The organism is Microbacterium sp. SORGH_AS_0888, assembly GCF_030818905.1.
GTDB lineage: Bacteria > Actinomycetota > Actinomycetes > Actinomycetales > Microbacteriaceae > Microbacterium.
The window spans coordinates 740,325-796,585 of the sequence record NZ_JAUTAZ010000001.1 but is presented as its reverse complement, the minus strand read 5'-3'; the positions used below and the strand labels follow the sequence as shown (position 1 = coordinate 796,585).

At 70.5% G+C, this 56,261-nt stretch carries 51 protein-coding genes, 3 tRNA genes, 1 other RNA gene and 3 pseudogenes (2 of these 58 cut by a window edge); 32 read left to right on the top strand and 26 right to left on the bottom strand.

Going from position 1 to position 56,261, the window contains the following annotated elements; all coding sequences use genetic code 11:
* Together QE381_RS03885 and QE381_RS03880 are read left to right on the top strand one after the other, a co-directional pair.
* On the top strand, positions 1-301 hold the final stretch of the coding sequence (locus QE381_RS03885; protein WP_307215665.1) for an isoprenyl transferase. The gene continues 506 nt to the left of window position 1, outside the view; the window shows 301 of its 807 coding nt (coding positions 507-807); its start codon lies off the left edge, out of view; it ends in the stop codon at positions 299-301.
* 28 nt (positions 302-329) lie between these two features.
* Positions 330-995: a DsbA family protein gene (locus QE381_RS03880; RefSeq protein WP_307215664.1), complete on the top strand. Its 666-nt coding sequence runs from the start codon at positions 330-332 to the stop codon at positions 993-995.
* A gap of 96 nt (positions 996-1,091) precedes the next feature.
* Here QE381_RS03880 and QE381_RS03875 read toward each other — a convergent pair whose 3' ends face one another.
* The gene (locus QE381_RS03875; RefSeq protein ID WP_307215662.1) at positions 1,092-1,595 is read right to left on the bottom strand and encodes a glutathione peroxidase; all 504 of its coding nucleotides are present in this window, start codon (positions 1,593-1,595) and stop codon (positions 1,092-1,094) included.
* A gap of 58 nt (positions 1,596-1,653) precedes the next feature.
* Between QE381_RS03875 and dusB the strand changes: the two genes are divergently transcribed.
* The 6 genes from dusB (at position 1,654) to QE381_RS03845 (ending at position 7,445) form a co-directional block, all read left to right on the top strand.
* On the top strand, positions 1,654-2,817 hold the full coding sequence (gene dusB, locus QE381_RS03870) for a tRNA dihydrouridine synthase DusB (protein ID WP_307215660.1): 1,164 nt from the start codon (positions 1,654-1,656) through the stop codon (positions 2,815-2,817).
* Positions 2,789-4,174 (top strand): deoxyguanosinetriphosphate triphosphohydrolase, encoded by a 1,386-nt coding sequence (locus QE381_RS03865; RefSeq protein WP_373426979.1) that lies wholly within the window; start codon positions 2,789-2,791, stop codon positions 4,172-4,174. The genes dusB and QE381_RS03865 overlap by 29 nt, the downstream gene beginning before the upstream one ends.
* Positions 4,174-6,054, top strand: a complete 1,881-nt coding sequence (gene dnaG, locus QE381_RS03860) for a DNA primase (protein ID WP_307215656.1) — start codon at positions 4,174-4,176, stop codon at positions 6,052-6,054. The genes QE381_RS03865 and dnaG overlap by 1 nt, the downstream gene beginning before the upstream one ends.
* 33 nt (positions 6,055-6,087) lie before the next feature.
* Positions 6,088-6,849 (top strand): ATP-binding cassette domain-containing protein, encoded by a 762-nt coding sequence (locus tag QE381_RS03855; protein ID WP_307215655.1) that lies wholly within the window; start codon positions 6,088-6,090, stop codon positions 6,847-6,849.
* A gap of 60 nt (positions 6,850-6,909) precedes the next feature.
* Positions 6,910-6,982: transfer RNA gene (locus QE381_RS03850), tRNA-Asn, on the top strand.
* Positions 6,983-7,097: 115 nt separating this feature from the next.
* Positions 7,098-7,445 (top strand): YnfA family protein, encoded by a 348-nt coding sequence (locus tag QE381_RS03845; protein WP_307215653.1) that lies wholly within the window; start codon positions 7,098-7,100, stop codon positions 7,443-7,445.
* Here the strand turns inward: QE381_RS03845 and QE381_RS03840 are convergent.
* The 4 genes and pseudogenes from QE381_RS03840 to def all read right to left on the bottom strand — a co-directional run bounded on the left by QE381_RS03840 (position 7,442) and on the right by def (position 11,521).
* Positions 7,442-8,493, bottom strand: a pseudogene (locus tag QE381_RS03840) (IS481 family transposase). The gene QE381_RS03845 and the pseudogene QE381_RS03840 sit on opposite strands and share 4 nt — an antisense overlap.
* A 17-nt stretch (positions 8,494-8,510) precedes the next feature.
* Positions 8,511-9,062 carry a hypothetical protein gene (locus QE381_RS03835; protein WP_307215651.1) on the bottom strand — a complete coding sequence of 184 codons (552 nt, stop codon included), beginning with the start codon at positions 9,060-9,062 and terminating at the stop codon, positions 8,511-8,513.
* A gap of 107 nt (positions 9,063-9,169) precedes the next feature.
* The gene (locus QE381_RS03830; protein ID WP_307215650.1) at positions 9,170-10,615 is read right to left on the bottom strand and encodes a hypothetical protein; all 1,446 of its coding nucleotides are present in this window, start codon (positions 10,613-10,615) and stop codon (positions 9,170-9,172) included.
* A gap of 339 nt (positions 10,616-10,954) precedes the next feature.
* Positions 10,955-11,521: a peptide deformylase gene (gene def / locus QE381_RS03825; RefSeq protein WP_307215649.1), complete on the bottom strand. Its 567-nt coding sequence runs from the start codon at positions 11,519-11,521 to the stop codon at positions 10,955-10,957.
* A gap of 47 nt (positions 11,522-11,568) precedes the next feature.
* On the opposite strand from def, the gene QE381_RS03820 reads away from it, so the two are divergent.
* From QE381_RS03820 to QE381_RS03810, 3 genes are all read left to right on the top strand, one after another.
* Positions 11,569-12,561, top strand: coding sequence for a DMT family transporter (locus QE381_RS03820; RefSeq protein WP_373426978.1), 993 nt, complete (start codon positions 11,569-11,571; stop codon positions 12,559-12,561).
* 14 nt (positions 12,562-12,575) lie between these two features.
* Positions 12,576-12,649, top strand: a tRNA-Ile gene (locus tag QE381_RS03815).
* Between the two features lie 12 nt (positions 12,650-12,661).
* Positions 12,662-13,405 carry an alpha/beta fold hydrolase gene (locus QE381_RS03810; protein ID WP_307215647.1) on the top strand — a complete coding sequence of 248 codons (744 nt, stop codon included), beginning with the start codon at positions 12,662-12,664 and terminating at the stop codon, positions 13,403-13,405.
* Here the strand turns inward: QE381_RS03810 and QE381_RS03805 are convergent, their stop codons facing one another.
* Positions 13,406-14,257, bottom strand: a complete 852-nt coding sequence (locus QE381_RS03805) for a cytochrome c oxidase assembly protein (protein WP_307215645.1) — start codon at positions 14,255-14,257, stop codon at positions 13,406-13,408.
* Positions 14,258-14,465: 208 nt separating this feature from the next.
* Between QE381_RS03805 and QE381_RS03800 the strand changes: the two genes are divergently transcribed.
* Entirely contained in the window at positions 14,466-14,969 is a 504-nt protein-coding gene (locus QE381_RS03800) for a DUF3145 domain-containing protein (RefSeq protein ID WP_307215643.1), read from the top strand.
* 25 nt (positions 14,970-14,994) lie between these two features.
* On the opposite strand, the gene QE381_RS03795 is transcribed toward QE381_RS03800, so the two are convergent.
* From QE381_RS03795 to QE381_RS03765, 7 genes are all read right to left on the bottom strand, one after another.
* A complete protein-coding gene (locus tag QE381_RS03795) occupies positions 14,995-16,233 on the bottom strand; it encodes a beta-ketoacyl synthase (protein WP_307215641.1) in 1,239 nt (412 codons plus the stop codon).
* A 55-nt stretch (positions 16,234-16,288) separates the two neighbouring features.
* On the bottom strand, positions 16,289-16,537 hold the full coding sequence (locus QE381_RS03790; RefSeq protein WP_307215640.1) for an acyl carrier protein: 249 nt from the start codon (positions 16,535-16,537) through the stop codon (positions 16,289-16,291).
* A 72-nt stretch (positions 16,538-16,609) separates the two neighbouring features.
* A complete protein-coding gene (locus QE381_RS03785) occupies positions 16,610-17,611 on the bottom strand; it encodes a beta-ketoacyl-ACP synthase III (RefSeq protein ID WP_307215638.1) in 1,002 nt (333 codons plus the stop codon).
* On the bottom strand, positions 17,608-18,531 hold the full coding sequence (locus QE381_RS03780; RefSeq protein WP_307215636.1) for an ACP S-malonyltransferase: 924 nt from the start codon (positions 18,529-18,531) through the stop codon (positions 17,608-17,610). The genes QE381_RS03785 and QE381_RS03780 overlap by 4 nt, the downstream gene beginning before the upstream one ends.
* Positions 18,532-18,615: 84 nt before the next feature.
* Positions 18,616-19,830 (bottom strand): CdaR family transcriptional regulator, encoded by a 1,215-nt coding sequence (locus QE381_RS03775; RefSeq protein WP_307215634.1) that lies wholly within the window; start codon positions 19,828-19,830, stop codon positions 18,616-18,618.
* Positions 19,831-19,835: 5 nt separating this feature from the next.
* The gene (gene aceE, locus QE381_RS03770; RefSeq protein WP_307215632.1) at positions 19,836-22,562 is read right to left on the bottom strand and encodes a pyruvate dehydrogenase (acetyl-transferring), homodimeric type; all 2,727 of its coding nucleotides are present in this window, start codon (positions 22,560-22,562) and stop codon (positions 19,836-19,838) included.
* A 904-nt stretch (positions 22,563-23,466) separates the two neighbouring features.
* Positions 23,467-23,539, bottom strand: a tRNA-Val gene (locus QE381_RS03765).
* A 328-nt stretch (positions 23,540-23,867) separates the two neighbouring features.
* Here QE381_RS03765 and QE381_RS03760 point away from each other — a divergent pair.
* From QE381_RS03760 to QE381_RS03715, 10 genes are all read left to right on the top strand, one after another.
* The gene (locus QE381_RS03760) at positions 23,868-24,812 is read left to right on the top strand and encodes an MOSC N-terminal beta barrel domain-containing protein (protein ID WP_307215631.1); all 945 of its coding nucleotides are present in this window, start codon (positions 23,868-23,870) and stop codon (positions 24,810-24,812) included.
* Positions 24,813-24,875: 63 nt separating this feature from the next.
* Positions 24,876-25,292 carry a Rid family hydrolase gene (locus tag QE381_RS03755; protein WP_307215629.1) on the top strand — a complete coding sequence of 139 codons (417 nt, stop codon included), beginning with the start codon at positions 24,876-24,878 and terminating at the stop codon, positions 25,290-25,292.
* 66 nt (positions 25,293-25,358) lie between these two features.
* Entirely contained in the window at positions 25,359-26,324 is a 966-nt protein-coding gene (locus QE381_RS03750; RefSeq protein ID WP_307215627.1) for a PDR/VanB family oxidoreductase, read from the top strand.
* A 1-nt stretch (position 26,325) separates the two neighbouring features.
* Complete coding sequence (locus tag QE381_RS03745) at positions 26,326-26,610, top strand: MoaD/ThiS family protein (RefSeq protein WP_307215625.1); 285 nt, start codon at positions 26,326-26,328, stop codon at positions 26,608-26,610.
* Positions 26,611-26,613: 3 nt separating this feature from the next.
* A complete protein-coding gene (locus QE381_RS03740; protein WP_307215623.1) occupies positions 26,614-27,747 on the top strand; it encodes a ThiF family adenylyltransferase in 1,134 nt (377 codons plus the stop codon).
* Positions 27,748-27,821: 74 nt separating this feature from the next.
* The gene (gene moaA / locus QE381_RS03735; RefSeq protein ID WP_307215622.1) at positions 27,822-28,910 is read left to right on the top strand and encodes a GTP 3',8-cyclase MoaA; all 1,089 of its coding nucleotides are present in this window, start codon (positions 27,822-27,824) and stop codon (positions 28,908-28,910) included.
* Positions 28,911-28,914: 4 nt separating this feature from the next.
* Positions 28,915-30,183, top strand: a complete 1,269-nt coding sequence (glp, locus tag QE381_RS03730; protein ID WP_307215620.1) for a gephyrin-like molybdotransferase Glp — start codon at positions 28,915-28,917, stop codon at positions 30,181-30,183.
* Positions 30,176-30,658, top strand: a complete 483-nt coding sequence (moaC, locus tag QE381_RS03725) for a cyclic pyranopterin monophosphate synthase MoaC (protein ID WP_307215618.1) — start codon at positions 30,176-30,178, stop codon at positions 30,656-30,658. The genes glp and moaC overlap by 8 nt, the downstream gene beginning before the upstream one ends.
* Positions 30,655-31,131, top strand: coding sequence for a molybdenum cofactor biosynthesis protein B (locus QE381_RS03720; protein ID WP_307215616.1), 477 nt, complete (start codon positions 30,655-30,657; stop codon positions 31,129-31,131). The genes moaC and QE381_RS03720 overlap by 4 nt, the downstream gene beginning before the upstream one ends.
* A gap of 15 nt (positions 31,132-31,146) precedes the next feature.
* On the top strand, positions 31,147-31,602 hold the full coding sequence (locus QE381_RS03715) for a molybdenum cofactor biosynthesis protein MoaE (RefSeq protein WP_307215615.1): 456 nt from the start codon (positions 31,147-31,149) through the stop codon (positions 31,600-31,602).
* A gap of 150 nt (positions 31,603-31,752) precedes the next feature.
* Here QE381_RS03715 and QE381_RS03710 read toward each other — a convergent pair whose 3' ends face one another.
* Positions 31,753-32,157 (bottom strand): SgcJ/EcaC family oxidoreductase, encoded by a 405-nt coding sequence (locus tag QE381_RS03710; protein ID WP_307215613.1) that lies wholly within the window; start codon positions 32,155-32,157, stop codon positions 31,753-31,755.
* 216 nt (positions 32,158-32,373) lie between these two features.
* On the opposite strand from QE381_RS03710, the gene secA2 reads away from it, so the two are divergent.
* Positions 32,374-34,692, top strand: coding sequence for an accessory Sec system translocase SecA2 (secA2, locus tag QE381_RS03705; protein ID WP_307215611.1), 2,319 nt, complete (start codon positions 32,374-32,376; stop codon positions 34,690-34,692).
* A 105-nt stretch (positions 34,693-34,797) separates the two neighbouring features.
* Here secA2 and QE381_RS03700 read toward each other — a convergent pair whose 3' ends face one another.
* The 4 genes from QE381_RS03700 to QE381_RS03685 are packed head-to-tail and all read right to left on the bottom strand — an operon-like array spanning position 34,798 to position 38,362.
* A complete protein-coding gene (locus QE381_RS03700; RefSeq protein ID WP_307215610.1) occupies positions 34,798-35,598 on the bottom strand; it encodes an MOSC domain-containing protein in 801 nt (266 codons plus the stop codon).
* Between the two features lie 57 nt (positions 35,599-35,655).
* Positions 35,656-36,471: an ABC transporter permease gene (locus QE381_RS03695; RefSeq protein WP_307215608.1), complete on the bottom strand. Its 816-nt coding sequence runs from the start codon at positions 36,469-36,471 to the stop codon at positions 35,656-35,658.
* Positions 36,472-36,498: 27 nt separating this feature from the next.
* The gene (locus QE381_RS03690) at positions 36,499-37,497 is read right to left on the bottom strand and encodes an aliphatic sulfonate ABC transporter substrate-binding protein (RefSeq protein ID WP_307215606.1); all 999 of its coding nucleotides are present in this window, start codon (positions 37,495-37,497) and stop codon (positions 36,499-36,501) included.
* Between the two features lie 58 nt (positions 37,498-37,555).
* Positions 37,556-38,362 (bottom strand): ABC transporter ATP-binding protein, encoded by an 807-nt coding sequence (locus QE381_RS03685; RefSeq protein ID WP_307215604.1) that lies wholly within the window; start codon positions 38,360-38,362, stop codon positions 37,556-37,558.
* 142 nt (positions 38,363-38,504) lie between these two features.
* Here QE381_RS03685 and QE381_RS03680 point away from each other — a divergent pair, with 142 nt between their 5' ends.
* Positions 38,505-39,236: a zinc ribbon domain-containing protein gene (locus QE381_RS03680; RefSeq protein WP_307215602.1), complete on the top strand. Its 732-nt coding sequence runs from the start codon at positions 38,505-38,507 to the stop codon at positions 39,234-39,236.
* Between the two features lie 22 nt (positions 39,237-39,258).
* An RNA gene (rnpB, locus tag QE381_RS03675) (RNase P RNA component class A) lies at positions 39,259-39,621 on the top strand.
* Between the two features lie 5 nt (positions 39,622-39,626).
* Here the strand turns inward: rnpB and ppgK are convergent.
* Entirely contained in the window at positions 39,627-40,427 is an 801-nt protein-coding gene (gene ppgK, locus QE381_RS03670) for a polyphosphate--glucose phosphotransferase (RefSeq protein ID WP_307215600.1), read from the bottom strand.
* 70 nt (positions 40,428-40,497) lie between these two features.
* On the opposite strand from ppgK, the gene QE381_RS03665 reads away from it, so the two are divergent.
* From QE381_RS03665 to QE381_RS03655, 3 genes are read left to right on the top strand one after another with little or no spacing between them, the layout of a single operon-like run.
* Positions 40,498-40,683: an SPOR domain-containing protein gene (locus QE381_RS03665; RefSeq protein ID WP_307215599.1), complete on the top strand. Its 186-nt coding sequence runs from the start codon at positions 40,498-40,500 to the stop codon at positions 40,681-40,683.
* A 52-nt stretch (positions 40,684-40,735) separates the two neighbouring features.
* A complete protein-coding gene (locus QE381_RS03660; protein WP_307215596.1) occupies positions 40,736-42,073 on the top strand; it encodes a glutamine synthetase family protein in 1,338 nt (445 codons plus the stop codon).
* A gap of 7 nt (positions 42,074-42,080) precedes the next feature.
* Positions 42,081-45,074 (top strand): bifunctional [glutamine synthetase] adenylyltransferase/[glutamine synthetase]-adenylyl-L-tyrosine phosphorylase, encoded by a 2,994-nt coding sequence (locus QE381_RS03655; RefSeq protein ID WP_307215594.1) that lies wholly within the window; start codon positions 42,081-42,083, stop codon positions 45,072-45,074.
* Positions 45,075-45,083: 9 nt separating this feature from the next.
* Here QE381_RS03655 and QE381_RS03650 read toward each other — a convergent pair.
* The 3 genes and pseudogenes from QE381_RS03650 to glnA form a co-directional block, all read right to left on the bottom strand.
* Positions 45,084-45,696 (bottom strand): annotated as a pseudogene (locus QE381_RS03650) (flavodoxin family protein).
* 73 nt (positions 45,697-45,769) lie between these two features.
* The gene (locus tag QE381_RS03645) at positions 45,770-46,102 is read right to left on the bottom strand and encodes a YbjQ family protein (protein WP_307215593.1); all 333 of its coding nucleotides are present in this window, start codon (positions 46,100-46,102) and stop codon (positions 45,770-45,772) included.
* Between the two features lie 157 nt (positions 46,103-46,259).
* The gene (glnA, locus tag QE381_RS03640; protein WP_307215591.1) at positions 46,260-47,684 is read right to left on the bottom strand and encodes a type I glutamate--ammonia ligase; all 1,425 of its coding nucleotides are present in this window, start codon (positions 47,682-47,684) and stop codon (positions 46,260-46,262) included.
* Positions 47,685-47,819: 135 nt separating this feature from the next.
* On the opposite strand from glnA, the gene QE381_RS03635 reads away from it, so the two are divergent.
* Positions 47,820-48,221: an RDD family protein gene (locus QE381_RS03635; RefSeq protein WP_307215590.1), complete on the top strand. Its 402-nt coding sequence runs from the start codon at positions 47,820-47,822 to the stop codon at positions 48,219-48,221.
* A 6-nt stretch (positions 48,222-48,227) separates the two neighbouring features.
* On the opposite strand, the gene QE381_RS03630 is transcribed toward QE381_RS03635, so the two are convergent.
* Positions 48,228-48,935: a DUF4191 family protein gene (locus QE381_RS03630; RefSeq protein ID WP_307215588.1), complete on the bottom strand. Its 708-nt coding sequence runs from the start codon at positions 48,933-48,935 to the stop codon at positions 48,228-48,230.
* Between the two features lie 121 nt (positions 48,936-49,056).
* On the opposite strand from QE381_RS03630, the gene QE381_RS03625 reads away from it, so the two are divergent.
* Complete coding sequence (locus QE381_RS03625; RefSeq protein ID WP_307215586.1) at positions 49,057-50,226, top strand: hypothetical protein; 1,170 nt, start codon at positions 49,057-49,059, stop codon at positions 50,224-50,226.
* Positions 50,227-50,234: 8 nt separating this feature from the next.
* Here QE381_RS03625 and sucB read toward each other — a convergent pair.
* The 3 genes and pseudogenes from sucB to QE381_RS03610 all read right to left on the bottom strand — a co-directional run bounded on the left by sucB (position 50,235) and on the right by QE381_RS03610 (position 54,785).
* A pseudogene (gene sucB, locus QE381_RS03620) lies at positions 50,235-51,903 on the bottom strand (2-oxoglutarate dehydrogenase, E2 component, dihydrolipoamide succinyltransferase).
* A 55-nt stretch (positions 51,904-51,958) separates the two neighbouring features.
* Positions 51,959-53,320 carry a dihydrolipoyl dehydrogenase gene (gene lpdA / locus QE381_RS03615; protein WP_307215584.1) on the bottom strand — a complete coding sequence of 454 codons (1,362 nt, stop codon included), beginning with the start codon at positions 53,318-53,320 and terminating at the stop codon, positions 51,959-51,961.
* Between the two features lies 1 nt (position 53,321).
* Positions 53,322-54,785 carry a leucyl aminopeptidase gene (locus QE381_RS03610; protein ID WP_307215583.1) on the bottom strand — a complete coding sequence of 488 codons (1,464 nt, stop codon included), beginning with the start codon at positions 54,783-54,785 and terminating at the stop codon, positions 53,322-53,324.
* Between the two features lie 66 nt (positions 54,786-54,851).
* Between QE381_RS03610 and QE381_RS03605 the strand changes: the two genes are divergently transcribed.
* Together QE381_RS03605 and QE381_RS03600 are read left to right on the top strand one after the other, a co-directional pair.
* Positions 54,852-55,775 (top strand): proteasome assembly chaperone family protein, encoded by a 924-nt coding sequence (locus QE381_RS03605; RefSeq protein ID WP_307215582.1) that lies wholly within the window; start codon positions 54,852-54,854, stop codon positions 55,773-55,775.
* Between the two features lie 209 nt (positions 55,776-55,984).
* Positions 55,985-56,261: the start of an RNA polymerase sigma factor gene (locus QE381_RS03600; RefSeq protein ID WP_307215580.1), read on the top strand. It continues 1,040 nt past the right edge of the window; only the first 277 of its 1,317 coding nucleotides appear in the window; the start codon lies at positions 55,985-55,987; its stop codon lies beyond the right edge, outside the window.

Here is a 56,261-nt window from a genome sequence, read left to right as displayed (position 1 = left end):
GTCGATCGCCGACGACGTCGCCGCCGGGCGGCTGAGGCCTTCCGCCGTCAACGAGAAGCTCGTCCAGCGGCGGCTCTACCAGCCCGACATGCCGGACGTCGATCTGTTCGTGCGATCCAGCGGCGAGCAGCGGACATCCAACTTCCTGCTGTGGGAATCCGCGTACGCCGAGTACGTCTTCCTCGACACGCTCTGGCCGGACTTCTCGCGGCGCGACCTGTGGCACGCGATCGGTTCGTTCCAGCAGCGGGAGCGCCGGTTCGGCGGGGCGGTCGATGCGCCGGAGCCGGACGGGGAATAGGGGCACGGCCGAGAGGGTTGTCTCCGTCATGGCTGACCCGATCCGGATCGATGTATGGAGCGATGTGGCGTGCCCCTGGTGCTACATCGGAAAGCGCAACCTCGAGGCCGGGCTCGCCGCGGCAGCCGAGGGACCCGACGCCCCCGAGGTCGAGGTGGTGTATCACTCCTACGAGCTGTCGCCCGACATGCCCGCGGACGTCGAGGGCACCGAGCTCGAGCTGCTGGTCGCGCGCAAGGGGATGCCTGAGGAGCAGGTGCGGCAGATGTTCGACCACGTGACCGAGGTCGCGGCACAGGCGGGCCTGGCGTACGACTTCGACCGTGTCCTGCCGGCGAACACCGTCAAGGCGCACGAGCTCATCCACTACGCCGCGACGCAGGGGCTGCAGGCCGAGATGAAGGAGCGGCTGCTCGCTGCGCACTTCACCGAGGGGCGCCATGTCGGCAAGATCGATGAGCTCGTGGCTCTCGCCGCCGAGGTCGGCCTCGACGCCGCGGCGGCGCGCGAGGCGCTCGAGACGGACCGTTTCCTGCCGTACGTGCGAGCCGATCAGAAGCAGGCGGCGGCTTACGGCATCCAGGGCGTGCCGTTCTTCGTGATCGACGGGCAGTACGGCGTGAGCGGTGCGCAGCCCGCTGCGGCGTTCACGCAGATCGTGCGCCAGCTCTGGGGCGAGCGCACCCCCGCCTGACGCCCGATCCCTCCCCGACTCTTCGCCGAGACCAGTCCGGCGCGCCGAGACCGGCGGGTAACCCGCCGGTCTCGGCGCCGGAGACTGGTCTCGCGGTCAGTGGGGGAGAGAGGCCTCGATCGCGGCGACGATCTCGGGGGCGTCCGGCTTGGTCTGGGGACGGAACCGGTGCACCTCGCCCGAGGGCGTCAGCACGAACTTCTCGAAGTTCCACATGATCGGCCCCTTGGCGCCCTCGACGTTCTTCGCCTTCTTCAGCGCCTTGTAGAGGGGGGCCGCGTGTGAGCCGTTGACCTTGACCTTGTCCATGACGGGGAAGGAGACGCCCCAGGTCGTGGCGCAGTACTCGAGGATCTCTTCCATGGATCCCGGCTCCTGGCCCATGAACTGGTTGCACGGGAAGCCGAGCACCTGGAAGCCGCGGTCGCCGTAGGCGCGCTGCAGCTGCTCTAGCTGCTCGTACTGCGGCGTCAGGCCGCACTTCGATGCGACGTTGACGATGAGCAGGACCTTGCCGGCATAGTCGGCCAACGTCGCGGTGCTGCCGTCAGCGGTGAGGAACGGAATGTCATGCACATCGACTGTGGAATCCGTGGTCATGCCCACAGGCTACGCCCGCGCAGGCGTCCCCAGGTCCGTCGTCTGGGAGAATAGGGGGGTGACTGTCACTCTCGCTCCCGAGCGGGCCCTCCGCATCGGGCCCCTGCAGCTCGACGTCCCCGTCGTGCTCGCGCCGATGGCGGGCATCACGAACACCGCGTTCCGGCGCCTGTGCCGTGAACACGGCGTGGGCCTCTACGTGAGCGAGATGATCACCTCGCGGGCGCTCGTCGAGCGCAACGCGACCACGATGCGCCTCATCCGCCACCACGAGTCGGAGACCGTGCGCTCGATCCAGCTGTACGGCGTTGATCCGGTCACGGTCGGCCGCGCCGCCCGGCTCCTCGCCGAGGAGGACCGCGCCGACCACATCGACCTGAACTTCGGCTGTCCGGTGCCCAAGGTGACCCGCAAGGGCGGGGGCTCCGCGCTTCCCTGGAAGAGCGATCTCTTCGAGTCCATCGTGCGTGCCGCCGTCGCGGGCGCGGGCGAGATCCCTGTCACGGTCAAGATGCGCAAGGGCATCGACGACGATCACCTGACGTTCCTGGACGCCGGGAGACGCGCGCGGGATGCGGGAGCCGCCGCCGTGGCGCTGCACGCCCGCACGGCGGCACAGTTCTACTCCGGCCACGCCGACTGGTCGGCCATCGCCGCCCTTAAGGAGGCGATCACCGACATCCCCGTCCTCGGCAACGGCGACATCTGGAGCGCCGACGACGCCGTGCGGATGATGGCCGAGACCGGTTGCGACGGCGTCGTCGTCGGTCGCGGATGCCTCGGCCGCCCCTGGCTCTTCGGCGATCTCGCCCGCGCTCTCGGCCCCGCCGGATCCGCGGCGGCGCCCGTCGACGCCACGCTCGGGTTCGTCGCCGCCGCGTTCCGCCGCCATGCCGAGCTGCTGGTCGAGTTCTTCGAGGACGAGGACCGTGGCTGCCGCGACATCCGGAAGCACGTCGCGTGGTACTTCAAGGGCTACCCCGTCGGCGGCGACACGCGCGCCGCACTGGCCACGGTCGGCAGCCTCGCCGAGATCGACGATCTCATCGCCACCCTCGACCTCGATGCGCCGTATCCGGGCGCCGCGGCCGAGGGGCAGCGCGGGCGTGCCGGAACGCCGAAGCGCCCTGCGCTGCCGGACGGGTGGCTCGACAACCGCGACATGGACCTCGACTCCTCGTGTGTCCTCGCCGATGCGGAGCTCGACACCAGTGGCGGCTGACGGCGGCATCGGCGTCGTCGACACGCCGCCGGATGGGTACGACGACCACGCCCGGGAGCGCTTCCTCACCGAGCAGCATCGTTCGCAGCGAGACGGCTTCGCCCGCGACCGCGCGCGTGTGCTGCACTCTGCGGCGCTGCGACGGCTGGCGGCGAAGACGCAGGTGCTGAGTCCCGCGAGCCCCGCCGACTTCGCGCGCAACCGTCTCACGCACTCGCTCGAGGTCGCGCAGGTCGGTCGCGAGCTCGCCACGTGGCTCCAGCTGGCCCCGGATGTCGTCGACACGGCCTGCCTCAGCCACGACATCGGGCACCCGCCCTTCGGGCACAACGGTGAACGCGCGCTCAACGACTGGGCCGCCGACATCGGCGGATTCGAGGGGAACGCCCAGACCCTCCGCATCCTCACCCGCCTCGAGCCGAAGGTGATGGGAGACGACGGCCGTCCGCACGGGCTCAACCTGACCCGGGCGAGCCTCGATGCGACGTGCAAGTATCCGTGGACGAGCGACAGCCCCGTGCCCGACCCGGGCGGCCGGCTCAAGTACGGCGTGTACGACGAGGACGCCGACGTCTTCCGCTGGATGCGGGAGGGTGCGCCGGGACGGGTGCGGTGCATCGAGGCCGAGGTCATGGACCTCGCCGACGACATCGCCTACTCGGTCCATGACTTCGAGGACGCCATCCTCAACGGCTATCTCGACCCACGGCGGCTGACCGATCCTCGCGAGCACTCCGCGATCCTCACCGCGATCCAGGGATGGGTGGGCTACGACTTCACGCGCGACGAGCTCGCGGACGCCCTGTTCCGACTCACCCGCATGCCGGAGTGGATCGAGTCCTTCGACGGCGGCAGGGCCGCGCTCGGGCGTCTGAAGAACCTCACGAGCGACCTCATCGGCCGCTTCGCGCGTGCTGCGACCTCCGCAACACGGGAAGCCTATGAGGCCCCCTCGCTCACCCGTTACCGGGCTCACATGGTGATCCCGCGCGTGATCGAGGCCGAGATGGCGGTGCTCAAGGGCACGAACGGGGCGTTCGTGGTGTCGATCGAGGGACGCAAATCGCTGTACAAGGAGCAGCGGCGTCTGCTCAAGCAGCTCGCCACGGCGCTCTGGGAGGCGCCGGAGCACCTCGATCGGATCCATGCCGAGGACTTCGCCCGCGCCGAGACGGATGCCGCCCGTCGGCGGGTCGTGGTGGACCAGGTCGCGAGCCTCACGGATCGTTTCGCGATCGCGTGGCATGCCCGGCTGGTCGGCGAGGTCGATCTCGCGACGCTCGGCATCTGGGTGCCGGGGACCCGCCGCATCCAATCCTCCGCCTACGCGCTGCCCGAGCCGCTCGAGGGGCTCTGATGGCCGGCCGCATCTCCCAGGCAGACGTCGAGGAGGTGAAGGCGCGCACCAACATCGCCGACATCATCGGCGAGCGCGTGTCGCTCAAGCCCGCCGGCGTCGGCTCGCTCAAGGGCCTCTGTCCGTTCCACGACGAGCGCAGCCCGAGCTTCCACGTGCGTACCCAGGACGGGTTCTACCACTGCTTCGGATGCGGGGAGTCCGGAGACGTCTACACATTCCTGCAGCGCATCGACCACCTGTCCTTCACGGAGGCGGTCGAGCGTCTCGCGGGTCGCATCGGCTACACCCTGCACCTGGAGGAGGGCGGCGTCGCGCGGGAGACCTCGGGGCGCGCCCGCCTCTACGAGGCGAACTCGGCGGCCGCGGAGTTCTTCCGGGGCCAGCTCATGGGACCGGAGGCGGAGAGCGCGCGGCGTTTCCTCGGGGAGCGCGGCTTCGATGCGGGCGCGGCCGCGCACTTCGGCGTCGGCTATGCCCCGAAGGGGTGGTCCGGGCTGCTCGACGCGCTGACCGCGAAGGGCTTCACGCGCGACGAGCTGACCTCGGCGGGCCTGGTGTCGCAGGGCCAGCGCGGCGTCTACGACCGGTTCCGCGGCCGGGTCATCTGGCCGATCCGCGACGTGACCGGGCAGGTCATCGGCTTCGGCGCGCGACGCCTCTACGACGACGACCAGGGGCCGAAGTACCTCAACACCCCCGAGACCGTGATCTACAAGAAGGCGCAGGTGCTGTACGGGCTCGACCTGGCCAAACGCGACATCGGGCGCGGCGACCCGCCGCGTGTCGTGGTGGTCGAGGGGTACACGGACGTCATGGCCTGTCATCTGGCGGGCGTGACGACGGCCGTGGCGACCTGTGGGACGGCGTTCGGCGCCGAGCACGTCAACGTGCTGCGCCGGGTGCTCGGCGAGAACACCGGCGCCGAGATCGTCTTCACCTTCGATCCCGACGCGGCGGGCCAGAAGGCTGCGGTCCGCGCGTTCACGGAGGCGTGGAGCCTCAACGCCACGAGCTTCGTCGCGGTGGGGCCGGAGGGACTCGATCCCTGCGATCTGCGCCTCGCCCGCGGCGACGGCGCGGTCACGGCCATGATCGAGTCGAAGGCCCCGATGTTCGAGTTCATGATCGACCAGCGGCTCGCGGGGCTCGATCTCGGCACGGTCGAGGGGAGACTGCGGGGTCTGCAGCTCACGGCTCCGCTGCTGGCCGACATCCGCGACGAGGGACTGCGACACCGCTACGAGCATCTGCTCGCCCGGCGGCTCGGCGAGGACCTCGCGGAGGTGCGCCGTGAGGTCGCCCGTGCCGCCCGCCGCGAGGGGGGAGCGACGGACGGGCGCCGGGGCGCGGCGGCACCGCCGCAGGTTCCCGCTCAGGCGCAGCCGTCCGCATCCGTGCCGGTCGTCGCCGTCACGATGGCTTCGCTGCCGCGGACCCCCGAGGTGAGTCTGGAGCGAGACGCGGCTCAGGGCTTCCTGCAGTACGGTCATCGGATCGATCAGGCGGCGCTCCGTGCCGCGCTGGACGAGACGTTCCACCATCCTGCGCTGGAGGCCATCCGCTCCGCGATCTCGGCGATGCCGGATCACACCCGCCCGGGGTGGGCGGTGGAGGCGGTGCAGTCCGTCCGTGAGCCCTACCGGTCGCTCGCGGCGGAGCTGCTGACGGCGGCCTTCCCGGCGCCGAGCGAAGAGGTCGCGGTGGCGACGACGGCCGAGCTCACGCGGCGGCTGCGGATGCGCGGCATCGACCGCGAGAAGCGGGAGCTGCTGGGGGCGATCCAGCGCGTGCCTGTCGACTCCGAGGAGGGGCGTGAGGTGCGTCGGCGGCTCGCCGCGCTCGATGCGATCCGGCAGGAGCTCGTCGCGGACGTGTAGCGCGAGGAGCCCCCGGGAGGGCAGGATGTCGTCATGCCCACCGTGGATCCCGCTGCGCCCAGCATCGTCTGCGACGATCTCTCCATCGCGGACGCCGCGGGTCGACGGCTGATCGACGGTGTCACGTTCCGGCTGCCGCGCCGGGCGGCGCTCGTGATCGGCGGATCGACGGGCTCCGGGAAGTCGACGCTCGCGGCGCTGCTGGCCGGGCGCGCGCCGGAGGGCGTCCACGTCGACGGCGGCGATGCGCACGTGGAGGGCGTCGCGGTGCGGCGCAAGCGTCGCGCCGAGCGCGGGCTGGGAGTGTACGCGGGCTACGTCGGCCAGTCCGACGGTGCACAGCTGCCGCCGAGGCTCACGGTGTCGGAGATCGTCGGTGAGCCGTTCACGGGCCGCGTGCGACGTCCGAACGGCCGCGCGGTCGCGCTGCGGGTCGCCTCCCTCCTCGATGAGCTCGGGCTGCCCCTGGGCCTTGCCGCGAAGTTCCCCTATGAGCTCAGCGCGGGGATGCGGCAGCGCGTCGCCGTGGCGCGTGCGCTGATGCTCGACCCTCGATTGATCGTGGGCGACGAGATCCTGGCGAATCTGGATGTCGAGGCACGAGGGCTCGTCGGCGATGCGCTGGCGCGTCGGCGCGCCCAGGGGGCGTCACTCCTGCTCGTCACGAACGACGCCGAGGTGCCGGAGGCCTACGACGCGGACGTGCTCATCCTCAAGGGCGGTCACGTGCACGCCTACGGGCGCGGCGCGGATCTCGCCCGTCGCTTCCTCGGCGATGCGGCGGTCGCCGGCTGATGCAATGAGAGCCCTCGACATTTGCTAGGATGATCTGGTTGCCCTGGCAAGGGCAGCTGATCCTCCATAGCTCAATTGGCAGAGCAGCCGGCTGTTAACCGGCAGGTTCTTGGTTCGAGTCCAAGTGGGGGAGCACACCCGGCCCGGCCTCTTCGGAGGCCGGGCCGTTCTCGTTGCGCCGGACGGGTTCGAGCCGTTGCGCCGGGGCGCCCGATGCACGGCGGCGCGGCATCGGGCACACTGAGGCCATGACCGTGGCGCGCATCATCGTCCTGTTCGTGGTGGCCGCGATCGCGGAGATCGGCGGAGCGTGGCTCATCTGGCAGTCCGTTCGCGAGGACCGCGGGTGGTGGTTCGCGGTTCTGGGCGTCATCGCGCTGGGCTCGTACGGGTTCGTCGCCGCGTTCCAGCCGGAGGCGAGCTTCGGCCGCGTGCTGGCCGCATACGGCGGGGTGTTCGTCGCCGGCTCGCTGGCGTGGGGGATCATCGTCGACGGCTTCAAGCCGACGGTGTGGGACTACGTCGGCTCCGCGGTCGCCCTCCTGGGTGCGGCGATCATCATCTTCGCGCCGGGGCGCGCCGACGCGGCGATCTAGCTGTATGAGGCCAGGACGTTGTTCACGCGTTGAGGTGTCGCGGCTACGGGCGGCTTGCCGCCGTGCGCGCCGTGGGGTCGATGGTAGTTGTAGAGCAGGTTCCAGGTCTCCAGTGCTCCTCGCGCTCACGCTCTGAAGTCCAGGTCCTGGCGTAGACGAACTCTTCGGCGAGGATGCGGTTGTAGCGCTCGACTTTCCCGTTGTGTTCGGGCGTGTAGGGCTTTGTGCGCCGGTGCTCGGCACCATTCAGGGCGGCCGCGAAGGCGGTGGAGCGGTAGCAGGCACCGTTGTCGGTGATGATCCGCTCGATCTTCACGATCCCGTGCTTGGCAAACCACTGTCGGGCACGATCCAGGAACGCGACCGCGGTGGGGCCCTGCTCGTTCTCGAGCGACTCGGTGTATGCGAGACGCGTGTGCCCGTCGATCGCGGAGTGCAGGTATGCGTACCCGGCTCGGGCGCCTCGTGTCTTCGCGCGGGCTGCGGCCCGAGCCTCGGGGCTGTTCTTCCCGTGCACGCGCCAGCCGCCCCCGTCGGGGATGCGCCCGACTTTCCTCACATCCAGATGGACCATGTGCCCGGGATGCTTCGCGGTGATCGACTTGACCTCTCGATTGGTCTCGCCATTCGGGTCGATGAACCGGCGGCGGTTCAGCCCGAGCTCAGCGAGATACCGGGTGATCGTGCGCCGGCTGACCGCACCGCCGTCAGCGTGCAGCTCGAAGGCGATGCGGGATGCCGGCCACTTGTGCTCGCGCCGCATCGACTCGATCCGCGCGACCGTCTCGCCGGGCGTCGCGGTTGGCTGCCGGACTGGCGCAGACGAGCGGTCAAGCAACCCGATCTCGCCGTACTTCTTGTGCCGGTTCACCCACTTTGAGGCGGTCGCCCGGGAGATGCCCATCTCCGCGGCCACATGCGCGATCGGACGGGCTCGGCAGCGTTCGACCAGGCGTTTTCGGCCTTCCGGAGTCAGCGGCGCGTTCTTGTGGCTTGGCGTTGCGCTTGGGCCAGCGCGGCGGTCTCGCGGGCGTTCGCTGAGTGTCATGGCACGCGACTTGCTCATCATGCACCAGGGTTCCCAACCTCTGCGACCATGATGGTGGCGAGCCGCTTTGTGGCGCGAGTCTGTGCGACGTAAAGGTCTTGGATGCCCGCTTCGCTCCCGCTTTGGATGCCATCGGGGTCGACGATGATGACGGTGTCGAACTCCAGTCCCCGTGCGTCTGGCGCCGCGACGATGGCGGCCCCGGCACCGTCGAGCTCAGTCTCCAGTGAAATGGCGCGTGCCGTGGTGGCGATGACTCCGACAAGCTCTTCAGGGTGCTCGCTGCGGGCGGACGAGATGAGCCCGACGAGCACAGCTGAGATGTCGTCTTTGAAGGCTGCGACGGTGATCGGCTGCTCTCCGTGCCGGATCGATCGGGAGAGCTGCTGCGCCGGAGCGATGCGGGCAAGGAGCGGCCGGGTCTCCTCGAGGATCTCCGCGGTGGTGCGGTAGTTGACCGTCAGCGTGTGACGGGCGATGCCGGTGCTGGCGAACGGGGCGAGGGCTTCACTCCATCTGCGGATGGTCGTGGTCGGGCCTGCCTGCGCAAGATCCCCCACGATGGTCATGGAGCGCTGAGGGCAGCGGCGCATCAGCATCCGCCACTGCATCTCGGAGAGCTGCTGGGCCTCGTCAACGACGATGTGTCCGTAGATGGCCTCGGGAGGGCCGTCGATCAGCGCCCGCGCCTCGTCCAGCAGGGCGAGGTCGGCCGGGGTCCAGCCCCTGCGGGCCGAGTCAACAATCTCCGTGAGCTGCCGCTCGGCCAGGTCGGGAAGCGCGTCAGCCAGGGCGGCGCGGTCCGAGAGAAGCCCCCGGACGGCGTCCTCGGCGCGGAGCCTGGGCCAGACCCCCAGATGATCCGGTCGATGCCAGGATCATCGAGGAGCTCCTCACGGATCCGGTCCCAGTCGATCTCCAGGCCATCCGGCGCTTCGGCGGCTTCTCCCGAGCCGACTCGATCCGAGCTGCCGCCGAACATGCGGTCGAGGTCGACACCGTGGAACTCCTTGAGCTCGGCCTCGAAGTCCGCGAGCTCGCGCGCGGTCTGCTGCTCCAGTTCGTTCACCAACTCCTCGACAACCCGCTCGGCGAACAGCGCCCTGGCAGGGTTGTGTCCAATGCTGCCCTGCAGGGCTCCTCGCCGGGCGGCATCTACGAGCTCAGGGTCGAGGGTGACCGTCCCGTGCGCGGTCTGCACGTTGAGCGGCATGTGGTGGGGCTGCCGGGCGTGCACCCAGCGGGCGAGCCCGTGCGCGAGAGCTGCTTGCCCCTTGATGCGCGCGAGGTCGTCGGGCTCGGACCGGGGCGCCTCCACGCGGACCAGGTCGCGTAGCGTCGCCAGGCGCACGTCGTTCTCGCCGAGCGAGGGCAGCACATCGGAGATGTAGTCGATGAACCGCTGGTTCGGCCCGAACACGAGCACGCCCTGCTCGGCGACCGCGGGGAACGCGTAGAGCACGTACGCCGCACGGTGGAGGGCGACGATCGTCTTGCCCGTTCCCGGGCCGCCGTCGACGACCATGATCCCGCGATGCGGCGATCGGACGATCTCGTCCTGCTCCGCCTGCAGCGTTGCGGCGGCCTGCCGCATCCGCCCTGTACGCGCACTGCTCAGCGCGGCCACGAGCGGCCCGTCACCGACCACGTCCTCCTCGCATGGATCGGCCCCGTCGAGAATCTCATCGCTGACATCGACGACCGTGCGCGCACTCGCCCGCACATGCCGGCGCCGATGCACCCCCAAAGGCGACGCCATCGTCGCGGCGTAGAACGGCCGTGCGGCCTCCGCGCGCCAATCCACCAGCAGCAACTCTCCTGCTTCCGTGCGCAGCCCGATCCGCCCGATATGCAACGACGAGCCATCCACCCCAGGGTCGATGCGCCCGAAGCACAGCGTCTGGTCCGCGGATCGCAGCTGACCGATCCGCTCCGTCAGGCGCGAAACCTCGAGATCCCTGGCAGAGAAACTCTCCAGCTCATCGACCCCCGCGGCCATCACTCGCTTGCGCGCAGAAAGGCTGCCAGCCAGCTCCGCGTCCAGACGCGAATACATCGCATCCAGCGACCTCTGCTCCTCGTCGATCTGCCCCGCCTTGCCCGTACCGATACCCGTTTCCATCCGCGCCGCCCTCCTCGTCGGGCGTCAACTATGCGGCCTGGAACCGGCAAAGACAACTTTGACTTTCCCGCAGAAATTTGGCCTCTCATCAGCTCTGGAGAGCGGAAGCATGGCGGCTTCTACGGGCACGAAACAGCGCGATCCGCAACTCAACACCCCGGGACGCCAAAGAGCGCGCTCGTCAGGCATCCACGTAGTCGACATCCACGACGAGACGCGCGCTACGTCAGCTGAAGCCGCCGAAAAGAAGCCGCTTCTGTCAACAACCTCATGGCCAGCAACATCTAGCAGGCGACCGGGCACGCCTGCGGCGAGTCACGGCCGCGGAGGGCCGCGGGGTCAGCCTTCCAGGTCGTCGACGCCCGGCATCCAGGAATGCCCTGGGCGGTTCCACCCGCGCTTCTTCGCGATCTTCTGCGCCGTCTTCCAGTCGTTGTCGCCGAGCCTGTCGACGTAGAGGATGCCGTCGAGATGGTCGAACTCGTGCTGCATGATGCGGGCGCGCCAGCCGTCGACCTCGATCAGGACCGGCTGCAGGTCGAGATCGACGCCGGTCACGAGGACACGATCTGCTCGGCGCAGCGGGAATCGCTCGCCCGGGAAGGAGAGGCATCCCTCCGACTCCTCGTCGGGGTCCGGCTCGCCCGGCACGGGGGGACTCATCCACAGCACCGGGTTGATGACGACGCCGCGCCAGGGCGCACCCTCGTCGTCCTGATACGTGTAGGTGTAGATCCGCAGCGACACGCCGACCTGCGGTGCCGCGAGCCCGACGCCGGGTGCGGCATCCATCGTCTCGAACATGTCGGCGACGAGCTCACGGATCTCGTCCGTGACCTCCTCGACCTCTGCGGCGGGGGAATGGAGGACGGGGTCGCCCATGATGCGAATCGGGAGTACGGCCACGCCTCGAGCCTATCGAGCCGGCTGGCCGTTAGTGTCGAGGGGTGAATGTGACCCATGCGACGCTCGGGGACGTCGGCGACCAGCTGATCGGGGTGTTCCAGAACCCCGCTCTTCTCATGGGGATACCGCTGGCGCTGGCGGGCGCGGTGTTCATGTCCTTCGGCGCGCAGTACCAGCATCGTGGCGTGTCCAAGGTCGAGCGGCTGAGCGGCAAGGATGCGGCCGGGGGCCTGTCCCTCGCCCAGCTCCTGCGCCTGCTCACTCGTCCGAGCTGGGTCGTGGGGACCCTCATGCTCGCGCTCGCCATCGTGTGCCAGCTGGGCGCGCTGAGCGTCGCGCCGCTGATCGTCGTCCAGCCTCTCGGTGCGATCTCGCTCGTCATCACGACGCTTCTGAACGCCCGCGTCACGGGCCACACGCCGACGAAGCGCTCGCTCAGCGCGATCATCGCGTGCGTGGGCGGCATCTTCCTGTTCGTCACGGTCGCGGCCCTGTTCGCCGCCGAGCCCGCGGTGACCAATCAGCAGATCGTGACGGTGCTGATCGTCCTCGCTGTCATCGCCCTGCTGCTGGTCGGCCTGTGGCTCGTCGTGCGCCGGCATCGGGCGCGCGCCTTGTTCTACGTCCTCGCGGCGGGCATGATCTACGGTTTCGTGGCGACGCTCGCCAAGATCGTGATCAAGCGCATCCAGGTCTCGCAGTTCGACTGGCTGACGGTCTTCTGCCTCATCGCTCTCGTGGCCGGCACCGCGCTGGGCGCCTACTTCGTGCAGACCGCCTACTCGTCGGGCCCTCCCGATCTGGCGATCGCCGGCCTCACGGTCGTGGACCCGATGGTCGCCGTCCTCATCGGCCTCCTGGTCCTCGGCGAAGGCATGGCCGTGCCGACGTGGGGCTCGATCGTGTTCGCGGTGGCGGGTGCCGTCGCCATCTGGGGCGTCATCACCCTCGCCCGCTATCACCCGCAGGTGCTCAGCGACAGCCAGGACGTCGGCATCCCGCGTGGCGGCGCGGCGCACGAAGAAGGGCACGAGCGGTAGGCTCGTAGTCCCAGGGGGCGGTGGCCAAGCTGGTCAAGGCAGCGGGCTCATAACCCGACGATCGTGGGTTCAAGTCCCACCCGCCCTACACTCTCATCTCGTGGAAGAAGCGATCTCCGAGTTCCGCCTCGAGGGGCGGACGATGGTCTACACGCGGAGCGGCACGGCCACGGGGACGACGTTCGTGCTCGTGCACGGTATCGGGATGGGCCATCGCGTGTTCCGTGAGGTTGCGGACGAGCTCGGCCGCGTCGGCACCGTCTACGCCGTCGACCTGCCCGGGTTCGGCGACTCGCCCGAGCCCGGATCCGCGCTCGACATGCCGGCGAGCGGCGACTTCCTGGCGGCCTTCGTCGCGAGTCTGCCCGAGCGCGACCCGGTGCTCGTGGGTCATTCGATGGGCACTCAGGTCGTCACCGAGGCCCTCGTGCGGCATCCCGACCTCGGCACGCGGGCGGTGCTGATAGCGCCCACCGTGAACGATGCGGAACGCACGGCGGCCTGGCAGGCGTGGCGGATGGTCCAGGACCTCGCGGGGGAGAGTCCGAAGGTGCTCGTGCTCGGGATGATCCAGTACGCGAAGGCGGGCCCTCGCTGGTTCATCCGCAAGCTGAGGCAGATGCTCGACCACCGCATCGAGGACGTGCTGCCACGGCTGCGCGCCGACACCCTGGTCCTCCGCGGCGAGACCGACCGCGTGTGCCCGCGTGACTGGGTCGCTCGCGTGACCTCGCTCATCCCCGTCGCACGCATGGAGGAGATCGCCGGTCGCGGCCACGAGGCGATGATCCGAAGCCCGCAACCGGTGGCGAGCCTCGTCATCGCCCACGCGTTCCGCAGCTGATCAGGCGGAAGCGGCGTCGCCGTCCTCGCCCAGCAGGTGGGCGCGGGTGAGGGCGTCGTACTCCTCGTCGCTGAGATCGTCGTAGGCGCTCGCCTCGTGTCTGTCGGTGCGCATCCATCGCAGGAGCAGCAGGAGGATGACGGGCACGTCTCCGACCTCGGCGATGAACCAGAGCAGGTCTCCCGAGAGCTGCTGGTCGCGGAGGGGGTTGGGCCACCACGGGGCGGTGCCCGTGACCGTCGTGATCCCATCCAGCACCGTGTCGCTCAGCCGCATGAGGATGCCGGGGATCGCGTCGATCAGCAGTTCGATGAACGCGAGGAAGAACTCGATCACGAGGAACACGCTGGCGTGTGCGGCGGACGTCACGGACATCGGCAGCACCATCGCCGCGCCGGCCAGGGGGACGATCACCCCGATGAGGGACTCGCTGACCGGATTCGTGCGCAGGACACCGGCGAGCGGGGTCAGGAACAGGCACATCACGAGTGCGGCGAACAGCGTCGCGAACATGGCGTTGCCGAACAGGCGCATCGCCCGGGAGCGCAGCGTCGCCAGCACCCGGCTCGTGGCGGACTCGCCGCCCGCGGCCATGATCAGCTGCAGCGGCTGCCCGAGCGCGATCCCCGCGGGCACGACGAAGAGCAGCAGGGCGATCCGTGTCGTGAACGCCCAGCGCAGCTCCTGCGCGTGGCCGCCCAGGAACCCGAGCTCGACGACCGCGTACGAGCCCAAGCCGATCACGAAGAACGCCAGCGTCGGCAGCAGCGGCCAGCGCCCGCCGCGCTGCCGCACCCGATGGATGCCGATCGCATAGGCCGTGGACGCGACGAAGAGCACGCCGATCGCCACGGGGTCGGCGTGCCAGCTCGTGAGGAACTCGATGACGGGAGGCGCGCGGCAACTGTAGGCCCGGATTCTGAACGCTGCTTATGCGACGAACCACACGGTTGTGATTCCGCATCGAACCGGGCGATAATGAACTCAGCACAACCGAAGAGACAGCCGCGCTCCGGCATCAGGTCGTAGGGGAAGACGTACCTGAAGAAACGGAGAGACGATGGCTGGACACATGGCGCGCGGAGTGGTGTTCGTCCACTCGGCGCCGAAAGCGCTGTGCCCACACCTGGAATGGGCGATCGGCCGCGTTCTCGGACGCGCCGTGAACTTCGAGTGGGCGGAGCAGCCGGTGCTGCCCGGTGCACGCCGTGCGGAGTTCTACTGGGAGGCTCCCGGCGGGACCGGAGCCGCGATCGCCAGCGCGATGCACGGCTGGGAGCACCTGAGGTTCGAGGTGTCGGAGGACCCGACGCCTCGAAGCGACGGAGGCCGCTGGATGCACACCCCCGACCTCGGCATCCACTATGCGCAGACCGACACCGCGGGGAACGTGGTGGTGGGCGAGGACCGCATCCGCTACGCGATGGAGATCGCCGCAGGGGATGCCGCCGAGCTCCAGCGCGAGCTCGACGTCGCTCTCGGCGCTGCCTGGGACGAAGAGCTCGAGCCGTTCCGTCACGCGTCCGACGAGGTCCCGGTGGTCTGGCTCCACAAGGTGGGCTGAGACCCCGGGACCTCTCTCGGCGCGCTCAGGCGCTGCGGAACGCGACGACGGCGTTGTGGCCGCCGAAGCCGAAGGAATTGCTGATCGCCAGCTGGTCGGCGTCGCCGAGCGACTGCGGGGCACCGGAGATGCGGAACGGCACCTCCGGGTCCTGCTCGGTGAGGTTGATGGTCGGGGGAGCCGTCCGCTCGGCGATCGCGAGGATCGTGAACACGGCCTCGAGCGCCCCGGTGCCGCCGAGCAGGTGCCCCGTGGACGCCTTGGTCGCCGAGACCGGGATCTCATCGATCCGCGGGCCGAACACGGCTCGCAGCGCCTGGTACTCGTTCGGGTCGCCGACCGGCGTGGACGTCGCGTGTGCGTTGATGTGCGTCACGTCGTCCGGGGATGCGTCCGCCATCTCGAGCGCGAGACGCACCGCACGTGCGGCGCCCTTGCCCTCGGGGTCGTTGGCCGTGATGTGGTACGAGTCCGCTGTCACGCCGCCGCCGGCCACGACGGCGTAGATGCGCGCGCCGCGCGCCTTCGCGTGCTCCTCCGTCTCGAGCACGAGCGCACCCGCGCCCTCGCCCATGACGAACCCGTCACGGTCGATGCTGCCGGGCCGTGAGGCGGTGGCGGGGTCGTCGTTGCGCTTGGACAGGGCCTGCATGGATGCGAACGCGGCGAGCGTGATCGGGTGGATCGCCGACTCGGTGCCGCCGGCGATGACCACGTCGGCGTAGCCGGCGCGGATGTGCTCGACCGCGTTCACGATCGACTCCGTGCTCGAGGCGCAGGCGCTGGCCACGGTCCGCGCGAAAGCGCGCGCGCCGAAGTGCAGGGAGAGGTTGCCGGCCGCGGCGTTGGGCATGAGCATGGGCACCGTCATCGGCATGACGCGCCGGGGGCCCTTCTCCTTGAGGGTGTCCCACGCGTCCAGCAGGGTCCACACGCCGCCGATCCCGGTCGCGAAGTCGATGCCGAGCCGGTCGGGGTCGACTTCCGGGCTTCCGGCGTCGGCCCACGCCTCCATGGCGGCGACGAGAGCGAACTGCGAGGCCGGGTCCAGCCGCTTGGCGATCGGGCGTTCGAGCACGGTGTCCGGGCGTACGGCGGCCTCTGCGGCGAAGGTCACCGGAAGCTGGTACTTCTCGACCCAGTCGTACTCGAGGGTGCGGGCGCCGGAGGCGCCGCTCAGCAAGGAGGACCAGCTCTCGGGTGCCGTCCCGCCGATGGGGGAGGACGCGCCGATGCCGGTGACGACGATGCGTGAGGTGCTCATATGTGGGGAAATCTCCATCGTGCGGTGGGGGCGGGTGCCCCCACCGCGCTCGGGGTCACGCCTGGTTGGACGTGATGTAGGTGACGGCGTCGCCTACGGTCTTGAGGTTCTTGACCTCGTCGTCGGGGATCGTCACGCCGAACTTCTCCTCAGCGTTGACGACGATCGTCATCATCGAGATCGAGTCGATGTCGAGGTCGTCCGTGAACGACTTGCCCAGCTCGACCTCGTCGGCGGACACGCCCGTCTCGTCGGTGATGAGCTCTGCGAGTCCCGCGAGGACCTCGTCGCTGGAAAGTGCCATGTGTTTTCTCCTTTGGTTGGGATCTGGTGGGCTCTGCGACCGCGAATCAGTCTAGGGCGGGGCCCGCCGTCGTCACGGGAGGACGACCACCTGGGCGCCGAAGACGAGCCCGGCCCCGAACCCGATCTGCAGGGCGAGGCCACCGCTGAGCTCCGGGTGCTCCTGGAGCAGACGGTGCGTCGCGAGCGGGATCGAGGCGGCCGAGGTGTTGCCCGTGGTCTCGATGTCGCGACCGATCACGACCGACTCGGGCAGCTTCAGCTGCTTGGCGAACTCGTCGATGATCCTCATGTTGGCCTGGTGCGGGATGAAGGCGGCGAGATCGGACACCTCGATGCCGGCGGCCTCGATCGCCTGGCGTGCGACCTTGACCATCTCCCAGACCGCCCACCGGAAGACGACCGGGCCGTCCTGCCGCAGCGTGGGCCAGCCGGAGGCTCCGTCGCGGAACTCCGTGAGGGTCGCGTTCATGCCGACCGCGTCCGCCTTCGAGCCGTCCGAGCCCCAGACCGTCGGGCCGATCCCGGGGGTCTCGCTCGGTCCGATGACGACGGCGCCGGCGCCGTCGCCCAGGAGGAAGGAGATGCTGCGGTCGGTCGGGTCGACGACGTCCGACAGCTTCTCGGCGCCGATGACGACGGCGTAGTGGGCGGCTCCGGCGCGGATGAGCGCGTCGGCCTGTGCCACGCCGTAGGCGAATCCCGCGCACGCGGCGTTGGAGTCGTAGGCGGCCGCAGGGTTCGCGCCGACGCGGTCGGCGACGACCGCCGACATCGACGGGGTCTGCCGGGAGTTGCTGATGGTCGCCGCGATGACCAGGTCGATCTGGTCGGCGGGGATTCCGGAGCGCTCGATCGCCTCGGCCGCGGCGGCGGCAGCGAGATCCGTGGCCGATGTCTCGGCGACGGCGCGGGTGCGGGTCACGATGCCCGTGCGCTGGCGGATCCACTCGTCGCTCGAGTCGATCGGGCCGATCAGGTCCTCGTTCGGCACCGCGACCTCGCCGCGCGCTGCGCCGTAGGAGAGGATGCGGGTGAACTGCGGACCGGTGGTCTGCTTCAGTGTGGGAGTCATGCTGCGTCTTCCTCGCCGAGCAGGGCTGCGGCGGCATCCAGATCATCCGGGGTCTTGACGGCGACGGCGGGCACGCCCCGCAGGCCACGCTTCGCGAGGCCGGTGAGGGTGCCGGCGGGAGCGAACTCCACCAGCCCGGTCGCACCGGCCTGCGCGAAACCGGCCATGCACAGATCCCACCGGACAGGAGCGGCGACCTGACCAACGAGCAGGCGCAGTGCGGACTCGCCGCTGTCGACGGTCGTGCCGTCGGAGTTCGTCCAGAGCGTGAGCGCGGGGTCGGCAGGCACGATCTCGTCGGCCGCGTCCTGCAGCGTCTGCACGGCGGAGGACATGTAGTGCGTGTGGAAGGCGCCGGCGACCTGAAGCGGGATGACGCGCGCACCACGCGGTGCGCGCTCGGCCAGCGCCGCCAGCGCCTCCGGTGATCCCGCCGCGACGATCTGCCCGCCGCCGTTGTAGTTCGCGGGAGTGAGCTCGAGCTCGCTCAGAAGCGCGAGCACGTCCTCCTCGGTTCCGCCGACGACCGCCGACATCCCGGTCGTGGTGAGAGCCGCGGCATCCGCCATCGCGCGCCCACGGATGCCCACCAGCCGCATGCCGTCCTCGTCTCCGAGGACGCCGGCGGCCACGAGCGCGGCGACCTCTCCGACCGAGTGGCCGGCGATGCCCGCGAAGCCGCGGCCGGTGCGCTCAGCGAGTGCCTGCCAGGACAGCAGGCTCGCGGCGACGATGAGGGGCTGCGCGACCTTCGTGTCGCGAATGGCGTCCGCGTCCCATTCGGTCCCGGCGGCGACGAGGTCGACACCGGCCGCGTCGCCGTAGCGTTCCACCGTCTCCCGTGCGCCGGGAAGCTCGAGCCAGGGGGAGAGGAAGCCGGGGGACTGGGAGCCCTGCCCGGGGAACACGCCGATGATCACGAATCCATCCTGTCAACGATCTGGCCGCGGCACTGGCGACGACCGCACAGAATCGTGCGGATGCTTTGTGTGGTTGTCATAAGCTCAGCGGTTTCGGCGTGTCGCGGCCGGGCGTCGCCGCGTCGTGTCGGTCCCGATCGCGCCGAGGATGAGAGCGGTCTGGAGGATCAGCGCCTCCCGCGGCCCGGTCGCATCCCAGCCGATGACGTCGGAGACGCGCTTGAGCCGGTATCGCACGGTGTTGGGGTGCACGAACAGCTCGCGCGCCGTCGCCTCGAGCGATCGGCCGTTGTCGAGGTAGCTCCACAGGGTCGTCACGAGGTCCGCGCTGTGCGCGCGGAGCGGACCGTAGATGCGCTCGACCAGCGTGTGCTTGGCCACGGCGTCGCCGGCGAGAGCCCGCTCGGGGAGCAGGTCGTCGGCCTCGACGGGGCGAGGCGCGTTGCGCCACGCGCGGGCGACCGCGAAGCCGGCGAGCGCGGCGCGCGCGCTCTGGCTCGCATCGACCAGCGCCGGGACGGTGGGGCCCAGCACGAGGTGGCCCGACCCGAAGCCGGGCTCGAGACGGCGCGCGATCTCCGGGAACGACAGCTCTGCGACCTCCTCGCCGTGTGTGCCCGGCTCGGTGCGTCCGATCACGAGCACGAGCCGTGATCCCTGCACGCCGACGAGGACGTCGACGCCGAGCTTGCGCGCCATCCGTCGCAGCTGGTCGACGTCGAACTGCGCGGGTGTCGTCCCGACCAGCACCGCGACCTCGCCGTGACCGTGCCACCCGAGCGCGGCGATACGGCTCGGCAGCTCCTCATCGGCCTCGCCGGTGAGGATCGAGTCGACCACGAGCGCCTCGAGGCGGGCGTCCCAGAGACCGCGCGCCTCGGCGGCGCGGGCGTAGACGTCCGCGGCGGCGAAGGCGACCTCCCGCGAGTACAGCAGGATGGCCTCTCGCAGGTCTTCCCCGCGTCCCGTGACCCGTTCCTCCGTGACCTCCACCGTGACCCGGATCAGCTGCAGCGTCTGCTGCAGGCTGACGCTGCGCAGCAGCTCGCGGGGAGCTGCGGCGAAGATGTCCGCCGCGATCCACGGGGTCGAGGTGGGGTCGTCGTACCACTGGATGAACGAGGTGATGCCCGCCTGCGCCACCAGCCCGACCGAGGATCGGCGGGCCGGTGGCATGCCGGCGTACCAGGGCAGCGTGTCCTCGAGGCGTTTGATCGTCGCGGTGGCGAGATCGCCCGAGACGCGCCGCAGCCACGCGAGCGTCTCCGCCTTCGTCGCCGGAGTCGGAGGCGTCGTCACGAGGGTTAGCTCTCCCCGCCCGCGTTGCCGGAGGTGCCGGCGGTGACGTCGTGCAGCCGGTACTTCTCGATCGCCTGCGCGGCGAGCGAGCGGTCGACCGTCCCGTCCTCGGCGAGCGCCTGCAGCGTGCGGACGACGAGCGAGGGGCCGTCGATCTTGAAGAACCGTCGCGCCGCGGCACGGGTGTCCGAGAACCCGAAGCCGTCCGCGCCCAGCGTCGCGAAACGCTGCGGCACCCACGGCCGGATCTGGTCCTGGACGGCGTGCATGAAGTCGCTGACGGCGACGACGGGGCCGGCGGCGTCCTGCAGCTTCTGCGTGAGGTATGCGGTGCGCGGCTCCTCGTCGGGGTGCAGGAAGTTGTGCTCGTCGGCGGCGAGGCCGTCGCGCCGCAGCTCGGTCCACGAGGTGACCGACCAGACGTCCGCGTTCACCCCCCAGTCGTCGCGGAGCAGCTGCTGTGCCTCCAGCGCCCACGGCACGCCGACGCCCGACGCCAGAAGCTGGGCGCGGGGCCCGTCGCCCTGGCCCTCGGAGATACGGTGGATGCCGCGGAGGATGCCGTCGACATCCACCCCCTCGGGCTCGGCGGGCTGCACGATCGGCTCGTTGTAGACCGTGATGTAGTACATGACGTTCGGGTCCGGGTGCGACCCGCCGTACATGCGCTCGAGACCGTCGCGCACGATGTGAGCGATCTCGTAGCCGTAGGCGGGATCGTAGGAGACCGTCGCGGGGTTGGTCGAGGCGAGCAGGTGCGAGTGGCCGTCGGCGTGCTGGAGGCCTTCGCCCGTCAGCGTCGTGCGTCCGGCGGTGGCGCCGATCACGAAGCCGCGCGCCATCTGGTCGCCGGCGGCCCAGTTGGCGTCGCCCGTGCGCTGGAAGCCGAACATCGAGTAGAAGATGTAGACCGGGATCAGCGGCTCGCCGTGCGTGGCGTAGGAGGTGCCGAGCGAGGTGAACGCGGCCAGCGCGCCGGCCTCGTTGATGCCGACGTGGACGAGCTGTCCCTGCGGGCTCTCCTTGTAGGCGAGGAGCAGCTCGCGGTCGACCGATGTGTAGTTCTGACCGTTCGGGTTGTAGATCTTCGCGGTCGGGAAGTACGCATCCATGCCGAACGTGCGCGCCTCGTCGGGGATGACGGGCACGATGCGGTGGCCGAAGTCCTTGGAGCGCAGCAGGTCCTTCAGCAGCCGGACGAACGCCATCGTGGTGGCGACCTCCTGCGTTCCCGAGCCCTTCTTCGGCAGGGCGTAGGCCTTGTCGTCGGGGAGCTCGAGACCCACGTGGTGCGAACGCCGCTCCGGGAGGAACCCGCCGAGCGTGCGACGGCGCTCGAGCATGTACTGGATCGTCTCGTCCTGCGGGCCGGGGTTGTAGTACGGCGGCAGGTAGGGGTTCTCCTCCAGCTGCGCGTCGGCGATCGGGATGTGCATCGCGTCGCGGAAGTGCTTGAGGTCCTCCAGCGTCATCTTCTTCATCTGGTGGGTCGCGTTGCGGCCCTCGAAGTGCGGCCCGAGGCCGTAGCCCTTGATGGTGTGGGCGAGGATGACGGTGGGCTGGCCCTTGTGCTCCGCCGCCGCCTTGAAGGCCGCGTAGACCTTGCGGTAGTCGTGGCCGCCACGCTTCAGGTTCCAGATCTGGTCGTCGGTGTAGTCCTTGACCAGGGCGGCGGCGCGCTCGTCGCGACCGAAGAAGTGGTCGCGGACGTACGCGCCGTTCTCGGCCTTGTAGGTCTGGAAGTCGCCGTCGGGGGTGATGTTCATGAGGTTCAGCAGGGCGCCGTCGGTGTCGCGGGCGAGCAGGTCGTCCCACTCCCGGCCCCAGATGACCTTGATGACGTTCCAGCCCGCGCCGCGGAAGAAGCTCTCGAGCTCCTGGATGATCTTGCCGTTGCCGCGCACCGGGCCGTCGAGTCGCTGCAGGTTGCAGTTGACGACGAACGTGAGGTTGTCCAGGCCCTCGTTCGCAGCGACCTGCAGCTGGCCGCGGCTCTCGACCTCGTCCATCTCCCCGTCGCCGAGGAAGGCCCACACATGCGCGTCCGAGAGGTCCTTGATGCCGCGGTTGGTGAGGTACTTGTTGGTCATCGCCTGGTATACGGCGTTGATCGGCCCGATGCCCATCGACACGGTCGGGAACTGCCAGTAGTCGGGCATGAGCCGGGGGTGCGGATAGGACGGCAGGCCGTGGGGAGCCGCGGACTTCTCCTGGCGGAAGCCGTCCAGCTGCGTCTCGCTCAGTCGTCCTTCCAGGAAGGACCGCGCGTACATGCCGGGGGAGGCGTGGCCCTGGAAGAAGACCTGGTCGCCACCGGAGGGGTGGTCGAGGCCGCGGAAGAAGTGGTTGAAGCCGACCTCGTAGAGCGCCGCGGACGAGGCGTAGGTCGAGATGTGACCGCCGACGCCGATCCCGGGCCGCTGGGCGCGGTGCACCGTCATGGCCGCGTTCCAGCGGATCCACGCGCGGTAGCGGCGCTCGATCTCCTCGTCGCCGGGGAAGTCGGGCTCGTTCTCGGGCGCGATGGTGTTGATGTAGTCCGTGGTGGGCACCTGCGGCACCCCGAGGTGCAGCTCACGCGAGGCCTTGAGCAGGCTCAGCATGATCTCGCGACCGCGTCCGTGCCCCTTCGCCTCGACCAGCTGCTGCAGCGACTCCCGCCATTCGGCGGTCTCGTCGGGGTCGCTGTCCAGCGGTCCCTGAGAGTACGGATCCTGATCGTGGACAGTCACGTGGGCCCTTTCGTCATCTGGCAGGTCTTGCCAGGGAACAACCATCGGATCGGTGCAGGCATTGTTTGCCATGCACAATGCACCGCGGATCAGCCTAGCGACTTCCGAGGGTGTCAGGATGTCTGTGATGACGCTCTCCCGCGATGAGCGACACCGGGGTGGGCCGAGCAGGGCGAACGCGGGCCGATCCGGTCTCGCACTTCTGACCGTGCGGCGGACGGGAAGGTCGCCGCGACCGTGACGAGCGTCGTCCAGGACGGAGAGCCGTCGTGCCGGACGAGCTGGTCACCGTTCCCGAGAGCGACCTTGCGGACCTGCGCAGACGCGTGCGCGACGCGCGATGGCCGCGCATGGCCTTCCCCTCATTCGAGCACGACCCGTCGATCCTGCGGGCGACGCTGGGTCGGACAGCGGGCGCCCGATCGACGGAGCGGGAGGTCATCGGGACGTGGGACGTGATCAGCGTCGACGTCCCCTCGCGCGAGATGATCGAGACCGCCTCCGGAGTCCTCCACGGTGCAGGACTGGTGACGATCGACGACGACGGGAACCTCAGCGTCACGGCGGCGGGAGCGCGGATCCGCGGCACGCCTCGTGCGTCGGGCATGCGCGAGCTTCCGCGGGCATTGCGGGAACTGCTGCCGCCTCTCGAGCCGGAGCCCGCGGTGTCGCTTCCCGCGAAGATCTTCGACGAGGCTCTCGCCGATTACCCGCGACCGCGATCGACGCCGTGGTCGCGGGGTGTGTCGAGCGCTGTCGAGCGCTGTGCCGCCGTTTCCGCGCGGGCGAGGACACCCCGGTTCGGGGGTGAGGCGCCCCCGTTTGAAAGGCAAGGCACGCGAGGCCTGGTGATGAAAGATCGCGTGCATATAAACGCCGCTAGGTCGCGAACGGCTGCTTTGGGTGGGCCCTGCCGGGCTCGAACCGACGACATCCACGGTGTAAACGTGGCGCTCTACCAACTGAGCTAAAGGCCCTCGTTCCTCAGTCTAGGGTGCCTCGCGCGCCGCTCACCGGGCGCCGCCCTCGCTGTCGGACGAGGTGACGCGTCGCAACGGACGAGGAAGCGCGGCTGACCCGCATTCTTGACCTCCGAGAAATCCTCGCGTAACACGCCCGTGTGATTCTGAAGGAGTACCTCTCGTTGCAACCTCCCGGTCGCCGAGGGAAGGGCCGCGGTCACGTGGCTAAGCAGTTTCTGCTCATTCAATTCTGAACGCCGGCCGTTCCGATGAATGCCTCCCTTGGGTTCCGACATGTGTGGATTCATCGGTGCGACGGCGTTCGCCCGAGAGAAGGTACATCATGACCACTGTGGTTGACACGGAAACACCGACACCCGTCGTCGTCGGCAAGGTGCAGCGCATCTTCCGGTACCCCGTCAAGTCCATGACGGGCGAAGAGCTCACCTCCTGCGAGATCAACGAGTCCGGGGTGGTCGGAGACCACCTCTGGGCGCTCGTCGACGTCGCCACCGGCAAGCTCGCGAACGCCAAGAACCCCCGCAAGTGGGGGCACCTGCTGCGATACTCCGCGGCCTATGTCGAGGAGCCCCGCGTCGGCGGCGACATCCCGCCGATCGCGATCACCTTCCCGGACGGGACCGTCGTGCGCAGCGACCAGCCAGACGTGGACGAGCTGCTCAGCGCGTCGCTCGGCGTCGAGGTGCACCTGGCGATGATGGATCAGACCGAGGCCACGGTGGCGGAGATGACCTGGATCGGCGAGATCCTCGGGGAGAACAACTTCTCGAAGCTCGGCTCGGAGAACGAGCACGGGGAACACCAGATCGACTTCGACCTCTTCGGCAAGCCCGGCCGGTCGTACGACCTCGGTGACCTGCACGTCATGACGACGTCCGCGCTCGAGCACATGCAGTCGCTCAGCCCCGACGCGACCTTCGACGTGCGCCGGTACCGCCCCAACTTCTTGATCGACACCGAGGAGTCGGGGCTGGTGGAGGCCGAGTGGGTCGGCAAGAACCTGCACATCGGCGAGGCCTCTTCGACGGTCGTCATGAACACCGTGCGCTGCATCATGACGACGCTGCCGCGTGAGGAGCTTCCCCTGGACCGCGGCACCCTGCGCTCGCTCGTCAAGCACAACACGCGGCTCGTGGAGCCTTTCGGCGACTGGGCCTGCATCGGGGTCTACTCCAACATCACCGCCACGGGGCGCGTCGAGGTCGGATCGGTGACCGCTGTGTCCGATGCCGTCGAGGACGGGGCGGACGAGGCCGCATCCGCCTGATCGGCGCTCCCGATCGCCGTCCGCACATCATCGTCACTCTCGTCATCCAGAAAGCAGTCTGCTGTGTCCATCACTGAAATCGTTCTTCCCGAAGGCAGCACCGGTCGGGTGCTGCGCGACCAGTTCCACTTCGCGGCCGCGCATCGCGTCGGCGACATCATCGAGTTGTCCGGTCACACCGGCCACCTCGCCGACCTGACGCTTCCCGAGGTCCTCGAAGAGGAGATCGCGACCGCGTTCAGCAACATCACCGCCACGCTCGAGGCGGCGGGCAAGAGCTGGAGCGACGTCTTCAGCGTCCGTACGTACCACGTCGTTCCCACGGGAGCGGACTCCATTCCCGGCGAAGCCATCGGCGCCGTCCTGACGGCGTTCGCGTCGCACCTCCCTGAGCGATACCCCGTCTGGACCGCCATCGCGGTCCCCGCACTCGCCTTCCCCGGGATGCACATCGAGATCGAGGTCAAGGCCACGATCTGACGGCCGGTGCGCGGAGCGGAGCCCCCGTTCCGCGCACCGTCCCCGCCACCGTTGAGGAACCAACCCATGTCCCACTCCATCACCATCTTCGAAGATCCGTTGACCCTCGTCGTCGGCAGCCGCCGCATGGAGGGTCGCGACGTCGCCGTCATCGAGCTGCGTGCCGTCGACGGCGGAACCCTGCCCGCCTGGACGGCGGGAGCGCACATCGGGCTTCGGCTCGGGGCGGAGGATCTCGTCCGCGAGTACTCGCTCTGCGGCTCGCCGTCCGACCGTCGTTCGTGGCGGATCGCCGTCCGCCTTGCCGAAGGCGGGCGAGGCGGCTCGGCCTACGTCCACGCGCACCTCACGGAGGGCGCACGCGTGGAGGTCGTCCAGATCGGCAACCTCTTCCGCTTCGACCCGGGTGCGCGCGCGTACTTCGTCGCGGCCGGGATCGGGATCACGCCCGTCCTGCCGATGATCGAAGCGGCCGAGGAGAACGGGCTTCCGTGGCAGCTGCTCTACCTCGGTCGGTATCTCGATGGGATGCCGTTCCTCGAGCAGCTCTCCGGGTTCGGCGACCGCGTCACCGTGGTCGAGTCCTCCACGATGGGCCGCGTCGATCTCGGGGCGGTCGTGGCGGGGAACACGGACGCCCACTTCTACGCGTGCGGACCGACGTCGCTGCTGGATGCCCTCGAAGACGCCGCGCGCAGGCATCCCGGGGTGCGACTGAGCGTCGAGCGGTTCACGCCGCGCGGCCCCGCCGAGGAGCAGGCGAACGCCGAGTTCACCATCATGCTCGAGTCGAGCGATCAGGTCATCCCGGTGCGTGCCGACCAGTCGACGCTGTCGGCTCTGCTGGAGGCCGGGGTGCGGGTGAGGAACTCGTGCGGCGAAGGCACGTGCGGCTCCTGCGAGGTCGTGGTGCTCGACGGGGTGCCCGACCATCGTGACTCGATCCTCACCGACGAAGAGCGCCTGGAAGGCGACTGCATGTACGTCTGCGTCTCGCGTTCGCGCAGCGCCACTCTCACATTGGATCTCTGACATGACCCCACAGATCAGCATCGAGGCCGACACGACCGTGCTGGGCACGATCGATGTCACGGTGCGCTTCTTCGCCGCGGCCAAAGCCGAGGCGGGATGCGCCGAGGGCGTCTGGCACCTTCCCGACGCCTGCACCGTGGACGACGCCATCGCTCGAGCCGGCTTCGGCTCCAGCGCGGTGTTCGGACGCAGCTCCTTCCTGCTCAACGGTCGTTCCGCGACCCGAGCAGCCGTTCTCGGCCAGGGAGACGTCCTCGACGTCCTCCCGCCGTTCGCGGGAGGCTGAGCGATGGCACTCCTGGAGACGCCCTCGCTCACGGCGATCCCGTTGCACGACTCCGCCCCGGCGGAGTTCCTCCCGGAGGAGCTGGCACGGTATGCGCGCCAGCTCACGATGTCCCAGATCGGGCGCGCGGGTCAGGCACGGCTGAAGCGTTCGAGAGTCCTGGTCGTGGGTGCCGGCGGCCTCGGCTCGCCGGTCATCGCCTACCTGGCACGGGCGGGGGTCGGCACGATCGGCGTGGTCGATCACGACACCGTGGCCGCCTCGAACCTGCACCGGCAGATCCTGCACGACGATCGCGCCGTGGGGATGACCAAGGTCGGCTCGGCCGCCGCGGCGGTCCGCGCGGCGAACCCGTACGTGCGGGTCGCCGAGCACGGCGAGAGGCTCGACCGGACGAACGCCGAACGCGTGTTCGCCGGGTACGACCTGGTGGTCGACGGCACCGACGACTATGAGACGCGCTATCTGATCGCCGACACGAGCGACCGGCTGGGGGTCCCGTGCGTGTGGGGCACGGTGCTCGAGAGCAACGGGCAGGTGTCGACGTTCTGGCGCGGCGCGCCGGGCGGCGGCGTCGCGCTCCGAGACCTCTACCCGCACGCGCCGCAGGACGACGGCGCGAACTGCGCGATCGCCGGCGTCATCGGCCCGCTCTGCGGCGTCGTCGCCTCGTGGATGGCGGTCGAGGCGATCAAACTGATCGTCGGCTTCGGCGATCCGTTGTTCGGCAGGCTCCTGGTCATCGACGCGGGCGACTCGTCCAGCGTCGAGGTTCCCTTTGCCGGCGGCGGAGGCGACGACCGTCTCCGAGCCGTGCCCGACGCGCGCCCCATCGACTGGGTCGAGCCGACGCAGCTGCGTGACCGCCTGGATGCCGACAGGGCGACACTCATCGACGTGCGCGAGTCGTGGGAGCGCGAGATCGCCGCCATCCCGGACGCGGTCTCGGTGCCGCTGGACCTCCTCCCGCACGCGGAGCTTCCCGCCGGCCCGCTCATCGTGCACTGCCACCACGACACCCGGGCACGTCGCGCACGGGACATCCTCGCCGCGGCCGGACGGACCGATGTCGCCGTGCTCCGCGGCGGGGTCGACGCATGGGCGCTCGCCATGGACCCGGACCTGCCGCGCTACTGAAGCGGCCCCTTCCCGCGAGCTCGCACCCGCGAGCCTCGCCCCTGTGTCGTACCCGAAAACCGAAGGATCCCCCCATGACCCAGAACCTCGGACTCCCCGGCGTCCGCCTCCTCCCCAGCGCGCCACCGCTGAGCGGCGGTCTCGCCGACCGCTACGGCCGCAGGGCGACGGACATGCGCCTCTCGGTGATCGACAAGTGCAATCTGCGGTGCACGTACTGCATGCCCGCGGACGGGATGGCGTGGCTGCCGAAGCAGATGCTCATGACCGCGGAGGAGATCGTTCGGATCGTCCGCGTCGGCGTCGAGATCCTCGGCGTCGAGGAGCTGCGGCTCACCGGCGGCGAACCGCTAGTGCGCAAGGACCTCGAGTACGTGATCGGTGCCGTGCACGCCGCATGCCCGAGCCTTCCGATATCGATGACGACGAACGCGATCGGTCTCGACGGGCGGGCGCAGGGACTGCGCGACGCCGGACTCTCGCGGATCAATATCTCGCTCGACTCGATCCATCCGGAGACGTTCGCCGCCCTGACGCGCCGCCCGATGCTCGACAGGGTCCTCGCCGGCATCCGGGCCGCGGATGACGCAGGACTCGGGCCGATCAAGATCAACGCCGTGCTGCTGCGCGGTGTGAACGATCACGAGGCCGCCGACCTGCTCGAGTGGTCGGTCGGGAACGGCTACGAGCTGCGCTTCATCGAGCACATGCCGCTGGACGGAGACCACGCGTGGAAGAAGGAGAAGATGATCACCGCCGAAGAGATCCGCGTCGGAGTCGCCGCACGGTTCGTGCTGACGCCCGACCCCGAGGAGCGAGGGGGCTCACCCGCCGAGCGCTACGAGGTTCGTCGCCGTGGCAGCGGACCCGATGAGCCCCCGCTCGGCCGGGTGGGGCTGATCTCCTCCGTCACCGAACCGTTCTGCGCGGCGTGCACGCGTACGCGCGTCACGGCGGAGGGCCGCATCCGGTCCTGCCTGTTCTCGCACGAGGAGACCGATCTGCTCGGCATCATGCGCGAGGGGGCGAGCGATGAGCAGATCGCGCAGCGGTGGCGGGAGGCGATGTGGGGGAAGCCCCGCGCGCACGGCTCCGACTCCGTGGGCCTCTCCAGCCCGGACTACGTGCAGCCCGAGCGCACGATGAGCGCGATCGGAGGCTGAGCGCATGGACACGGTCGCCCAGGCCGGGTTCGCCCGGCGCAGCGTGACGGAACACGCCGAGGTCGTCACGGCCCTCGTCGCAGCGATCGAGCGCCGGAGCGAAGTGCTCGGCATCACCGCACTCGAGACGGATCACTTCCGCACCCTCGCGGAGGACGTGCACGCCCCGGCACACCTGCCGCCGTTCGACAACAGCCAGATGGACGGGTTCGCCGTGCATCGCGCCGATCTTCTCCACGCGCGGCCGGACCGTCCCGTCCGGCTCGCCGTGACAGGTCACATCGCCGCCGGGGATCCGGCGGGCACGCTGCCGCAGGGCGAGGCGTGGGCGGTGATGACGGGAGCGCCGCTTCCGGTCGGCGCCGACGCGGTGGTCCCCATCGAGGCATCCGGGCTCGGTGCCTTCCCGCGCCCCGACGAGGCCGCCGCGATCACCGTGACCGCGACGCCGGCCGTCGACGCCTTCGTGCGCCGTGCCGGCTCGGACGTTCGCGCCGGCGACGTGATCGCCCCCGCGGGAGCCGCGCTCACGCCGCCGCTCATCGGGGTGCTCGCCTCCGCCGGAGTCCGGCGCGTCGCCGTGCTCCGCCCCTTCACCGTGCTGCTGATCGCGACCGGCTCCGAGCTCCGCCGCGACGGCGAGCACGAGCGACCGGGGAGCATCCTGGATGCCAACACGCCGGGCCTGACCGCGCTGCTCACGGCGATCGGGGTCCGCGTGATCACACCAGGCTTCGTGCACGACGAGCCCCGGCAGCTGCTCCACGCGATCGAGGCGAACGCCGCCGAGGTCGACCTGGTCGTCACGGCGGGCGGAGTCAGCGCCGGGGCCCACGAGGTCGTGCGTGACGCGCTCGCGGAGCGGGGGGTCGCGTTCGGATCGGTGACGATGCAGCCCGGCGGCCCTCAGGGTGTCGGACGCGCCAGCATCGGTCCGCGCGACATCCCCGTCGTCGCCCTCCCCGGCAATCCGGTCAGCGCGTTGATCAGCGCCGAGGTGTTTCTACGACCCGCTCTGCTCGCGGCCGGAGGATGGTGGTCGCAACGCCCGACGGTCGAGGCGGCCCTCACGGAGGCCGCCGACTCTCCCGCCGGAAAGCTCCAGCTGCGCCGGGCGCGCAGCACCGCCGACGGAAGGATCGAGCTCGTCGGCGGGCCGGGGTCGCACCTGCTGGGTGCTTTCGCCCGCTCCGACCTGCTGGTGCTGCTGCCGGAGCACGTCGCTCGCGTGGAGGCAGGCGACATCGTACGAGCCTGGAGGATCAATGGCTGAGAACGCGGATCGTTTGACCCACCTGCGTCCGGACGGCGCGGCGCACATGGTGGACGTCGCCGACAAGGACGTCACCCGCCGGCGGGGCGTGGCGGTGGCGACCCTGCGGACGCGTCCCGACGTCATCCGTCTGATCGCGGACGGGACCCTGCCCAAGGGCGAGGCGATCGGGACGGCACGACTGGCGGGCATCATGGCGGCGAAGGCCACGAGCACCCTGATCCCGCTCTGCCACCCGCTCGCCATCACGAGCGTCGACGTGGTGCTGACGGTCGGACCGGATCGGGTGGACATCGTCGCCACGGTCTCCACGCTGGGCCGCACCGGCGTGGAGATGGAGGCCCTGACGGCGGCATCGGTCGCGGGCCTGACCTTGTACGACATGATCAAGGCCGTCGACCGGGCCGCGCGGATCACCGACATCGCCGTGATCGAGAAGGACGGCGGTCGCTCGGGGCATTGGGTGCAGGAGTGAGGCGCGCGCTCGTCGTGGTCGCCTCGACCCGCAGCGCACGAGGCGAGCGCCCCGACCGCACGGGCCCGATGATCGTCGACTGGCTGAACGCCCGCGGGTGGGCGACCGAGCGGCGCGTGGTCGAGGACGGGCCCGCGGTCGGAGCCGCCCTCGAGCACGGCATCGATCAGGGCGTCGAGCTGATCGTCACGACCGGCGGCACCGGGATCAGCCCGAGCGACGCCACCCCGGAGCAGACGCTTCCCCTGCTCGACCGCATCCTCCCCGGGGTAGGCGAGGCACTTCGCGCGCGCGGCGCGTCGACGACCCCGCTCGCAGCCCTCAGCCGCGGGGTCGCCGGCATCGCCGAGCGCAGCTTCGTGGTGAATCTGCCGGGCTCGCCGTCCGGGGTGGCGGACGGGCTGGCTCTTCTCGACGATCTGCTCGCTCACATCATCAGCCAGCTGGCCGGCGGCGATCATGCCGCCGCGTGAAAGAAAGGCCTCCGAGTGACCTCCTTCCTTCCCACCACGGACCCGTCCCGCCGCGTCGTCTCGGCCGACATCAGCGCCGAGCCGATCGGCGTCCCCCTCCTGCTGGCCAGCACGCGTCCCCCGAGCGCCGGTGCGATCGTGACGTTCGACGGCGCCGTCCGTGACCACGACGAGGGTCGGGGCGTGACCGCGCTGCGCTACAGCGCGCATCCCAGCGCCGCCGACGTGATCGCATCCGTCGCGCGGGAGATCGCGGCGGAGTTCCCCGACGTGACCCTCGCCGTCGCGCACCGCATCGGCGATCTCGTCGTCGGTGACTGCGCTCTGGCCTGCGTCGTCTCGTCGGCGCACCGGCGCGAGGCGTTCGCCGCCTGCGCGGAGCTGGTGGACCGTGTGAAGGAGCGCGTGCCGATCTGGAAGGAGCAGGTCTTCGTCACGGGCGAGACCGAATGGGTCAACGCGATCGGCTGAGGCGACGTTCGCGACGGCGCTCGCCGCTCGTAGCTCGTCAGTTCGTCGGATGATCGCACGGATGTCGCACGATCCCGCCGGAAGGCTGCGACATCCGTGCGAAGCGGCGACCGCCGGGCGTCGGCCTGAGCGGTGCGAGGGTCCTGCGGTTCACCGGTGGTGCCCCAGCGGCGTGTTCTGGTACGACACGAAGACCCATTCGCCCTCGATGCGCTGCGCGACCAGGGTGTAGACGGTGCGCTTGTTCTGCTCGCTCGATCGCTGGTCGAGGTAGACGACATGGCCGTACCCGAGGAGCACGGCGACATCGGGAGTGAGAAACCGCAGTCGCTCGATTCGGCCTTCGAGGCGGCTGTTCCGGGCCCAGGCGGAGTAGATCACGTCGTGACCGTCGATGATCTCCTTCCAACCGTGCTGGACGCCGCCGGCGCCGTAGATGTAGTCGGCGTCGGGGCTGAAGAAGGCGGCGTACGCCTCCGAGTCGCCCCATGCGTCGAGCATGCGCTGATAGAGCTCGCGGATCGCCGTCTCGTCGGCATAGCTGGGAGCAGTCATGAAGGATCCTTCCGTCGCAGGAACCGGCGCGCGGAATGCGACCGCCGGTGAGAATCCTGCGAGACGACACAGAAGGATCGTCGGAGGGCCAGAACGCCGACCCCTTCGGAGCTCACGCCCCTAAACATTGGTTCCCGGCGTCGAAGGTAGCCCACAACCCCGACCACGGCAACCTGCCGCGACCGCGTCACGGAACCCGGGTGCGAGCATGGGGACATGGCACGTATCGCGCGCGCGGACACCCCGGCCTTCGACTTGCGCCGGTTCCTGCCGCCGCGCGTCGCCGAGATCCTCGGCACGTCCGGCGCCGCATCGTTCCGGCCGCAGCGAGCACGTGTCGTCGAAGCCGCGGCGCACGCCGCATCGGCACGTCGGCTGAGCGACGACGAGCTGCGGGCGCAGGCGTCCGGATCGGACACGGCACGGCTGCTGGCGCTCATCGCCGAAGCGGCGGGGCGCGCGTTCGGCCATCCGCCCTACGACGAGCAGCTCCTCGCGGTCGCGGCGCTCGTCGACGGACTCGCGGTGGAGATGGACACCGGCGAGGGCAAGACCCTCGTGGGGGCGATGGCGGCGGCATCCCACGCGCTCGCCGGCCGCCGCGTGCACGTGCTCTCGGTCAACGACTACCTGGCGCGCCGCGACGCCGAGTGGATGGCGCCGCTGTTCGAGATACTCGGCCTCGACGTCGCCTGGCTCGGTCAGGCGTCCTCGGCGGCGGAGCGCCGCGCGGCGTACCGGGCGTCCGTGGTCTACGCGCCGGTGTCCGAGATCGGATATGACGTGCTGCGCGATCGCCAGGTCATCACGCAGGGCGAGCGCGTGGCGCCCGAGTTCGACGTCGCCGTCGTGGATGAGGCGGATGCCGTCATGATCGACGAGGCGATGACCCCGCTCGTGCTGGCCGGCACGGGCCCGGACGCTGCCGAGGACCTGATCGCCGCCACCGAGCTGGTCGCGGGGCTGACCCGTGGCATCCACTACGCCGTCGACGAGGACGGCGCGACGGTCTCGTTGACGGATGCGGGCCTCGACGCGATCGAGAGTCGTCTGGGCGGCGTCAACCTCTTCGACCTGGAGCACAGCTCCTCGCTCACGCGCATCAACCTCGCCCTGCACGCCCGTGCGCTCGTCCACCGCGACGTCGACTACCTGGTCGCGGACGGCCGCATCCGCCTGGTCAACACGGCGCGGGGACGCATCGCCGAGCTGCAGCGCTGGCCCGACGGACTCCACGCCGCCGTCGAGGCGAAGGAGGGTCTCGAGGTGACGCCGCCGGGGGTGATCCTCGACACGATCACGGTCCAGGACCTGCTGCTGCGCTATCGGACGCTGTCGGGGATGAGCGGCACGATCCTCGCCGTCGCGGAGGAGCTCGCAGAGTTCTACCGGCTCGGCTCCGGACGCGTCGAGCGGCACCGTCCCGGCGTCCGCGTCGACGAGCCGCTGCGGGTGCTGGCCACGCCGGAGGAGCGAACGGCGGCGGTCGTCGCCGAGATCGCCCGGCGGCACGACGAAGGGCAGCCCGTCCTCGTCGGCACGCAGAGCATCGCGGAGTCGGAGGCGCTCGCGGGGCTCCTTCCCGTGCGGATGCGGGCGCGCGTGCTCAATGCGCGCAACGACGAGCAGGAGGCGGCGCTGGTCGCGCGCGCGGGGGAGTTCGGCGCCGTCACGATCTCGACCCAGATGTCGGGGCGAGGGACCGATATCAGGCTCGGCGGCGCCGACGAGGGCGACCGCGAGCGCGTGGTCGCGGCGGGTGGCCTGGTGGTGATCGCGACCGCGCTGTATCCCTCGCGGCGACTTGACCAGCAGCTGCGCGGCCGCGCGGGAAGGCAGGGAGATCCGGGGGCGTCGGTGTCGTTCGCGAGCGTCCGTGACGACCTGGTGCTCCAGAACGCGACACGTCGCAGCCTCGAACGCATCGAGCGCGGCGGTCTCGATGCCCGCGCTCGTGTCAAGGTCGCGAGGGAGGCGCAGCGCATCGCCGAGACGGTCCGCCTCGGACGGCATCGCGGGACGTGGGAGTACAACCGCGCGATCGCCGCCCAGCGCGAGAAGGTCCTCGCCGTGCGCGGCCGTGTGCTGGCCGGCGAGCAGAGGGACCGCCTGCGCGAGCTGGCCGCCGATCGAGGGAGGGCGCTCCTTCGTGACGCCGGCGAGGACGCCGTCGACCGCGCCGTCCGCCTCCTGGCCCTCTACCACCTCGATGACGGGTGGCAGGAGCACCTCGCACTGCTCACGGAGGTGCGTGACGGCATCCACCTCCGGGTGCTCGCCGGACAGAATCCCGCAGAGGAGTTCCACCGCATCGCCCTGCGCGAGTTCGACGGGTTCTTCGAGCGGGTGGATGCGGCCACCGCCGATGACGTTCGCCGGCTCTCGGCCGACGACCTCGACGATCCGCTCGGGGGACTCGGCCGCCGCCGGCCTTCCGCGACCTGGACGTACATGGTCCGCGACGATCCCTTCGGCGCCGCGGGCGGCCGCGCGGGACGACTGCGCGACGCGATCCTGGGCCGGCGCGAGGGGTGACTCGTGCCGTCAGCGACTCCGCGATCCGCACGGCCTCAGCCCGATGCGGGCTCCCCGGCAGAGGGCGCGCGAATGGCGGAGGGCGCGCGAATGGCGGAGGGCGCGTCACCCTTTCGATGGCTCGAGCACGACCTCGTCGCCGACCCGGATCGTGCCGCCCCCGTCGGCGGGCAGCAGCAGGATGCCGAGGGTCGGCTCGTCCTGGCCGAAGCGGCTCGTGAGCACGCGCAGCAGTCGGGCGTCGCGTTCCCCGGTGTCGGGGTTGGCCATGATCGCCGCGCAGCGCTGGATCGGCTTCTGCACCTCGAACCGCACCTCTCCGATGCGCACACGGCCCGTCCATCCGAGCTCGGACCACGCAGGGATGCCGGCCACGACGACGTTCGAGCGGAAACGGCGGTCGTCCACCGGAGCGTCGACCGCCGCGTCCACCGCCTCGACGGAAGCGGCCGCGTGCAGCGAGACGAACCCCTCGGGTCGATCCTGGAACCGCGGCGTGCGGCCGTCGCCGAGGAGCTCAAGGGGGAGCGCTCCCTCCGCGTCGAGGAGGGCGCCGTCGGGGCCGTCGCGCAGCCACGCGGCCACCGCATCGGCGATGCGCCGGCGCCCGGCGGGATCGAGGCTCGCGCGTACGAGGATTCCGGCGGGGGAGTCGATCACGACGATGTCGTCGTCGAGCCGCAGCGTGAGCTGGGCGAGCGAGGGGAAGCGCATCAGCGACAGGCCGGCGTTCTTGGGCCAGTAGTCCCGTCCGTCCCGCGCCTCGGGCCGTGTCGCGGATGCGAAACGGAAGGCGAGGGCGCGGTCGCCGTCGATCCGCCCGCCCCGCTGCACGCGCAGCTCCTTGCGAGGCTCGGGCGTGAATCCCTTGACGGGGTAGCGGAACAGGGCGCTGACGGCGGGCATGAGGCTATCGTCTCTGCCGCGCGGGCGACCGTGCAACGCGGACTCGTGCTACGGGGCTCAGCCCCAGCGGCGCACGGCCCACCGTTGCGCGAGTGCGAGGAGCGAGTCGCTGAGCTTGCCCAGGACCGCCAACAGGATGATCGCCAGGACGATCTGATCCACGCGGCCGTTGGACTGCCCGCGGGTCAGGAGGAAGCCCAGCCCCATCGAGGCGCCGAGCAGCTCGGCGGCGATGAGGAACAGCCATGCCTGAACGAGGGCCAGGCGCAGGCCGCCGAACACGCTCGGGAGCACCGCCGGCAGCTGCACCGTGAAGAACAGCCGGATGCCCGTGAAGCCGTAGGCGCGACCCAGCTCGATCAGCTTCGGATCGACGTGGTGCAGCGAGATCGAGACCATCGTGAAGATCGGGAAGAACGCGCCGATCACGATCAGGATGATCTTGGACTGCTCACCGATCTGGAACCAGACGATGAGCAACGGCACCCACGCGAGGCTCGGCACGGCGCGGATGATCTCGAGCGACGGGGAGAGCGTCGCATCCCAGAACCGTGAGAGCCCGACGAGGCCGCCGAGGGCGACCCCGAGGACCGCCGCGATCACGAAGCCGATGAGGACGCGTTGCACCGAGATGGCGACGAAGATGCCGAGCTCGCCGCGCTCGGCGAGGTCGACCGCGGCCTGCCACACCCCCTGCGGGCTCGGGAACTGGTACGGGGCGACGACCGCGGCGCCGGGGATCGTGACGGCGAACCAGACGATGATGAGCACGACCGGCAGCACGGCGCCCAGCGCGATGCGCACACCGCGTCGCGCCAGGATCGACGGCGCAGCCGTGGGGGCCTCGGTGGGCCGGATGCCGGTCGTGCTCATGTCATCGTCTCCGTCGTCGCCGAGGGGTCAGCTCTTCGCCTTCTCGGCGAACTGCGGGGCGAACAGCGTCTTCAGCGCATCGTCGATGGCCTGCTGGCTGGCGACGTCGTTGTTGGCGACCTGGATGGCGCCGATCTTGGTGAGCACCGCGGTGAGCGCGTCGCCCGGAACCGGGTCGACGTTCAGTCCCTCGCGCTCGGAGATGACCTTCTGGGCGACGGCGAGGTCGATCGAGGCGGCCTTGGCCAGGATGTCGGCCGTCTTGTCGGGGTTCGCAAGGGCCCAGACGCGCGCCTTCTCGTAGGCGTCGACGACGTCCTGCACGACCTCCGGGTGCTGCTCGATGATGCTCTCGCTCGCGTTCAGGACGCTGTAGGAGTTGAAGTCGACGTTGCGGTACAGGAGCTGCGCTCCCGCCGCCTCCGCGGAGGCCATGATCGGGTCGAGGCCGGCCCAGGCGTCGACCGAGCCGCCCTGGAGCGCCGCCCACCCGTCGGCGTGGATGAGGTTCTCCACCGTGACGTCCTGGGTCGAGAGCCCTGCCTGCTCCAGCGCCTGCACGAGGAAGAAGTAGGGATCGGTGCCGAGAGCCGCGGCGACCTTCTTGCCCTTGAGGTCGGCGACCGAGGTGATGGACGAGCCCGCGGGGACGACGAGCGCCGCCCACTCGGGCTGAGCGACGACATCCACGATCTGCTGCGGCTGGCCGTTGGCGCGTGCGAGGAGCGCGGCCGAGCCCGCCGTCGAGCCGAAGTCGATGGCCCCGGCGCGCAGCGCCTCGTTGGCCTTCGACGAGCCGAGCGACTGCGTCCACTGCACGTCGTAGCCCTCGTCCTCGAGCCAGTGCTGGTCCTTGATGATCAGGCTCAGCGGGTTGTAGGTGGCCCAGTCGATCTTGAGGGTCGTCGTGCCCGCGGAGCCGGCGGGTGCTGCGGAGGAGCCTTCGCCGGCGACGCAGCCGGTCAGGGCGAGCGCGGCGACGGCGACGCCGGCGGCGAGGCCGGTGACGCGACGGAGGAGGGACATGGTGGTGCCTTTCGCTTGCTGTGCGGAGTGCGGGGGAGAACGGGCGCGAAGCCCGGGGTCAGTGGGCGTGCCGGTCGATGCCGAGCGTGCCGAGCAGGTCGGCGCGCAGCGCCGCGAGCTCTGCCGAGCCGCGGTCGCGCGGGCGGTCGCCGGGCACGGTGACGATCTGCTGGATGCGTGCGCCGGGCGCATCGGCGTCGACGCCGAGCACGATGATGCGATCCGCGAGCTGGAGCGCCTCGTCGACGTCGTGGGTGACGAGCAGCGTCGTGGTCGGCGCCTCGTCGAGGACCGACAGCAGAAGGTCCTGCATGCGCAGTCGTGTCAGCGCGTCGAGGGCGCCGAAGGGCTCGTCGAGCAGCAGGACCTCGGGGCGACGGGCGAGCGCGCGGGCCAGCGATGCGCGCTGGGCCATGCCGCCGGAGATCTCACGCGGGCGGTGCCCGGCGAAGTCGGTGAGGCCGATGAGGCGCAGGAGCTCCTGGATGCGGTCGGTCCGCGCCGCGCGGGGAACGCGCGGCGGCAGGCCGAGCGCGATGTTGTCGGCGACCGAGAGCCACGGCAGCAGCCGCGGCTCCTGGAAGCCGATCGCGATCCGCTGGTCGATCCCCGTGACCCGTTCGCCGTCGAGGGTCACCTCGCCGGTCGTCGCCGCATCCAGACCCCCGGCGATGCGCAGCAGCGTGGACTTTCCCGACCCGGACGCACCGAGGATCGCGATCAGCTCACCGGCGGCGACGTCCAGGTCGATGTCGCGCAGCACGAGATGCGTGCCGAAGGCGCGGCCGAGTCCGCGGATGCGCAGCTGCGCCCCGTCGCTCGGACGGGCGCCGTCTGCGGTCAGCTCGGACAGGGCGGCGGGCATGCGTCCTCATTCGGGGCTCGAAGATGGGTAGACGGGGGTCGGCTCAGGTTAGCCGTGGTGGCGCACGGCCAACCACGCCGGGCGACACGGGAGGTAACACGCGGCGACGCGGCCGGGATCGCCGCTGGCGTAGGTTGGAGGCGTGAACGCAGCTCCCGCCGATCAGCTCCGACTGCTCGACCTCGCCGACCTCGACGCGCAGGTCGCGCAGACGGAGCAGGCCCGTCGCAATCCGCCGCAGGCGGGCCGGGTGAAGGAGCTCCTCGAAGAGCGTCAGGCGCAGAACCGCGTGCTCGGCGAGCGGCAGGGCGTCGTCGACGACCTGAAGGCCGAGCTCGGACGCATCGAGGCCGACGTGCTGGTCGTCGACGCGCGGCAGCGTCGCGACACGGCGCTTCTGCAGACGGTGTCGAACCCGAAGGATGCCGCGGGCCTGGAGCACGAGCTCGCCTCGCTCGTGCGGCGTCGCAGCGATCTGGAGGATGCGCAGCTGGAGGTCATGGAGCGACTGGAGGAGGCCGAGGCCGAGGTCGCCCAGCAGGAGGCATTGCTCGCGACGATCGGCGAGGAGGGGGCGCGGCTGAGCGCGGAGGCCAAGGCGGTCGTCGCGGACGCCACCGAGCGCATCGCCCGGCTGGAGCGCGATCGTGCGGCGGTCTCCGGCTCGATCCCCACCGATCTGGTGGGCATGTACGAGCGCCTGCGCACGCGCAGCGCGGGCGCCGCGCTGCTGCGCGCACGCACGTGCGGCGGATGTCACATGGTGCTCTCCGGGACAGACCTGGGAACCCTGCGCCAGACACCGCCCGAGGCCGTCGCGACCTGCCCGGAATGCGGCTGCATCCTCGTGCGGACCTCGGAGTCGGGTCTCTGAGGCCTAGACTCGGGGGTGCGAATGGGTCGGCCGGACGGTCGCGTGGCGGGTTCTCCCGCACCGAGGAACGTCCGGGCTCCGCAGGGCAGGGCGGTGGGTAACACCCACCCGGAGTGATCCGCGAGACAGTGCCACAGAGAGCAGACCGCCCGGGCTTCGGCTCGGGTAAGGGTGAAAGGGTGGTGTAAGAGACCACCGGGGCCGTGGTGACACGGCCCGCACGGTAAACCTCGCCCGGAGCAAGGCCAGACAGGGGATGATGACGCGGCCCGCCGAGTCCCCGGGTAGGCCGCTGGAGCGGCACGGCAACGTGTCGCCGAGAGAGATGACCGTCAGAGGGGCATCAGCCCCCGAACAGAACCCGGCGTACAGGCCGGCCCATTCGCCCTCTCAGGATGCCGCGGTCGTGGCGGCCAGGTGTGCCGGTGCCGCGCCGCGGGACAGTGACGCCGCTCCGATGATCCCGGCGTTGTTGCGGTGCACCGCGGGAACGACCGGCGTCTTCAGATCCAGCAGCGGCAGGAACTTGTCCGCGTGCTTGGAGACGCCGCCGCCGATCACGAACAGATCCGGGCTGAAGAGGAACTCGAGGTGCGAGTAGTACCACTGCAGCCGTTCGGCCCACTCCTTCCAGCTGAGCTCGTCCCGCTCCATGGCGGAGTAGGCGGCGTAGGCCTCGGCGTCCTTGCCGTGCTTGGCGCGCTGCAGGTGGCCGAGCTCCGTGTTGGGGACGAGCTCGCCGCGATAGATCAGCGCCGAGCCGATGCCGGTGCCGAGGGTCGTGAGCAGCACGAGCCCCTTGACGCCCTTGGCGGCGCCATAGCGGACCTCGGCCAGACCCGCGACATCCGCGTCGTTCGCGAAATGGATGTCGCGGCCGAGGCCCTTCTCGAAGAACTGCTCGGCGGGGAAGTCGATCCACGTGTCCGACACGTTCGCCGCGGAGAGCGTCCGGCCGTTCTTCACGATCGCGGGGAAGGCGACGCCGAGCGGGTAGTCGGACTCGGCGGCGCCCAGGGTATCGAGCACCTGCCGGACGGCGCCGAGGACGTCGTCCGGCTCCGCGCCTTCGGGGGTGGGGACCTTCACGCGGTCGCTCACCAGCTCGCCGGCGTCGAGGTCGACGACACCGCCCTTGATGCCGGTTCCTCCAATGTCGATGCCGACCGCGCGCGTGCCTGTTGAAGCCATGCCCTCCAGCCTACCGAGCACGCGGCCGTGGATCAGTAGGATCGAACCAGGCACCGACGAGGAGACCTCTGTGAGCGACGACAGCGAGAAGTACTGGTACAACCTCAAGACTGGCGAGGTCGAGCGCGGCTACGAGTCTCCTGCCCCCGACCGTGCGGGTCCGTTCGACTCGGCGGAGGAGGCGCGCAACGCGCCGGAGGTCATTCGCGAGCGTTCTCGGCAGTGGGCCGAAGACGACGCGCGCGAGGACGACTGAGCCGCACCTAGCATGGGATCCGAGTCGAACGACGGCCGGTGAAAGGGAAGTCATGGACAAGCAGCGGGACTTCGTACTGCGCACCATCGAGGAGCGCGGCATCAAGTTCGTGCGCCTGTGGTTCACGGATGTGATCGGCACGCTCAAGTCGGTCGCGATCGCGCCGGCCGAGGTCGAGGGCGCATTCGCGGAGGGACTCGGGTTCGACGGTTCGGCGATCGAGGGGCTCACGCGCTCCTATGAGTCCGACCTGCTCGCGCACCCGGACCCGACGACCTTCCAGATCCTGCCGTGGCGAGGGGAGATCGACCCCACGGCGCGGATGTTCTGCGACATCACGACGCCCGACGGACAGCCCGCCGTGGCCGATCCTCGCCATGTGCTCAAGCGTTCGCTGGCCAAGGCGGCCGACGCGGGGTTCACGTTCTACACGCACCCCGAGATCGAGTTCTACCTGCTGAAGTCGTCGTCGTATGGTCCCGAGGGGCCCGAGCCGGTGGACTCCGCCGGCTACTTCGACAACGTGCCCGGCGGCACGGCCCACGACTTCCGTCGTCGCTCGGTGCGCATGCTCGAAGACCTCGGCATCTCGGTCGAGTACAGCCACCACGAGGGCGGCCCCGGTCAGAACGAGATCGATCTGCGCTACGCCGACGCGCTCACGACCGCGGACAACATCATGACGTTCCGCACCGTGGTCAAGGAGGTCGCGATCGAGCAGGGCGTCTACGCGACGTTCATGCCGAAGCCGCTCAGCGGTCAGCCGGGTTCCGGGATGCACACCCACATGTCGCTGTTCGAGGGCGACATGAACGCGTTCTACCAGGAGGGGGCGCAGTACCAGCTCTCGAAGGTCGGGCGGCAGTTCATCGCGGGTCTGCTGCGCCACGCCGGTGAGATCTCCGCCGTCACGAACCAGTTCGTGAACTCGTACAAGCGCCTGTGGGGCGGCGACGAGGCCCCCAGCTTCATCTGCTGGGGCCACAACAACCGTTCCGCGCTCGTCCGCGTGCCGATGTACAAGCCCAACAAGGGCCAGTCCTCCCGCGTCGAGTACCGGGCGCTGGATGCCGCAGCCAATCCGTACCTCGCCTACGCGCTCATGCTCGCGGCCGGGCTCAAGGGCATCGAGGAGGGCTACGAGCTTCCCGCCGAGGCGGAGGACAACGTGTGGTCCCTCACGGACGCGGAGCGCCGGGCGCTCGGGTACGCGCCGCTGCCGACCAGCCTCGACCAGGCGCTGCAGGCCATGGAGGAGTCGGAGCTGGTCGCCGAGACGCTCGGGGAGCAGGTGTTCAACTACGTCCTGCTCAACAAGCGCAAGGAGTGGCAGGGCTACCGTGCGCAGGTGACGCCGTTCGAGCTGCAGAGCAACCTCGAGATGCTCTGATGAGGCGATGACCGCATCCGATCGCGTCTCGCCCCGGACCGAGCTCGCTCGGCTCGGCTTCGGCGAGATCAGCGATGCGGAGGCGGCGTTCGCCGAGGTCGAGGAGCTCACGGGACGCTCGCGCGACGAGTGGCTGGCGGACTCCTCGATCGCCGCCGACCCCGACGGCGCGGCTGCGGCCCTCGTGAAGATCGCACGACGCGACGGATCGACGGTCGGCACCGTCCTGGCCGATCCTCGCGGTCGACGGGCGCTCTGGGCGTTGCTCGGCGCGTCCCGCGGCTTCGCCGACTTCTACTTCCGGCACCCCGGCGAGCTCGCGGACCTCGTGACCGCCGGGGACCGGCTGCCGACCTCGGCCGAGCTGCACGCCGAGCTCCTGGACGCGATCGGGGCGGTCGACGGGTTCTCGGCCGACGGCGCCGACACGGCGTGGATGGCGCTGCGTGTGCGATACCGGCGACTGCTGGCCCGCATCGCCGCCTACGACCTGCTCAGCGGCGATGCCGTCGCCGTGATGCCGGTCGTGTCGGCGTGCCTTGCGGATGCGGCGGCGGCGGCGCTGGAGGCGTCGCTCGCTGTCGCACGCACCCGCGTCAGCGCGGGCCCGGGGTCCCTGTTTCCGCGCGATCAGGTGGCGGCGACGTCCCTCGCGATCATCGGGATGGGCAAGACCGGTGCCCGCGAGCTGAACTACGTCAGCGACGTCGATGTGATCTTCGTCTGCGGCGCCGCGGCGGGAGCCGATGACCTGGGCGAGAGCCGGATCATCGACATCGCGACCCGCCTCGCCGTGCAGACGATGCGGGGGATCTCCGGCGCCGACATCGAGCCGCCGCTGTGGGAGGTCGATCCCAACCTGCGCCCGGAGGGCAAGCAGGGAGCGCTGGTGCGCACGCTCGACTCGCACGTGTCGTACTACGACCGCTGGGCGAAGAGCTGGGAGTTCCAAGCGCTCCTGAAGGCGCGCGCGATCGCGGGCGACATGACGCTCGGCGAGGCCTACGTCGCCGCGGTGCAGCCGAAGGTGTGGACGAGCGCCGCGCGTGAGAACTTCGTCGACAGCGTGCAGCGCATGCGCGAGCGGGTGACCGACCATATCCCCGCCGCCGACGTGCCGTATCAGCTCAAGCTCGGGCCCGGCGGCATCCGGGACGTCGAGTTCACGGTGCAGCTGCTGCAGCTCGTCCACGGGCTGACCGACGAGAACATCCGCCAGCGCGGCACGCTCGAGGCGCTCGAGGCGCTCGTCGCCGAGGGATACATCGGCCGGGCGGATGCGGCCGCTTTCGAGCGCGACTACCGCGTCCTGCGCGTGCTGGAGCACCGGATGCAGCTGCGCGGCCTCGCGCGGACCCACCTCATGCCCTCGCGTCCGGAGGACCAGCGCGTGCTCGCCCGCGCGTCGGGTCTGGCCGAGACCGGCGAAGGCGTCTGGGCCTTGTGGGAGCAGATCAAGCGTGAGGTGCGCGACATCCACGTGCGGCTGTTCTATCGACCGCTGCTGTCCGCTGTCGCGTCCCTTCCAGAGGTCGACCGCTCGCTCTCCGCGGCGCAGGCGCACGACCGGCTCGCGGCGATCGGCTTCCGCGATCCCGTGGGAGCGCTGCGGCACATCGGCGCGCTCACGGCGGGCCTGAGCCGCAAGGCCCAGATCCAGCGGCATCTGATGCCCGTGATGCTGCGCTGGTTCGGCGACGGCGCCGACCCCGACTACGGTCTCATCGCCTTCCGCCGCATCAGCGAGCGGCTGGGGGACACACCCTGGTTCCTGCGCATGTTGCGCGACTCCGCCGGCGCGGCCGAGCGCCTCACCCGGGCGCTGTCGGGGTCCCGGTACATCGGCGAGCTGATGGAGTGGATCCCCGAGTCGGTCGCCTGGCTCGACGACGCCGAGCAGTTGCGTCCGCGCAGCGGCGTCGCGCTGCAGCAGGAGGCCCGTGCGATCCAGACCCGGCACGACACGATCGAGGACGCCATGCGCTCCGTGCGGTCGTTGCGACGGCGGGAGCTGCTGCGCATCGCGATGACCGCCGTCGTCTCCGACCTCACGGTCGAGGAGCTGGGCGACGCCCTCACGACGGTGACGGAGGTGACGATCCAGGCGACGCTGCGCGCGGTCCGGCGCGAGGTCGTGCCGCCCGAGGACGACGAGCTCGACTTCTCGGTCATCGCGATGGGGCGTTTCGGCGGACGTGAGCTCGGCTTCGGCTCGGATGCGGACGTCCTCTACGTGTACCGCCCGAACGGTGTCGAGCCGCAACGCGCACACGAGCTGTCGCTGCAGCTCGTCGCGGGTCTGCGCCAGCACTCCGAGGACCACCGTGTGCCGCTCGACCTGGATGCGGATCTCCGCCCCGAGGGGCGTACGGGGCCGCTCGTGCGCTCACTCGACGCCTACGCCGAGTACTACGGCAGGTGGTCTCTCTCCTGGGAGGCGCAGGCGCTGCTCCGCGCCCGCGGCGTCGCCGGCAGCGTCAAGCTGATCGCGGCCTTCACCGAGCTCGCCGACGGCGTGCGGTATCCGGCGGTCGCGGACCCGCAGGGGCTCCGCGAGATCAAGCGCATCAAGGCGAGGGTCGAGAGCGAGCGGCTGCCGCAGGGAGCGGATCCGCTGCGGCATCTCAAGCTCGGTCCCGGCGGGCTCAGTGACGTGGAGTGGCTCGTGCAGCTGCTGCAGCTGCAGCACGCCCGATCGGTGCCGGACATGCGCACGACCTCCACGCACGACGCCCTGTTCGCGGCGGAGGCGGCCGGGTTGATCCCGGAGACCGCGGCGGCGCGGCTGTGGGAGGCCTGGCGTCTCGCGAGCCGTCTGCGTTCCGCGAACACGCTGCTCTCGGGTCAGACGAGCGACGTGCTGCCCGCTGACCGGCAACGGCTCGACGGCATCGGACGGCTGCTGGACTACCCGCCCCGCTCGGCGAGCCGGGTCGAGGAGGACTGGATGGGGACGGCCCGTCGCGCCCGTCGAGTCTTCGAGAAGCTCTTCTACGGCTGACCGCGCGGCTCAGGCGGCGGGGTAGCGATCACGTCGGAGGAGCCGGGCGAGCGCGGCGGCGTTCCGGGCGAGGGTGGCGGTCGCGCTGCGCACCGCATCCGGGGTCTCTGCGAGATCGCGGTAATCGGTCGTGTGCATGGCCTCCCCGTTCCAGTACGTGCCCCCCTGCGCGGGAATCGTGAAGCCGGTGTCGTTCAGCGCCTGGAAGATGTCCGCCGTGATCTTGTGCGCACCGTCCTCGTTGCCCACGACGGCGGTGACCGCGACCTTGTCGAACATGATCGGGCGGCCTTCGAGATCCTGTTCCGACAGCTCGGCGTCGAGCCGTTCGAGCACCCGCTGCGCCACCGAGGACATGTGTCCCATCCAGGTGGGGGAGCCGAGCACGAGGATGTCGGAGGCGCGGATCCGGGCGAGGATCCCCGGCCACGCGTCGCCATCGCCCATGTCGGCCTCGACGCCCGGCTTCACATCGTGGTCGACGACACGGATCTGGTGGCCGTCGACGCCGTGCGCGGCGAGCGCGGCGAGGAACCTCGGTGAGGAGCCTCTCGGTGCTGGAAGGGGCAGGGCCCGGTGTGAGCGTGCAGTTGAGGGCGATGGCCTGGAGCGGAGCGGTCATGCTGCGACGCTACGCACGGCGCGCACCTCCCGTGGTGGCTTGACACGGCCCTCGCAGGGGTCTGCCCCGCGCACTACGCCTGCGGGGGCTCGATCGGCTCGATGACGACGGCCGTGCCGTAGGCGCAGAACTCCGTGAAGTTGCCGATCGAGCCGGAGTCGAACCGCATCGCGACGACGGCGTTCGCCCCGCGCTGCTGAGCCTCCGCCCACATCCGCTGCATGACCTCGAACCGCGACTCGTAGATCACCTTGGTGTACTCGGGCATCTCGCCGCCGGCGAGCGCGCGGAACCCGGCGGTGAAGTTCTGGCCGAAGTTGGCCGACCGCACCGTCAGCCCCATGACCTCGCCCATCACGCGGGTGATGCGGTATCCGGGAACCTCGTTGGTGGTGACAGCGAACATGATGACCTCGTCTCTTCGGTGATCCGCCGCCTGTGCCGAGTGGCGTGCGCACGGAGCTGACACGATCCTAGGGATGCCGATGCCCCCACGCGTGAGGAAACGCCCATGAGAAGAGCCCGCCGGCATGATGCCGACGGGCTCTTCTCGTTCGCTGCGCTCAGACGCCGAAGTACAGCTCGTACTCGAACGGGTGAGGACGGGCGTTGATCGGCTGGATCTCGTTCTCGATCTTGTACTCGATCCAGGTCTCGATCAGCTCGGGCGTGAACACGTTGCCGCGGGTGAGGAACTCGTGGTCCGCACGGAGCGCCTCGAGCGAGTCGAGGAGCGAGTTCGGCACCTGCGGGATGTTCTTGGCCTCCTCGGGCGGCAGCTCGTAGAGGTCCTTGTCGACCGGCTCGTGCGGCTCGATGCGGTTGATGATGCCGTCGATGCCGGCCATCAGCTGCGCCGCGAAGGCGAGGTACGGGTTGCCCGACGAGTCGGGAGCGCGGAACTCGAGGCGCTTGGCCTTCGGGTTCGAGCCGGTGATCGGGATGCGGATGGCCGCCGAGCGGTTGCCGGCCGAGTAGACGAGGTTGACGGGGGCCTCGTAGCCCTTCACCAGGCGCTTGTAGGAGTTCAGCGTCGGGTTCGTGAACGCGAGCACGGCCGGGGCGTGGGCGAGCAGACCGCCGATGTACCAGCGCGCCGTGTCGGAGAGCTGAGCGTAGCCCTTCTCGTCGTAGAACAGCGGCTTGCCGTCGAGCCAGAGCGACTGGTGGGTGTGCATGCCCGAGCCGTTGTCGCCGAACAGCGGCTTCGGCATGAAGGTCGCGACCTTGCCCCACTGCTCCGCCACGTTCTTGACGATGTACTTGAACTTCAGGATGTCGTCCGCGGCGTGGACCATCGTGTCGAACTTGTAGTTGATCTCCTGCTGGCCGCCGGTGCCCACCTCGTGGTGCGCGCGCTCGAGCTCGAGGCCCGACTCGATGAGCTTGAGGGAGATGTCATCGCGCAGGTCGGCGGTCTTGTCGACCGGCGAGACGGGGAAGTAGCCGCCCTTGTACGGGGTCTTGTTCGCGAGGTTGCCGCCCTCTTCGACGCGGCCGGTGTTCCACGCGCCCTCTTCGGAGTCGACGAAGTAGAACGACTGGTTCTGCTTCACCTCGTAGCGGACGTCGTCGAAGATGTAGAACTCGGCCTCGGGGGCGAAGAACGCGGTGTCGGCGATGCCGGTCGAGGCGAGGTACTTCTCGGCCTTCTTGGCGACCTGACGCGGGTCCTTGTGGTAGATCTCGCCCGTGCGCGGGTTGTAGATGTCGAAGAGCATGACGAGCGTCTTCGCCTCGCGGAACGGGTCCACGAACGCCGTCGTGACGTCCGGGATCAGCTGCATGTCGGACTCGTGGATGTTGGCGAAGCCCCGGATGGAGGAGCCGTCGAACAGCTGGCCGACGGTGAAGAACTCTTCGTCGACGGTGCTGGCGGGGATGTTGAAGTGCTGCTGCACACCAGGGAGGTCCGTGAAACGGATGTCGAGGAACTTGACGTCCTCGTCCTTGATGAACGCAAGCACCTCTGATGAATCACTGAACATGGAGGCTCTCCAGAGATAGGGCATTCGGGATGTCCGCCCGCGGGGCGGCCTGGGGGAGACGCTATCGGGAAGGCGTTGCCCGGCGGTGTCTCTTATGTTTCCGGCATGTTACACGGCGCGGTTTAGGGTGGAGGCATGCCCGAGGCGCCGGTCGAGAACAGCTACCCCGGCGAACGCCTCGGCCTCCCCGAGACGGGTCCCGGCAGCGTGGGCCGCGTCGGCCGCCGCATCGCCGGCCTGGTGATCGACTGGGCATGTGCGACGGTGATCTCGATCGCGTTCTTCTCGTGGGACAGCATCGCCACGACGGTGGTGTTCGCCGTGGTCCAGATCGTCTTCCTGCCCCTGCTGGGCGGAAGCCCGGGACACCGCCTGGTCGGTCTCCGGCTCGTCCGGCTCGACGGCGCCTGGGTCGGCCTCTGGCGCCCGGTCGTGCGGACCATCCTGCTCGCCCTGGTGATCCCGGCGGTCATCTGGGACCCCGATCAGCGAGGCCTGCACGACAAGGCCGCCGGAACCGTCCTCCTCCGCGGCTGACGCGGGTCAGCGGGGTCGCGGAGCGCGGACCTTGGTCGGGTCGACCCCCTTGGGGATGGGCAGCGACGACAGCGACTGCGACACCGAGTCGATCCTCTTGACGACGGCCGCCATGGTCGTGCGGTCGACCTTCTTGGGCAGCCCCTTGATCGCCTTCGCCAGCTGCGCGATGGGAACCTCGTCCTCGCCGTGTCCGACGTAGATCACGGTGACCGGGACGCCTGAGGCGACACGCTGCACCTTGGCGCGCTCGTCGGCCACGAGCCGCGTGAGCCGGCCTCGCGCCCCTTCGCCGACCACGACGACCCCGCCGCGCCCGATCGCGCGGTAGACGGCCTCCTGCGTGCGCGGGTTCACGCCGACCGGCATCTCGCTGGCCTGCCAGCTCCGGCCGAGCGAGGTCGAGAGCACGTGTCCGGCGGCTCCCGGCATGCCGTCGATCTTCTTGTACATCGCCGTCGTCGACAGGCGGGTCATCGTCACCATGGCGCCGAGCGCGCCGAACAGCAGGCCCGTCACGCCCCAGAGGACGATGGTCCACACGGCGGCGCCCGGCAGCAGGAAGCCGACCAGCACGCCGAGCCCGATGCCGACGACGAGGATGCCGGCGAGAAGCCACGGCAGCCACGGGTACGCCTCACGGGTGAAGCGGAAGAGGGTCTTGATCTGCGAGAAGAAGCCAGGACGCTTCTCGGGTGCGGAACTGCGGGCCATGGGTTCCAGCCTACCGGCGCGGCCGCATCCTCTCCTCCCCAGGGGTGCCGGGCGGCCCGGTCCTCCACGGATGCCGCCCACGGCGGTCGGCATGTCACGCCCTCGGAGGGATCCTGCTGCCATGACCGAGACAACGGATCCGCTCACGGCGGGGACGCCGGAGATCCTCCGCCGCGTCGGGCCGCCCGCGGCGCCCTGGCCGGCCGGCCTCGTCCGGACGGCTGCCGGGCCGGCGCTGCTGGTCGAGCTCGACGAGCTCTCGGACGCGGCGTTCGGTCCGCCCGCGGAGCACGTCGCCCGCCCGAGCGAGATCTTCCGCACGGTCGAGGGCCATCTCGCTCTCCTCCCCGCGCTGTCGCGCCCACTGGCGCCGGCCCCGCGGAGTGCGGGAGCGGCCGTGACGCTCGCGGTGAGCATCGTCCGCGGGCTCGGCGAGGCGGGCGGTCATGCGTGCGGGCAGTGGTGGCTCGCGGAGGGCGGAGCCCCGGTGTTCGTGCCGGTGCGCGACGGGGAAGACGCCGCATCCGCCGCCGTCGAGCTCCTCCGCGCCCTCGCGGGGCCGGGAGCGTCCGATGTGTTCGCGGAGCTCGCGGAGGAGTTGGCGCGGCCCGAAGAGCTCGATGCCGTCGCGACCGCGCAGTGGGAGGAACGGCTCTTCCGCACGGCGACGCCCGCGCCGATCACCGCGGCGTCGGCCGACCAGGACGCCATGCGCAGACGTCGGCGCACCGAGCCCGCACCGGGACTCGCGGTCCCGGTGTTGCGGGCGCTCGACGGTCCGCTCGCGTCGGCGGTGTCGGACGCCGCGACGTCGCTGCGCCGCACGGCCGCCCGTCTGCGCGGTCGCCGCGCGCCCGTCGTCATCGCCGCCGGAGCGATCGCTCTCGTCGTGATCGCCGTGGGCCTCGGCTGGCCGGAGCCCGGCGACCCGCCGAGCGCGGCCGTGCCCACGGATGGGACGTACTCGGCGCCTCCGTCGGCCACCACGGCGACCGGGGACACGGGTGGGCTGCCGGAGCCGGTGGACGCCGCGCGTGAGCTCAGCGAGCGACTGAGCTCATGCGGCGACGCCCGCTGCCGGGCGGAGGTGCTCGAAGATCCCGCCACCGTCGTCCCCGAGGACGGCGCGGCGACGGCGCCTCAGGCGACGCTGACGCTCGTGGACGATCTCGGCGGCATCGCGGTCGTCCGCGCCGAGGCCGAGGGCCGTCCGTCGCAGCTGATCGTCATGGTGGCGCGAAACGACTCATGGCTGGTCCGTGACGTCTACGACGCCGCGGACCAGCCATGAGGAGGGGCTCAGATGCCGAGCGACCCCGCGAAGTCGGCCGCCTCGAGACGCGCCTTGACGGCGCCGAGGAACCGGGCGGCGTCCGCACCGTCGACGATCCGGTGATCGTACGAGAGCGCGAGGTACACGTAGGAGCGCACCGCGATCGCATCGACGCCGTCGACGGACACGACACCCGGCTCCTTGACCACGGCACCCGTTCCCAGGATCGCGGACTGCGGCAGGAACACGACGGGGGTGTCGAACAGCGCGCCGCGGGAGCCCGTGTTCGTCACGGTGAAGGTGCCGCCGGCGAGCTCGTCGGGCTTCAGCTTGTTGTCGCGCGTGCGGGCGGCGAGGTCCGCGATCTCGGTCGAGATCTGGGCGAGCGACTTGGAGCCGGCGTCACGCAGCACGGGGGTGAGCAGTCCGCGCTCCGTGTCGACGGCGATCGAGACGTTCTCGGTGGGCGGGTAGACGATGTCCGTGCCGTCGACCGTCGCGTTGATCACGGGGTAGGCCTGCAGAGCCTCGGATGCGGCGAGCACGAAGAACGGCAGGAAGGAGAGCTTGCCGCCCGTCTTCGCGACGAAGTCGGGCTGCACCTTCGCGCGGTACGCCGCCACCTTGGTGACGTCGACCTTGACGACCGTCGTCAGCTGGGCGGTCGCCTGCATCGAGGCGACGGCACGCTCGGCGAGAACCTTCCGCAGGCGCGACATCGGCTGGGTCGTGCCACGCAGCGGCGAGACCTCGAGCGCCGGAGCGGCTGCGGGCGCAGCCGGCGTCGCAGCGGCAGGAGCGGCGGATGCCGCCTCGGCGGCCTTGAGCACGTCCTCCTTGCGGATGCGGCCTCCCACGCCCGAGCCGGTCACGGTCGCGAGGTCGACGCCCTGCTGCTGAGCCAGGCGGCGCACGAGCGGGGTCACATAGGTGGGGCCGTCGTCCTCGGCCGCGGCGGGAGCCGCGGGTGCCGTGGCGGGAGCGGGTGCCGGTGCGGCGGGTGCCGGTGCGGCGGCCTCGGCCTCGGCGACCTCGACGGGCTTCTCGGTCGAGGGCGCCTCGGGCGCGGCGACCGCGGCGGGCGCAGCCCCGTCCCCGATGCGCGCGAGCGGCGCGCCCACGGCGACCGTCTCGTCCTCCTGGACGAGGATCTGCTGCAGGACGCCGGCGACCGGCGACGGGATCTCGGTGTCGACCTTGTCGGTGGAGATCTCCAGCAGCGGCTCGTCCACCGCGACGTCGTCGCCGACCTGCTTGAGCCACCGGGTCACGGTGCCCTCGGTCACGCTCTCGCCGAGCTCAGGCAGGACGACCTCACGGCCCTCGCCCGCCGCGGCCGAGGGCGCGGGCTGTTCGGCGGCGGGCTCCGGAGCGGCCGGCGCCTCCGCGGCGGGGGCGGGTGGTCTGCGCCGCCGGCGCCGCGGCAGCGGGCGCCTCGGGGGCGGAGGCGGCGCCCGAGCCGTCACCGATCTTCGCGAGGATCGCGCCGACCTCGACCGTCTCGTCCTCCTGGACCAGGATCTCCTCGATCACACCGCTGACCGGGGAGGGGATCTCGGTGTCGACCTTGTCGGTCGAGATCTCGAGCAGGCCCTCATCGACCTCGACGGTATCGCCGACGTTCTTCAGCCAGCGGGTGACCGTTCCCTCGGTCACGCTCTCTCCGAGAGCGGGGAGGACCACGGAAGTGCTCATGGCATCTACTCCTTCTGAATGCGGTGTACGACTTAGCTTAGTGATGTGCGCCGCGTCACAGCGCGTGAAGCGGCTTGCCCGCCAGAGCGAGCATGGCCTCGCCGAGAGCCTCGCTCTGCGTGGGGTGCGCATGCACGAACGGCGCGACGTCTTCCGGGTGGGCATCCCATCCGACGATCAGCTGTGCTTCGCTGATCAACTCGCCGACACGGTCGCCGATCAGGTGCACGCCGACGACCGGCCCGTCGACGCGCCGGACGACCCGCACCGAGCCGGACGTCCCGAGGATCTCGCTGCGCGCATTGCCGGCGAGGTTGTAGTCGGCGACCGCGATCGCCGCGGCGCCGTATCGCTCCTCCGCCTGCGCGCGGGTGAGCCCGACGGCGGCGAGCTCGGGGTGCGAGTACGTGATGCGGGGGATCGTGTGGTCCGGGACCGGGATGGGGGAGAGCCCGGCGATCTGCTCGGCCACGAAGATGCCGTGCTGGAAGCCGCGGTGCGCCAGCTGCGGACCCGCCACGAGATCGCCGACGGCCCACACGTGCGGCACCGAGGTGCGCAGGCGATCGTCGACGACGACGAAGCCGCGGTCCAGTGCGATGCCCGCCTCATCCCAGCCGTCGGACGCCGGCACCCGCCCGATCGCCACGAGCACGCGGTCCGCGACGAGGTCGGAGCCGTCCTCGAGCGTGACCGTCACATCGTCCGCGGACGGGGCGACGGAGGTCACGCGCACGCCCGTGCGGAAGCCGATGCCCCGTTTGCGGAAGGCGCGCTCGAGGCCCTTGCGCAGTGACTCGTCTTCGTTCGGGACGAGGCTCGGCAGCGCCTCGACGATGGTCACCTCCGCCCCGAGCGAGCGCCAGAGGCTCGCGAACTCCACGCCGATCACCCCGCCGCCGAGCACGATCACGCGGTCCGGGATCTCGGCGAGCTCGAGCGCCGTGTCGCTCGAGAGCACGCGATCGCCGAACTCGACGCCCGGCAGGGGGCGGGTGCGGGCGCCCAGAGCGAGCACGACGTCCTTCGCCTCGATCACGTCGGTGCCGACGACGACGCGGCCGGGCCCGTCGAGGCGCCCTTCGCCGTGGACGACGGTGATCCCGCGCGCGGCGACGAGGCCCGTCAGCCCCTTGTGCTTGGCCTCGACGATCCGGCGCCGGAAGGCGTGCATCGCGTCCGGATCGATCCCGCCGAGCCCCGCCTGCACGCCCACGGCCGCGGCACCCGCGACGACGTCCGCCACGTCGGCGACGTGCAGCAGCGCCTTGGTCGGCACGCAGCCGCGATGCAGGCACGTGCCTCCCAGTCGATCCCGCTCGACGACGACGACGGAGCGGCCGAGCTCGGAGGCGCGGAGCGCCGCGGCGTAGCCGGCGCTGCCGCCGCCGATGACGACGACATCCGCGGTCGCCACGTCAGGCCTGTCCCCGCACGAGCTCGATGAGCGAGCGCACGGTCGCGCCCGTGGGGCCCTTGTCGGTGAACCCGTACGGTGCGCCCTTGTTCATGCCGACGCCGGCGATGTCGAGGTGGACCCACGGGATGCGCGGCGAGTCGTCGCCGCCCGTGCGCCCGACGAAGCGGCGCAGGAACAGGCCCGCGAACAGCGATCCGCCCGCGGGGTCGCCGATCTTCGCGTTCTGCAGGTCGGCGATGGGGGAGTCGAGCTCGTCCTCCATGTGCGCCGGGAGAGGCAGGCGCCAGGCCGGCTCGCCCGCCTTGGCGGCGGCGTCGAGGTAGGCGGCGGTCGCCTCATCGTCTCCCATGACGCCCGTGTGGCGTGTGCCCAGCGCGACCGTGATGGCGCCCGTCAGCGTCGCGATGTCGACGATCAGGTCGGGGTTGTCGCGGCTCGCGGCGACGAGGCCGTCCGCCAGCACGAGGCGACCCTCGGCATCCGTGTTCAACACCTCCACCGTCGTGCCGTCGAGCATGCGCAGCACGTCGCCCGGACGCGTCGCGCGGCCCGAGGGCATGTTGTCGGCCACGCACAGGTAGGCGCTCGTGGCGACGGGCAGCCCCAGCTGGGCCACCGCACGCAGCACCGCGAGCGCCACCGCGGCGCCGCACATGTCGTACTTCATCCCGACCATCGAGGCGGCAGGCTTCAGCGAGAGGCCCCCGGTGTCGAACGTGATGCCCTTGCCGACCAGCGCGACGTGGCGCGTCGCCCCCTCGGGCTTGTAGTCGAGCCGAACGAAGCGGGGCGGACGATCCGAGCCCTGACCGACGCCCAGGATGCCGCCGAAGCCCTGCTCCGCGAGCTCGGTCTCGTCGAGGATCGTGACCGTGACGGGCAGATCGTCGACCTCCGCCGCGGCGCGTGCGGCCAGGTCGGCGGGGCTGAGCCACTCGGCCGGGACCGACACCAGGTCCTTCACGAGCGCGACGGCGGCGGCGACGGCGGTCGCATCCGCGACGTCGGACGCGGTGGCGGCGGCGTCCAGCAGCACGACCTCGGCGGCGCGCTCGGCCGCCGGAGCGCTCTTGTAGCCGGCGAAGCGATAGCCGCCGAGAGCAGCGCCCTCCAGGAGGGCGGCGGCCGAGCCCGCACCCGCGGCAGGCGCGCTGACGGCGATGCGCGAGAAGCCGGTGAGCTGGCGGATGCCGGCGCCCGCCGCGAGGCGGAGGGCCGCCGCATCCGGGTCGCCGCCGGTGCCGACGACGGCCAGCGGACCGTCGAAGACCGCGGGGAGGTCGACACGGGCGAATGCGCCCGGGGCACCCGAGAACCCGATGCGCCGGAGAGTCTCGGCGATCGGACCACGGTCCTCGGTGTCGAAGAACGGGTCGGACGGAGGCGGCACGACGAGCAATGCGGCGTCGGCGACCGCCTCGCGCAGGTCGGAATCGGACACGGACAGCGCGGGATACGGCATCCCCCCATCCTAGGCAGCGCGCGGCGGGCGGAGCCCGTCGCGCCGGGTGCTCGTAGCATGGGATGCATGCCCTTCGACCTCCCGGTGTTCGAACCCGCGGATTCCGCGCCCGAGATCCCGGCAGCGCTGCCGCTGGTCGTGCTGCTCACCGGATTCACCGACGCCGGCGGCGCCGTCGCGCAGACGGTCGAGTACCTGCGTGACGGACTGGAGCACCAGCTCGTCCGCCGGTACCACAACGACGTGCTCCTCGACTACCGCGCACGTCGGCCCATCGTGTCCTTCGACCAGGACCACCTGACCGACTACCGGCCGCCGCGGCTGGAGCTGTCGCTCGCCCGCGACACCCTCGGCCACCCCTTCCTGCTTCTGGCTGGCTACGAGCCCGACTTCGCCTGGGACGCGTTCGTGCGAAGCGTGCGCGCGTTCGTCGAGGCCGCCGGCGTCCTCTCGGTCACGTGGGTCCACGCGATCGGGATGCCGGTGCCGCACACGCGTCCGATCGGCGCGACCGTGTCGGGCACCCGCGCCGCGCTCACCGAGGCCCACTCGGTGTGGAAGCCGCACACCCAGGTGCCGGCCACAGCCGGGCACCTCCTCGAGTACCGGCTCGCCGAGGACGGCGTGTCCGTCGCCGGCTTCGTGCTGCTGATCCCGCACTATCTCGGCGACACCGAGTATCCGGCCGCCGCGATCGCGGCGCTCGACAGCATCACCGCCGCGACGGGTCTCGTGTTCGACGTCGACGGTCTGCGCGATGACAACGAGGAGTTCCTGGGCAAGGTCGCCGAGCAGATCGCCGCGAGCGAGGAGCTCGGCCGGATGCTGCAGGGACTCGAGGAGCGCTACGACGCCTACATGGCCGGTGCCACGCACGCCAGCCCGCTGCTGCACGAGGCCGATCTGCCGAGCGCGGACGAGCTCGCCGCGGAGCTTGAGCGCTTCCTCGCGAACCGCCCGGGCGGTGACGAGCACGGCCCGCTCGCCTGACGACGAGCGCGGCGGTATGGCCCCGGGGAATGCCCGGTCGGGCCCGGACGTTGTCCTGTGAGCGAGGCGAAAGATCGCCCGTGCCGTGTGTGCGACAATAGAGGACCGACCCGTTGTCACTCCGCCGCGACCTTCGCGGCGGGCTTGACAAGGGTCTTACTAGTGTCCGAGATCGACCGCGGCAACCCCACCCCGGTGAAAGGCGAAACGTGACTCCGAGCACGAAGACCGAAAACCGCTCGCGCACCGCGACCGAGGCCGACTCGGCCGAGGAGACGGTGGCCCCGAAGAAGGCGCCCGCCAAGCGCGCCGCCCGCACCAAGGCGGCTCCGGCGAAGAAGGCCAAGAACGCAGCAGAAGAGGAGGAGTTCGACGACGACGTCGAGCTCGATGACACGGATGTCGACGACGCGGCGGATGCCGCGGACGACGACACCGAGGACGCCGCGAAGTCGAGCGACGCGAGCAAGACCGCGGCCGACGACG

What these genes read in the sequence shown, in the direction of transcription:
- QE381_RS03785 (WP_307215638.1), bottom strand. Translation starts at nt 17,611, where the DNA reads ATGACTCCCACACTGAAGCAGACCACCGGTCCGCAGTTCACCCGCATC.
- QE381_RS03835 (WP_307215651.1), bottom strand. Translation starts at nt 9,062, where the DNA reads ATGACCATCGTGGGGGATCTTGCGCAGGCAGGCCCGACCACGACCATC.
- QE381_RS03695 (WP_307215608.1), bottom strand. Translation starts at nt 36,471, where the DNA reads ATGAGCACGACCGGCATCCGGCCCACCGAGGCCCCCACGGCTGCGCCG.
- QE381_RS03700 (WP_307215610.1), bottom strand. Translation starts at nt 35,598, where the DNA reads ATGCCCGCCGTCAGCGCCCTGTTCCGCTACCCCGTCAAGGGATTCACG.
- QE381_RS03875 (WP_307215662.1), bottom strand. Translation starts at nt 1,595, where the DNA reads ATGACCACGGATTCCACAGTCGATGTGCATGACATTCCGTTCCTCACC.
- QE381_RS03880 (WP_307215664.1), top strand. Translation starts at nt 330, where the DNA reads ATGGCTGACCCGATCCGGATCGATGTATGGAGCGATGTGGCGTGCCCC.
- QE381_RS03745 (WP_307215625.1), top strand. Translation starts at nt 26,326, where the DNA reads ATGACCCCACAGATCAGCATCGAGGCCGACACGACCGTGCTGGGCACG.
- QE381_RS03795 (WP_307215641.1), bottom strand. Translation starts at nt 16,233, where the DNA reads ATGAGCACCTCACGCATCGTCGTCACCGGCATCGGCGCGTCCTCCCCC.
- moaC (WP_307215618.1), top strand. Translation starts at nt 30,176, where the DNA reads ATGGCTGAGAACGCGGATCGTTTGACCCACCTGCGTCCGGACGGCGCG.
- QE381_RS03790 (WP_307215640.1), bottom strand. Translation starts at nt 16,537, where the DNA reads ATGGCACTTTCCAGCGACGAGGTCCTCGCGGGACTCGCAGAGCTCATC.
- QE381_RS03845 (WP_307215653.1), top strand. Translation starts at nt 7,098, where the DNA reads ATGACCGTGGCGCGCATCATCGTCCTGTTCGTGGTGGCCGCGATCGCG.
- QE381_RS03710 (WP_307215613.1), bottom strand. Translation starts at nt 32,157, where the DNA reads ATGACTGCTCCCAGCTATGCCGACGAGACGGCGATCCGCGAGCTCTAT.
- QE381_RS03645 (WP_307215593.1), bottom strand. Translation starts at nt 46,102, where the DNA reads ATGTTCGCTGTCACCACCAACGAGGTTCCCGGATACCGCATCACCCGC.
- dnaG (WP_307215656.1), top strand. Translation starts at nt 4,174, where the DNA reads ATGGCCGGCCGCATCTCCCAGGCAGACGTCGAGGAGGTGAAGGCGCGC.
- QE381_RS03610 (WP_307215583.1), bottom strand. Translation starts at nt 54,785, where the DNA reads ATGCCGTATCCCGCGCTGTCCGTGTCCGATTCCGACCTGCGCGAGGCG.
- QE381_RS03760 (WP_307215631.1), top strand. Translation starts at nt 23,868, where the DNA reads ATGACCACTGTGGTTGACACGGAAACACCGACACCCGTCGTCGTCGGC.
- QE381_RS03750 (WP_307215627.1), top strand. Translation starts at nt 25,359, where the DNA reads ATGTCCCACTCCATCACCATCTTCGAAGATCCGTTGACCCTCGTCGTC.
- QE381_RS03855 (WP_307215655.1), top strand. Translation starts at nt 6,088, where the DNA reads ATGCCCACCGTGGATCCCGCTGCGCCCAGCATCGTCTGCGACGATCTC.
- ppgK (WP_307215600.1), bottom strand. Translation starts at nt 40,427, where the DNA reads ATGGCTTCAACAGGCACGCGCGCGGTCGGCATCGACATTGGAGGAACC.
- QE381_RS03800 (WP_307215643.1), top strand. Translation starts at nt 14,466, where the DNA reads ATGGCTGGACACATGGCGCGCGGAGTGGTGTTCGTCCACTCGGCGCCG.
- glnA (WP_307215591.1), bottom strand. Translation starts at nt 47,684, where the DNA reads ATGTTCAGTGATTCATCAGAGGTGCTTGCGTTCATCAAGGACGAGGAC.
- moaA (WP_307215622.1), top strand. Translation starts at nt 27,822, where the DNA reads ATGACCCAGAACCTCGGACTCCCCGGCGTCCGCCTCCTCCCCAGCGCG.
- QE381_RS03625 (WP_307215586.1), top strand. Translation starts at nt 49,057, where the DNA reads ATGACCGAGACAACGGATCCGCTCACGGCGGGGACGCCGGAGATCCTC.
- QE381_RS03660 (WP_307215596.1), top strand. Translation starts at nt 40,736, where the DNA reads ATGGACAAGCAGCGGGACTTCGTACTGCGCACCATCGAGGAGCGCGGC.
- glp (WP_307215620.1), top strand. Translation starts at nt 28,915, where the DNA reads ATGGACACGGTCGCCCAGGCCGGGTTCGCCCGGCGCAGCGTGACGGAA.
- QE381_RS03690 (WP_307215606.1), bottom strand. Translation starts at nt 37,497, where the DNA reads ATGTCCCTCCTCCGTCGCGTCACCGGCCTCGCCGCCGGCGTCGCCGTC.
- QE381_RS03655 (WP_307215594.1), top strand. Translation starts at nt 42,081, where the DNA reads ATGACCGCATCCGATCGCGTCTCGCCCCGGACCGAGCTCGCTCGGCTC.
- QE381_RS03685 (WP_307215604.1), bottom strand. Translation starts at nt 38,362, where the DNA reads ATGCCCGCCGCCCTGTCCGAGCTGACCGCAGACGGCGCCCGTCCGAGC.
- QE381_RS03630 (WP_307215588.1), bottom strand. Translation starts at nt 48,935, where the DNA reads ATGGCCCGCAGTTCCGCACCCGAGAAGCGTCCTGGCTTCTTCTCGCAG.
- secA2 (WP_307215611.1), top strand. Translation starts at nt 32,374, where the DNA reads ATGGCACGTATCGCGCGCGCGGACACCCCGGCCTTCGACTTGCGCCGG.
- QE381_RS03830 (WP_307215650.1), bottom strand. Translation starts at nt 10,615, where the DNA reads ATGGAAACGGGTATCGGTACGGGCAAGGCGGGGCAGATCGACGAGGAG.
- QE381_RS03605 (WP_307215582.1), top strand. Translation starts at nt 54,852, where the DNA reads ATGCCCTTCGACCTCCCGGTGTTCGAACCCGCGGATTCCGCGCCCGAG.
- QE381_RS03635 (WP_307215590.1), top strand. Translation starts at nt 47,820, where the DNA reads ATGCCCGAGGCGCCGGTCGAGAACAGCTACCCCGGCGAACGCCTCGGC.
- QE381_RS03740 (WP_307215623.1), top strand. Translation starts at nt 26,614, where the DNA reads ATGGCACTCCTGGAGACGCCCTCGCTCACGGCGATCCCGTTGCACGAC.
- QE381_RS03865 (WP_373426979.1), top strand. Translation starts at nt 2,789, where the DNA reads ATGCGGAGCTCGACACCAGTGGCGGCTGACGGCGGCATCGGCGTCGTC.